Source organism: Escherichia sp. E2562, assembly GCF_005781075.1.
In the GTDB taxonomy this organism is placed as follows: Bacteria; Pseudomonadota; Gammaproteobacteria; order Enterobacterales; family Enterobacteriaceae; genus Escherichia.
The window spans coordinates 1-57,438 of sequence record NZ_VATM01000023.1 but is presented as its reverse complement, the minus strand read 5'-3'; the positions used below and the strand labels follow the sequence as shown (position 1 = coordinate 57,438).

Sequence of the window (57,438 nt, the reverse complement as noted above, 5' to 3'; positions counted from 1 at the left end):
ACCGCGCCGTCTTTACAGACAAATTCCGGTGCACGATAGGTCCGCTTCACCCCGTCCGGTGCGGCAGGCTGGTCCTGCGGAATTTCAAATTTGATTTCCTGCAGACGGAGATAATTCACCCCTTTGTGCAGATAGGCATTTTCGACAAGACAGGCATGGATGTAATAAGTCTTTCCGGCCTCGAAATTAGATTCGGTAAAATACAGGGCGATATCGGGTGCGCCACCACTGGCTTTAAGCGGGATCTGCGTTTTTCCCAGTAACGTCAGTGGCGTGTAGTGGTTCTTTTTCTGTATCTCTTTTCCGGCAAACAGATACACCGCGCCGCCGAGCAGGTCGTGCTCCTTCACCGCCTCCCAGTTAGAAAGCAGCGGAAATGTCGCCAGGCCATAGCTGTCATCACCGGGGCGCGCCTGAGGGTTCTGCCCTTCTGCCACGCTGACAGCTGGCGCCGTCGCAGCCTCCCAGGCACTGTTGATAAAAAAGTTCGCGGTGTTGACCATCGTCCCGACGCCATAAATCCCGGCGCTGAACGCGGTAAGCAGCGTGCGGTTTTCCCGGGGCTGCACGTTAATGACAGCGCTCCCCAGGTCGTCCAGCATGACGTAAAAATAATCCCCACTGGTTCTGTCTGCCGCACAGGGGACAATTTCACTGAACGAGGCGTCGCTGATGATGGCATCTTCAGTAATGCGGGTCACGAGGGGATAAAAACAGGCCTGGGTGTTTCTGAGTCCCGGCACGGTCAGTCGCCAGGTCATGGTGGGACGAGAAGATAATGGTCGCGTGCTGTCATTGCTGTAATCAATTAACACCGGTGTATCGGCAGCAAAAGTGACGTCAACATCAATATCGGCATCCCAGGCTACATTCCAGGTCACGGTTTCAGAGGCAAGCGGAATGCCGCTATTGTCCAGGCAGCAGGAAACCGTCCACGACAATTGGTCACCTTTCTTCAGGCTGTCATTCACAGTCAGTAAGCAGCCGCCATATAAGGTATTGCCGTCCTGCCACCAGGAGATATCAGGAGGATAAAAATTCCCCCGGTTTAATTTAAATGGACATTCGGTTCCGGAAAAACTTTCACCGGTTTTCAGTTGATACTGGAAAGTGGCATAAACCGTCTGCCCGGGAAAGATATTACTGTTATTTTGCGGGCTGATTATAATTTCGGATTTGGGTTGAGAATTAGCCTCCCGACAACGTAACGGTGCAGATAAAAAACCAGATGTATTAGCTCCATAAGCCAAGACAGCTCGATTATTAATTTCACTCTCAGTAAATGGCATTTTAGCTCGATTATTTTCATCTACCGAAACCCCGACCAGATCTTTTGCCTCATGTATGTAAATAGCATCTTCACGAAACCCAAAATACACTTTTTTACTTAACTGTGGGTATTCAAGATCATAAACTGATGGATAGTAAATTACTGTATCAGTGATATCTCTATAGTTACCTGTGGAATTAGTTACCACTGGATAATCATACAGCGGTGAAAGATTTAGTGGTTCGAAAGTGTCATCAATATTCATTACGGCTCGAATATCAACATCATCAACAATAAAAACCAATTCAACGACTGCATAAGTATATGGTCCAACTGTATTTCGTTTAGTTTGGCTGTTCCCTTTTTTTATCAGACAAGGGAGCAAGCCAGCGAGATACTCACCATTGCTGTCAATGTTTACATTAGTCCAGACACTAACCTCAGGATTACTTTGCTTCAAATCTCCAGAGTAGTTTATTACTGGTTCAAAACCGTTATAATCAGAGACTGTATGAAATGTAATAGCATCTACACATAGCTTTATTTGTTTTCCAGAAACAGGATTACCATATTTATCAGTTACCTTCAAAAGATAATAAATATGATATTTTTCGATATCCCCAAGATACCCAAGGTCAGCACTGTCGAAGTATAAGCCTCCTCTATAAACACCTTTACGCATGCTTAATGTGACTGTTAACCCATCATGCGTGGTTTTTTTTTCATATACTGTTGAAGTCATATCAAAACCTTGATCCTTTGCTCTCTGATTAGATTCAACAAGATTAATAAAAATCAAAATAAATAAAAAACCATAAAACAGTTATAATAAACAGTAATAAGTATTACAGGCTATCGTTTAAATTAATCATTAAAATATAATTGAAAACACCCACATATAAACTGGTTAGAAATGGTGCTTTAAAGGGGAATAATTTTAATTGGAATAATGGCAGTAAAATAATATAAAACATAGTATCAGCCGTGCATATGCATAATGCTATGGATTTAATCCTGAAGAGAGTGTTGATATAAAAAAACTAAATTCTAATAATAATATATATCCACATATGCTTTAGCCGAAATATCTCTGGGGTTTCCGCTGTTATCTCTGATTTTCCATAACGTGGTATAGTTTTTTGTATTCGTCGTCTGACCATTTTTAAACTGCATAACATCATTCATAGTAAAACCGGTTTGCGGATCATCGCCGGGATCGGCAACACTGCCAGGATAAGGAACATATTCACCCAGTAACGAACAATCAGTAGAACAATTAAATTTACTAAATCGCACAGAATAGCCCAGTTCAGTATCCATCGAAGGGGTTGCCCCAGAACAATTAACCCCAACATCAATGCTCATCTGTTTTGACTCACTATTCGGTTTTATAATCCCCATATCTATAGTGTTTTGAGGAGTAATAAGATAACAGTAAACAGAACCAGTATCTTGTGGTACGGTCTTATTATTGATTGCGACATAACCATCCAATTCCCATGCGTCTGGCTGGCCCTGATAATCACTAAATAACCCGGCAACGTATAATCCAGGCTTCACTATTTGGTTGGAATTATTAAAAAATATCTGACATAAAATTTGTCCTGCTCCTGCATTAAACAAATATCCCAAAGGGTAATAAGAGCTCATATCTGTTCCTGTAGGGGACAACACTTTTCCCAATGGTGAAGGAGGCGTGTTCAGAAGTCCGTTACAGCTCACGGAAATATCGACAGTAATGGAACTCCCAATGGACAGTGCAAATTTTCGATTATTTTGTGTTTGGTAACTACAGCGAACACCAAGCGCAACAGGAAAAACAGCACCTTGTGTATGACTTATGCCAGTAATTTCGCATTGCGCCTGGCTGCCATCAGAGACAGATGTTGCTAAGAATGATGCTGCGTGGGAACAAGAACAGACCATAAGGAACAGCAGGAACATAAATCTGAACATAAGTTTATCTCGAGGAAAGGGGGTGTTGATGACAAGTCAGGGTTAATTCATCTAAATAACGGTCGGAATCGTGCGGTAGTTTGAAAGATGTACTGCACTGTTTATTTATTTCACTACCCCATATAACGTGTAAGTATCCTTCATCAGTTAATCCGGATAAGTAAACTTCACCATTTTCACCAACAATTCCCGCATTCCCTTTATTATGATCCGTCGCTAGACTTACTATCGCACCAAAAGGGACAACACCTCGCTGATAATGCAACGTTATAATGGCCTGCCTTCCGGTGCGTACGGGATATTCTGCAACAACAACAGCACCTTTTGTCGGCACAACGCGTCTTCCGGTTTCCGTTAACATAACGTGGCTATCCAGACCATCAGGATCGAGATTAATAGCGTTATAGCGATAATTAGTGAGTGATGGAACCACGGCATAACCTCGCCAATCAGTATTTTCGTGAGTATTAACGATATGAACCCCGGAAGCGCCGGGGGCGCGGATCAGAGCAATACTATCCCCTAAAACAGGTGCCAGCGTCACTCCCCAAGGATGGATGACAACGCCGCCAGTAGCACTGGCGCTCGCCGTCTTCTGATGATGACTCCAGTCATAGGCAAATTGCGCATTACCCGTACTTCCGTCATACCCCATGTTTAACATTGTCATCGCATCCTGGCCTTGTGACGATGACTGTCCAAACTCATAATTCCAGTTGTCATTTAACATTCCGGAAAGGCTGGCCATTTGACTAAAATCCCCCCGAGGGTCGCGAATTGCCTGATAACTGAGATCACCATAACGGGAATTTGAATTGGATGAGAAGGTATCCAGCGGTACTGAAAGGTTAAAAGAAACCTCACAATTCTTTTTCTGCCCTGGCATGGTGAGCTGATTTTTATTAACGGAGATGTTTAACGACAGAGAAACCGAACTAACAGACAATCCATATCCAAAACTAAAACGGTTATCAGTTTCACTTGAATTCCAGTAATCCTCATGAATTGCGCTAAGATTCAAATTTCCCCAATGACTAAAATTTTGTCGCAAAATGATTTGTTGTAAATTCCGGCGACGCCTTCTGTTTCTGTATAATGCACCTAATACCTGACTCCCCATTAAAGAAGTTATAACAGGTAAAGTCTGACTATCCATGAAGGACATATAACCACGCGACGCATAACGAAAATCGTAGATATCAATAGTTGTACCCGTAGTAAGAAGATTTTTTGAGTACTTAAGTCGCCATGCATTACCCGATACCGTAGAACTATGAGGTTGGCTTGCATGAGACCAGGTATTATCAATCGATACAGCGCCCAATTCTCCCAGTGAAACGCCAGCACCTGCCGTCATGGCTACATAATTTCGAGAAAGCAAAAAGCCACCATAGCCAGTAGTGTTTGCAGGTAAACCATAAATAAGAGTTCCCTGTTCGAATGCTGGTTTAACATCCTTATGATAAGAGTTAAATATAGCTTTCCCCATCTCAAACTCATATTCAGCATGGCCATTTCGCTGCATGACGGGGAGTCCGGTATAGGGTTGAACCCACTGCTGGGTATTACCATTTGCTTCCCGGACAATTACCGTCAACTCACCGCTATTCATTGTCTGTGGGATATCTGTTAGCCGGAAATCTCCAGCAGCAACGGATGTCTGATAGATGAGATTATGATTCTGATAAATACTAACCTGCGCACGCGAGCTGGCAATACCAGAAATAACAGGAGCAAAACCACGTTGATTGTCAGGTTTCATGTCATCACTGGATCTCAACTTAAGACCTGTAAAATTAATACTGTCCAGTATGTCATTTTGTGTCCAGGTTTCTCCCAGAGTAAGTTCACTCTTTAATTGTTTTAGATCTCTCGCAATATATCGGTTAGAGAATGTCGGTGAATTTGCCTGTTGCGACCATGTAATGGAACTGCGTAACCGCCATGGTCCCCAATTTGCACCACCTTGTGATGAAAGAAAAAAAGAACGCATTCTTGCATGTCTGTTGGAGAAATCAGCATCACTTTGCATACCACTGAACATATAGTTAAACATCAGAGCGGGTATGCCGTCATCCCATTTGTCAACTGCAGGAAGCTGAGAGGATTCAGATGATTTCATTACTATTTGAGGAATCTCAACATTAAGTTTTAGTTTCTGCTGTTCAAAACGAAGCGTTGCGCCAGGAATAACACGTGACAAATCATCAATGTATTCACCGTTTTTTAAAGCTGCAAGTGCGTCATTACTATTAGTATTAACGCCCCAACGACTAAGTTGTTCGCGGTTTAACTGCGCAGTCAGTTTTTCTCCGTGGGGAGATACCTTAAACTTAACCATTTCTGAAGATATCCATACAGTATTAACAATAACATCAACCAGATATGTTCCTTCAGCAAGTGATGATTCCTTTTCAAACTGACTAAGGTCTATTTTTTCTATGCTGCCCTGCTGGTCTGTCACCAGTAGATCAGGATCGAAATAATCTTCAGCATGACACGATTTCTGGGAAAAAAATGGCCCAACAATCATTAATATTAATGATAATCTGAGAAGGTTTGTTTCGACTCTGGATAAGAGCAGATCAATAAGTTTCTTATGATTCATGATTAGATGAAGAATAATGTGATATCTAATGCAGCGTGAAATTGACCATTTCCGGAATCACCATCAGGCGGAACACAAATGCCTGTGAATAGTTTTGCCTTGCTATCATTCAATGAGTGGAGTTCACCTGAAGGAGCTGGCGTTACTGGCCAGGGAAGTAAATTTGCAGTAAGATTATTATAATTAATCACATTACCCTGGTTACAATGTGCAATGTTGGGTGCCGTAAATTGATCGGTAAAATTAAAAACAGCGGATAACTTAACATTTTTCGAATCTGCTGCACGGAAAGTGCGATCAGTATCTGCCACCTGCCCGCTAAAACCAACCATCACATTCTTTCCCGCATCAATGAGGCCTGTGCAGTTATTCAGAGTTAGTTCGAGAATATCAAGCGGATAGACATTATTTGGACCTACAGCAGCCAGTACCGATTTATTTATCGTCGTTTCAACCTCTGTTTTATCCAGAGAGATATCGCATGTTGTGGCTTCAACAACTGCATGAAAGTTTAAATATGCATATTCCTCTAAAGGAGCAGATGTCGGAGTTGGCATCGTAATTGCCTGCGTAACAACAGGGGCAAAAAAAATCAGAATGCTACAAAAAATATAGGGGAATTTTCTTATCAAAACATTCATATCACAACTCGCTAAAAATCCATTTGATATAAATCAGATGGCACACCAGAGTCATCCCGAAAACGCCATGAAACCTGATGCACGCCAGGTGAGCAATGTTGAACAGAAGTATTTATTTCCAATTTACCATAAGGTGGTACGGGTCTAATAAGTAGAGACTTTTTTATCTTATACTTATCAATAAATAGCTGCGTCACTTCCCTGTAATAACCCGAGCGATTTAAAATATTTAATTCACCATTATTGCAAGAAAAATAAATATCTTTTTCCTTAATTGAATCAAACATCGGGCGCCAGTAGACCCTGATGTTATAAGCAGTGACTAAGCGTAACTTAACCGAATTATACATTTTAATTTCAGATGGTATTAGTCTTAGCGTCAAATAGTATAAACTTTCTCTGCTTGATGGTAAGAGAATCGCGCGTGACGGCACTGCAAGTAAAGACACTAAGGTATCATCACCGGCACGTAGTTCGTGGACAGGAGGAGAAACTATAAAGGGTGAGACTTGATTATCATTAGCTGCCATACCCGTTTTAGGATCGTAACTTTGAATTACTGCCTGTAATAAATAATGCTCGGCTGTATGGTTAACCACCCTGAGCACGATTTTATTTAAATGTGAAGAGAAGACCAGTTTAGTTTTATTAATGAAAATACCCTGTGTAGTCTCATCGCACAACCCTTTGTTTGTTATTACTATTATAAGAAACACAACTATCTTGCGCAGAAAGGGCATAGATATCCTTTGTTATAATAAATTGTACGTCATCATTCTGGTTTCACCGCCCTGACCATTGATGAGGGTCCATTTAATTTCATCCCCTGACGATGTTATTACCTTATCAAGTGTAATTTTACTAAAAGGGGTTATTGTTCTCTGTTTACCATCTAATGCTATTTCTGTTCCATTGACAAAAACTCTGCTAAGCGTCATAAAATACGGACTGGTATTGCTGATCGTCAACGCATGTTCTTTTTTCGTAAATGATAATAATGAAACAGACTTCTCCCACGATACATTAAGGTCAGCGGGACGTGAAAGAAGTTTAATAATTAAACTCAGTGATACCGATAGCTGCTGTTTGACTTTGTTCAGTTCAAAAAATTTTTTATCAATTGCAGGTATGCTCTTGAAAACAATGTATTGTAATGTTTCTTGATTATGTTGCCATACCGGTTGCCGACGAATTATCTGTACTGTTTGCGACTGACCTGATGGCAATTTGAAAATCGGTGGCAAAATGTAAAAATTTTCCGAGGGTGTTAGTTTCTCTGTACTGCCGAGAGAATGAACAATTCCGCTCTGCACAAGCCAGGTATATTTACTGGTATTGCTAATCACTATCTCTGTGCTGTGCAATGTAGAGCTCATAATGACCCTGGTATGATCAATACTTAACCCATCAGCATGACTTTTTACAGGTAAACATAAGATAATGAACAAAAAGTACAGGGTGCGCATATTAATGAACTTTTCCCTGATGCATTTCTGCCATACCAAGATCGTTGAGAGTGACCCATGACACCTGTCGGTTGTTCCCAATTTTTGTGGACGTTAGGTCTATAGACTCAAAGGGAGAGATCATCCCCATATTTTTCAGAGTAATAGTAGCTATACTATTATGACCAAAAAAGAGGTCATGAAGCGAAATGTAATACGGACTATTATTCATAATTTTGACGCCCGTAGCAGTACGATTAAATACAATTTCTTTGGCTGCTTCATCAGCCCCCTCTTCCGTCAATCCAACTGGACGGTAAAACATTTTTATTTGTGAGGATAAAGAAAATATAATTCCAGCCTGAGTTTCAGGTAGTATCACATCTTGTAATGGTTCTGATGTGATAATACCACGAGAGATAAAATAAAAAACTGACTCTCTATCACGGGGAAGTTTGTCAACATTTTCCAACGCAATCATTTTGACTATTGATTCATTTCTTGGCGAAACTTTTTCAATTCCAGGAAGTACTTTAAAGTACTGACTATCCGGTTTACCGGCACTAACTCTGGTAATATAACTTTGCATCAACCAGGTATTGTCAGTATTATTTCTCAAACTTACCGAAACTGATGTCTTTCCTGCTGGATAAATTATCCTTAACGCATTAATTCCAATCCCATCTGCCCATGCAGATGGCAATAAAAAAAGAAACAACAAACTCAGTGAAAATTTAATCAACATAACCCTTTTACCGTATGCTTATTGGTAAATCATCATAAAATCCACAGGCACTTTAATATGCTGAGCAGACGCAGTATTCGCATTTATCGCCTGTAATGATGCGGTCAACGTTGTTTGTTTTCCATCAATTGAACTTATCACATCGCCTTTAGACACGTTGGCCAACTGAATATAATCATTGTTTTTAATTTCTGTCATAGTGGATGTATTGGCCGCAAAATCATACACACGACCTTTGAGAACCACGCCAACATCGTTTATCCCGGTATTACTCCATAATGTTGGCTCACCAGGAATACCCATTCCTGGACTAAATAATACTTCAGCATAAACCCCTCCATCACCCGGAACAGTTCCTTGTGAACTACCGGACTCGGTACAATTAGAGGCCCTTAAGTCAAAAGATTTTGTTCCCACATCTGTTTTTGACTTTGCAAAATCATTTTTTGAGAACGTACCTAATACTATGCTTTCATTTGATACACTAATATCGCATGTTGTTTCCGAAATTTCTGCATAGACATCAATATGAGCTGGTTTGCCAATTGCTATAGCGTTATTCCATACTCCCATTGTAACTATAGCCGTCAGAATACTTAGCGAATACCAATATTTCACAATAATTACCTTACTCATTATTTACAACAATAGCTAAATTCCCTTGTCATTCCTGAATCCAGTTACAAAACTAAAACTCACTTTCAGGAAAATATATCGCTAACAATCAAAAAATCTCGTAATTGAGTATATACAGCTCTGTAAATCAGAAATAGTATCAGAAACAAGATAAAAAAAGAAAAAAAGAAGATATATTTCAAAACAATAATTACGCCTTTTAGCTAAATTCCTGGATTAAAATTGTTCACTAAAAAAAATAAAACACTATACCTGTACTCATTGAAGCTATTTGATTTTATCCTTTCTGAGGATCATGCTACGCAACATGAAGTTGTCATCATCCATCAACAATAAGTCGGGCCAGGAACACCGGTACATCAGGAGGTGTGGTAAATGAGCTGGCGATGGTATTGACGACTTCTGAACGATGAAGCTCCATTATGATTGCCAGAGCTCAGCGCCAGCATAAACCACCGTAGATTGGTCACCTTATCCACGAGTTGATGAATAAAGGCTGTAAACGGTAGTTCTGCGGTAGACTGGTTATGGTCGTGGACGAAATCTGAAGCATCGATAACAGCTAATCATTTGTTGGTATGCACCCATCTATGTGTTTCATATCCCTCACTTAATCAATGAGATAAAAAAGATCAGCCTGATATTGTCAATATCAGGCTCATGTATCATCACTGTACAGTCTTCATATGAATCCGATACGGTAAATATGAAAATTAATGAATGGGCATACTTGCAACAACCTGCATTTCGTCAGTGTACAAGAATTCAGGGATTCGATGTCGCCCCCCCCCTTCCTGATATAGCGACGCTGATGGCATCCCGAATTATTACTTATTTTAAGATAGTGAATAAATCACCTTAGGTTCTTTGTGTATAGTTCATTTCGTTAAGTAATTTTATCTTGCTTATTAAACTTTTGATTTACATAAGTGCCTGCCAAAATTCACATAAGAAATCACCAGGGACATAAAAAACAATTATGACAGTATCAGAATTCTGTTATCAGGTGGTTATTAATCATTATGTTTTAACCAGTTTCACGTATTGATAATAGATTAATGTTTATATGGTAATACATATTTGGCAAGGAGATATAATATGAACCCTGAATTGAATTTTGATGATGAAACCGGTGTGCTTATGTTTGGAAAAAAATCGACCAGATTAAGCCCAAAAGAAGCGGCGTTGTTTTCGTTGCTGCTGCATAAGCAGCAGTCAGATAGTATTCTACCACGAAATGAGCTTGCTCAATCTGTTTGGGGAGAACGATGGGAGGTGATCAGTAATAATAATATTCAGCAGCTTATTCTTCAGCTTCGTAGAAAAATTGATGCTGTCGGTGGACCAGTGATAATTGAAAACATTTACAAACGAGGTTATAAAATGACCATTCATGCACAAGGAGCTGGAAATACGATAAGACGTAATTTAATCACTCGATTTGTTTCACTAATATTAAATTTTATTTGAGTTCACGCTACACACACTATACCTATAATTATTTATGTAGCCTAATAGTTTAATTCCTTATTAGTGACATTAGAATAATTAAATTTCAATATTATGCAATGCTTTAGCTATTGTTCCTCTGTGCATCCAGATGGCAGGGGAATATTTTTTATTAACACTGCAATATAGCAACCACAGTATCATTTCTGACAAAACGCTTACAGGTCATATAATTAACATACAAATCATTTATTAACTAATTTGACAAAACTATAATTGAAGAAACAAGCTACCATTGGCATAAACGTTCTTCTTCATTTTTATTTATAAATCACTGAAATGTTATTTTTTAACTAATAATCAAGAATAATTGTAGTTACTCTCTATATTCCACAATCTTTTGATTATCGGCGTTATTGTTTTTTTAAATTTTTACTCAGCTAATTTGTCAACAGGAAATGTAGCACTATTGAGCCTTTCATTTGCTTTAATAACCAGGTTGTATCACAACCTTACCTTTGAATATTAACAAGTTCAGGTCAATGACGAGGCTCACCTTGCATGATTCCTCAGCTCCCCTCGTTATCTTTGGCTACGTCCAGAGTTACATGGTAAATTTTAAACATGTTCCTTTATATGGTTTGGTACCCGATCATAATGTGCACTTTCAATAAGTTATAACCAAAACCACATTCTTCAGTAACTTGTTATTCTTAATTGATACAATCAAATGACAGGTGATGCCAGATTTCATAATTATCATCAAGATTTTATTTTTTTTCGTGTGAAAATGAATGTATCTGATAGATCAATAACCCTGGATTTTATTGTTTTTAATGGAGAATTATATGATAACAAAGATGACAACCAGGTTACTTTTTGCCGGCACACTAATTCTTCCCGCTTTTGCTTTTTCTTCAGTTCTTACGGCACAGCAAAAAAATTATCTTGAAGAAATTATGGCGGCACAAATCAGTAATGAACAAGATAGAACAGCGATCAAAAATGAGTGGACCGAAGCACATCAGGTAGCAGAATTCCTGTGCCTCCCCGTTGCAATGACTGTTATACAAAAACATGAATCTCTCGTCGAGAAAGTCACACTCAGTGACGGGGAACAAAATAGTTTAATATTACATACTCCTATCAGACTAACTGGCAATGGCCAATACCTTATTTACGGGTCGAAATGGATCCCATTTTATTTCCGCTGTGATCTATCTTCTATCACTGGCAAAGTGACCCGCTTTGTAATTGATCATCATACTCCATATCCTCATAGAAATGCCGTTTTACAATAGCCCCCCCCGCCAACTTCACATTTATCATAGATAAATCATTCCTGTTACCAGGCAGGAATGAGTATTATTCCTGCTCACTCTCTGATGATATATACCTTTTTTTGTTACAGTAACTTCAGGTTACCCGCCCCCACGATTTCCGCCGTATATGCCACTGTTGTTCCTCTTATTTTTCTATGTCCATTTCATACTCAGCCATAACTGAGTTTACGATCTGAACTATCGTAGCCTAGTTTTCGTCATCATTTCGCAGCCAGGATGATAAACAGCAGTCTTATGCCAGTTAGCATCTAAGCGCCAGAGGATTATGACACGTTTAACCACCTTCAATGATCACAGACATAAGTAATCAACTGTATTGAATATCTGATACAAATCTTCTATTTTTATATTATTTTTATTACACTGGTCAATAATAAGTATTTCGCTTCGACAATACTGTTCAGTTAGACAAACGTAGTGTGTGTGATATAAGAAGTAGATACTCAAGCAGAACATAAGGAACATGATATGAAAAAAATACACGTCCTACTACTAGTCTCATTCATATTATCAGGATGCACAACAGAATGGCAACGCACTCGCTCTGATGCCCAGGATCTTTCAACTGCACAATATGAATGCGGAACATTGGCTGAAGAGAAATATCCCGTTAAGAATAGAGTAGCGGAAAGAACAGTTTATGAAGCACACGTCGAAAAATGTCGCAACAACAGGCACTGCAAAAAAAAGTATGATAGCTCACCAACCTTACGAAGTTATGTGATTGATGTCAATGAACATACTCGTTATGAGTGGATAGAACTTTGTATGCAACAAAGGGGATGGATATCCAAAGTTAAAGTGCTTATGTAAGGTAAGTGATAAGAATAATTATCAGGCAATGGCCCTATATACACAATTTTTAATCCTGTTAATAATGATTCTTGTGTGAGGTAATTCCTGCTACAACCGTCCTACTCATTGTTCGATTTTCCCACCATGTATCATGGTGGGTATTTTTTATCTCAAAAGAAAATATCATCTAAATATGATTACGCTCGATTATCTTTATCGTTAGAATTTTAGTCAGTGCGCATTTTGTATTCTTCAATATATCCCTGTTCATTACCGATACATTATTGTATTGCTATATAATTCCCCCCTACTGACATCATACATCGACAGCTGCCACAAAAACTACGGGCATACGCTTCACTATATTTGTCACAGCGCCGCTATATGCCCGTACTAAAACAGTAATATGTTACTGTAAGCCGGATTCTGTTTTCTGTCAGAAAGTCTCGCTTAATTGAGCCACAGCACCATATGTCCGATCAGTGCCCACCAGGCCTGCCAGATCCAGATGTACCATATTAAAAGGTGAAATGCCGATACCGGCAGTAAAGGCGCTACCCTCTGAAGAAGCGATGTTCTGACGATAGCCCGCACGTAGTTGCACCCAATTCCAGGCGTTAACTTCAGCCCCCATAGCCGCAAACTGGCGCTTTGTATCATGGGTAAAACCACTGGCCGGCGTCAGATCTACATCCAATGCAGTCGTCACGATTCCGTTATGCCATGAGCCCCCGGCAGTTACCTGTGGGCGAATCCTGAAGGTTTCTTTCAGCCCGTTAACTTCTTTCGTATCAATACTACGGGGAACAATATTTTGCCCAGCCAGACCCAGCATCCAGTGTTCATTCAGCTCAGTAGCAAAACCAATGTCGGCATTAATACCGGGAGTATTATTACGGTATTCATGGCTACGGAAATCGTGGCTGTCGTAATTCTGTACCGTGGTATTGTAATTAAACAGATCCACACGCTGATATTTCGGAGTTACGCCAAGAGAATACCTGAGCCCGTTCGTCTCAAACGTCCTAGCAATAGCAATCCCGACATCACTCACTGCCGCCGCACGACCATAGGCCCGCGATGTCAACGTATCAGTATCGCTCGCTGTTGGAATAATTTTGCCCTTAGTCACATCATCCAGATATTGCAGATCGTGGTCGCTGACCTTTCCTTCCACCGTTGCCGTCCCCCATGACTTCAGTATCAGGGCAAAAGGTAATTGACTGTTCGGAACTGTCGCGACCATGCCTACACTCGCCAGCACATTCACCTGTGTATTTTTAAATTTCTCCAGTTGATGTTGCAGATCGGTCGCGGCCCCCAAAGGCGCGACTGCACCAGATAGAGCTGCATCATAGCGATCCCAGGCATCTTTCACGGCATCCACATCGCTCTGCAAATGGTCGGGATCCGATACCTGTACTCCGACTGACGGCAGAATCATGCTGAAATCATCGGAAGCGGTGGCACTCGTCATCAGTGCCGGATTAGCGAGTGCTGCCGCACAATAATGAGACGATGCAACTCCCGTCCCTCCCATAGCATCATTACTGGCTTCCATATAGGTCGTAGACGACTGAGCATTACCAGACAGAGCAGTAAAAAAAGCACAGGTCAGCAGAGAATACTGACTTAGCGTAAATTTCATTTTTATTTTCCTGGCCAAAAGAATGAATTGTTTTTAATAAAAATCCCACCGAAGCTATATACAGGCATCGCCCCCAAAAAATAGTGCGTAGTTATCACGAAGGGAGATTCTGATATTTAATCGATGCCGAAACAGATTGTTTCCTATAACTCAAGACACCTAACCAATCGGTAAGTTCACGGATATTAATCGCAGTAACTAATAATCTTTTTTTAATACTCTGAGGCTGGTTCAGCACTACCATGTCCAGCATAAGACAATGCTTACTTATTGATTTTAATGAATATAACTTACATAAACGACAATGTGTATTTAATTTACGACTTACAAGCACGCCATTCCTGTGTTACGCAGGACTCTCATATTTTCCGTATTTTGCACATTATTTTATTTATGTTTATTTAAATTCATTCAGTTATGATTTTTTATCAAACATCATATTTTAGCCTTATGTAAAATAAAATCACCACCACCGTACAATTCATTAACAAATAAACCATTGATGATATACAAAAATAGTCACACCAAACAGTAAATTACTTTAAGAAAACACAATTCGTATTTCACGTTCTAATCCATCACTGAATAGGAAAGCAGATTCATTGTAACAGCTCCTGCTTTATGACTTCCCATCAGAATTTCATCACGACACCATCAGGATATTCCAGTCTCCCGTTGCAATGATAGACGAACAAAATCCGATCTTTTCTACCCGTTCAAAAGCCGGTCCAGAGTTAACAGTTTTTCACATCGTGCCAACTCCCGGGTTCAAAGAGATCTTAAAGAAATCATCGGATGAATTTACAGCATCGGAATTTCTACATATTAACGAGAGGTCTACATTATGTATCGACATCATCGTTCTTTATTGTTTTTACTGATGTTAGGTTACCATGCCTCAACACTGGCATCGCCGGTACACCACATCAGACACACTCCTGTCGTCAATCATCATCGCAAAACAAAAACATCCCACTCGACAAGACAGCATAAATTGTCGCCCAATACAGTCTTCATTAATACGCTGATGGCACAACTGGGTAAGCCATATCGCTGGGGAGGCGCTTCCCCTGAAACCGGATTTGATTGCAGTGGTCTTATCTGGTACGCGTGGCGTAAGAATTTTCACATTACCCTTCCCAGGACCGCCGCCGGCATGTATTCCATGCCACAGGCACACCATGTTCCTTATATGCTTCTACAACCTGGTGACATGGTATTTTTCTCAATACATGGGGAACGTGTCGATCATGTCGGTGTTTATGTGGGAAATGGACATTTCATAGAAGCGCCACATACAGGGCAAAATGTCAAAATTGTCAGCCTGGAAAAAGATTTTTACCGCCGTCATTATCTGGGAGCAAGACGTCTGATGATTTCCTGAGGCGTTCCGATTCCGTATGCTGACCACACAAAAGCAGGGAGGACTTCAGTACATCCTTATACTGGACGGACTGGAGTTCTCCCTCCAATGGATATGTGCTTAGAAAGCGTCATATATATCCATCATTCTCTCTGGAGAGAGACCGCCCGGAAACGGGGAACACTTATGCGATCATCGAGAAGAACAATTCACCAGACATATCAAATTATTTCTATATCGCACACCACTTTATACCTATCAAATTAATTAACCAAATGATTTAAAACGATATTTATAGACTTCACCATAAGGATATAATAATTATTATTCCTATGGTAATAAATTATACAGTACATAAGATTGAATGAACGATAAGATAACCATAAACAGGTTAGTATATAAGCCATAAATAACATCGGATTTCATTTAATTTTATTAATATCCATAGTGTTCCATTCTACAGGAATAAAAATATTAATTTTACCAGCAATGAGGGGTTGTTTATGAATGCAATTACCGGTGTTTTAGTGGATGGATATATTTTTGATATTAAAAATTATATGATTGATGATTATCATTTTCCTAACACTCTGTTCCCTGGTGCTACCTTTAAGATGGTCATTGATGATGACCCGGCCAACAATACTAACGTAGCCTGGAAGTGTATTCCTGATAAAATACTGACTGTTAGTCAGGATGGCACAGTGACCTTTCCGAACGTGGATGAAAGTTGTTGTAGTAAATCGTTTTATATTTTTGCTTAGTGAATTTTTGTCAGGATATACCTTTACTGTAAAACGTTATTTTAAATATAGCACTAAAATTTATCACACAAAAGAAGGGGCTTTAACATGGATTGCAAGTGTAAAGGGACAACTTCCAGCACGGCGCGATATTAATGATTCCGATTTGAACAATTATGAACAATATAACAGGCGCGAGGTTAATACCGGCCTTTATCAGGAATGGGGCACATTGGCTAATGTTGGATGGAAATTAGAACCACAGTTAGATGGTTACTGTCGCATTTATACGGCTGAAAACGATGAATTTTATTGTGCAGAGAATAATAGACTAGATCAGCTCACTGATTCTGGGTATATCGTTCAGGCAGTAGCATTCTATGGCGAGCCTATAGCCAAGTAGTGAGAAAGGTTAAATTCCTTTGCTCACTGTCATTTTCATTATTGTAAAGTAAACAACCACTAAAATTATCAAAATACACGCAGTAAAAAAGGATCTTATAAAGATCCTTTCTTGCGCTATCCATACAGTCCTTATCCTTACCAAACCTGTCTGCAACACCAGACCGTACGAATGAGGACGTTTGAGGTACAATCTTACTGCATTTCGCTCGTTTTTATGCTCCAGGAAATCTGAAGCGTTTAACGTTCATAGCAGGAATCGATTACCTGTCTGTTGTAAATCCTGACCAGGCACTTTCACCAGTTACAGTTCTTAAATTGCAACCATGTGCAGATTATCGCTTCTCGCGTGATGCACATTTTTCTGGAACAACAGTGACGCTCTCACTTTTTAGCTCGACAATTTTTTGTTTTACGGGAGCCTGAGTTAATACTTCAGCTTTACCTGTAAAAACACCACCTTTCTTAATAGATAAAGAAATATAAACCAATGTTCCATCCAGACGGCCATTTTCATAAATATCAACAGAATCAGACTGACAATGCCCTTTTATATTACCATCCACAATTAACTCCCGGCTGGTAATATTTCCTTCCACGACACCATTGCGCATTATTTTCACCAACCCATCCTTAGCAATTACGTTCCCATTCACACAACCATAGATGTATATTTGTTTATTAGAATTTATATTGCCATCAAAGACGACATCACTGGCAATAACCGTGCTATCTGTCCCTGTCTCATTAGCTGAATTTCTGTTTTCCATTTTTTTTACAGTACTACCGACGTCTACAACACTTTCCGGTGTTGAAAGTATTTCTAATTTATCTTTTGCTGCCTTAGATTTGTTAAACATCATGAGTATCCTTTTCTGTAAAAAATGCGTTGAGAAAGAAAAAATTATGAGAAAAAACAATATCACTGCGATAAAAAACTTTCCTGAATACCAGAAAAATAATGCCAGACTCCAGGAAATGATTCCCGCATTCAGAAACATGTTGTTCGCTGTATAATTATGAGAAATAGAGTTCATCGGTGAAATCATCTGTAAACGATATCTTCGGGAAGATGCTTATCCCAAATGATGTTAAGGCAAGGTAACTTCCCCATAAATACAGTCGCCATTACTGTGATTGTGTACGCTACCTCATCCCACAATAACTGTGATGTATTGCTTCTCATCTCAACATATTTACTTTGATTTACAATAATCATGGACCGGGACATAACATACCTTCTTCAGTGGTTATACGACTGCAATGAGGATCGCTGCCGCAATGTACATTGACTCACTGTACAAATCGGCCCAGGGGGAAAATTCTAAAGGGTTGAGGTCATGCGCTAAACGGTAGGTAACCAGAAAGTGTCGTTGGCCATCTGAACAGAGATAATATGCTCTCCACAGAACATGACAGCCGATGGCGTAAAAAGTATCGCAACAATAACAACCATGAAGGGTGTAATGATGGGACTATAGCCTGATGGCGGCTCACGAAAGAACAGGGGTAGTTAGTTGCCAGCTGCCCACCATGGGTATAAACGCGGTGGTCCTGGATACACGCTATCTTGAATCACCTTAACTGGTTGAGAGATGGCCAGTTTTAGTTAATCAATACAAATCCACGTTAAGCGTTATGTGTTGATATCGATGCGAAGGTATTGAGAAAGTAGTGAGCCGTACAGGGTTAGCCTACCGGACATCATGAAACCGGCGCGAATGCCTTCGCCCCTGTACACCCATCATATGCGAAAGTGACCATGCTTAGGGCATAAAAAAACCGCTAATGCGGTATATGGCACGATGATTGTCGGGAGGCTAATCCCGGCCGCAGATTTACTACAGCACTGGAATATTCTACCAATGGCACATTTATGTCAATTCGGGTAATTACCGGGGAGTTATTCAAATGGTTAATGAGTCAACGCTAAGTCAGGCATTGCCCATGAGCCCCTGATCAGCAAGTCATCCATAACATCAGGAATAGAGAAAGATATGAGCCAGACATTAGCTGCTCGGGTTCTTATAAATAATCAGTAACAGCCAAATCAACCTGAGCTAATAGACCTTATAAGTTCAGAAGCACTATTCTTATAATTAGTTACTAACTCAATGATCTGTTTAACTTCAAAATAAAGAGAAGGATCAACTACAGGAATAACATCATTACTCTTACATATAAATTTAGTTTTCTCACTACCTGAATAACAACGTTCAGCCTCAGCAAGAATAGATATTACTGAACCGCATTCAATATTGTATTCTATTAAATTTCCATTTAATGAGATAGCAGGGATCCTGAATTTTGATTTGATTTTATCATTACCATCTATTATCAAACCTTTTGATTCAAGATATTTTTCCATTACTGTAACATAATCAGTACCCAATGCTTCCAACCCTGCAACTATCGCAAAGATGTTCTGTATATTATTCTGTATAATCAATGTGTTATCTAATAATTTTTTCGCATATTCTATATATTGCAAGGATGATTTTTGCCACTTTTGATACTCTTCGTTTCTGTTTTCATTTTCCTTTTTTACAACATCTATATATTGATAAATTTCCCTAAAATCCCCCTCTCCCCCATTCAGTTCGAAAATACCAGAAATGCCTCGCGTTATATCGTGCAGTAATATTTTAATTGCTTCATTGAGCTTATCATTTGCTTTCTGGTAACGTTTTGAACGTATTAAAGCTTGTTGGCGAGTTTTCTCTAATTTTTCTGCGATTCGAGCATTAACAACAAAATCACCTTCAATTGTGGATTCAGGGAAGGCCGGATAATGATATTTTTTGATAAGTGACAGAGCGTAAGGTTCTTTGCTTACATCTACCACCTGAACAGGAAATTGAACCAGTATTGGCAGGTCATCGCAATAATGTGATGACGTCTCACTACGAAAAGCTAATGTCCCGTTAATCCCTAATTTTTTTACACAATGGTCATCAACGCTACACATAGTAAAGTATGCGTCTACTAACTGAAACCTCTTCAACAACCGCTGTCGGCAATCAGAATTTTTTGCTATATCCAGCAATCGGCATAATAGCCGGTAGTTGCCGTAACCAGACTTATCATTTGTAGATACCAATAAACTCAAACTGAGACAGGCCTGTGAGACCAGGTGACGCAATGCTTCAACATAGTTTTGTTGAGCAAGTTCTTTTTCTGCGCTTTCAGATAGTTTTGCTATTTGCGAAGATACCATTAATAAACCAGCAATTACCTTCGCTTCTTTTTTCTGCGCCTTGCCAAAATCAGGGCTAATTGTACGCATGATAATATTGAGACAGTTATGAATTGCATAATCAGCAATAGCATCAGCCCTGCTAAAATCGACGTTTACCCCTGCAACATCCAGCTGATATTTTGTCGAATACGTTTCAATTCCATCCAATGCAGCGGTTTCTAAATGACTCATCGCACATACAGTAGAGCATACCTGGACATATTTTTCTGACATATGCGATTTTCTCCCTTCAAAAGGATCGGCACACTAAGCTGATATGTCTTAACACGACTTAACAAGCACAGAACACATCATCAGTTGCGATCCCGACGCTTAATCCTTACGGTTCTTTTATTCAGATTTTCCAACGTTAACGTTAATAAAATAAAAACTGGGTCAAACAGCCATCATGGCAATACTGTCGCAAGGTGAACAGTTCAGTATTTATCTAAACGTTTTTTGCCTACATACCTGAAAAGTACATGAAGGATTATTGGTACATAGTAGCCATTACATTCCGAAATAAAGCTCTTTTCTATCAGGTTGTTGCCTTACTGTAATCTGCCATTTAGTCATGCTGACTTATACAAAGCGATTTCATGTTCTACTGAACCGCCTTTTTCATTCATGATGATTAAAATCTTTCGCCAACCTTCAGTGTAAGCAATCCATTGATTTACTGAATTTTTTCAAAAAATTTCAGGTTGAAATCGTCAACATTAGCATTCGTGTACTTAAGGTTCCTCTGTCAGTCATTAACCATACGTTGGTCCACACCTTTAACAGATACGTTTTATAACAACGTTTCATCATTTAACAATGTTAAGTGAGATTTTTATTGATAAAGCGACCAGGTAGCTATTTGCAGGCAGTAAGAAAAGCGCATCAACAGACTTTATAGCCCAAAAATTTGAGGTCAGAACTCAATCCGTAATTTCCACTTTCAGTTCCGGCGCCAATGAGTCGAGAGTCACAATAGGTATAATGTGTTAACAATCACTGAATGATATTTCAGCCCTCTTCACCCTGGTGATTTCGCCATAGAGAAAACACAAATAAAGCTTTGATTTATAGCGTTTTTTACTACCGATTTCAGGGTGAAATCGACACACGGTTACTCAGTGCAAACTATTATTTCATACATAACTTTATAATTTTTTTTACCAATGAGAAATATGGCAGAAATGGATACTACGTCCACATATCAGCCATATTAAATGGAGTACCTTTCCACATATGACATAAAAAAAGGACTAAGCATCTCGATCAAAGAAAAGCTATCTTCATACAGCGGGCTAAGAACGTAAGGAATGAATTAATAATGACAAGAAGAAAACAATTAAATAGCCTGCTAAAAATCGGGCGACATCATGGGGGAAGCTTTTCAACTTACAGACTGATATGAATCAAAAAAGAATAACACACATATGAATAACAGAATTAAAGGGTAATTAGCCAGAAAAGACGGTTCAAGTTTTGATGTCATTTCTATAAAAGACCAATTCAAATTAATACTATAGATAGTAATCTTATACTCTGGCTGACCAGGATAATGAAGGATTGTCCTTATGATAAACTATAGACAGAACATACTTATTAAGGATAAATAAGCTACAGTGAGTAATAAGCATCTTTAATATGCATGAGCATAAGTATGATCATCACCAGGCTCTAACCTAGAATGCCAGGATATAGTTATCGTTTTGAATTATTTATTGTTTATTCATATATTGATTTTAAATTGCACAAACATTCGTACGCTCAAAAGAGCAAGAAGCCAGAGCTATCAAAGCAATCTGAACCAGATCATGATGCATAAGCTATAGAGAGAACAGATGTTGTAAGAGATATCTTCAGATTAGCTCTGTTATTTTGAAATAACATATAGATATAAAAATACATATGATAAATGATACAGATATAACAGGCACTTTCGTTAATCAGACAACATTATATCCTCATCGCTCAAACCAATATAACAGTGTGTCATAAGCACTTTATCAGCTTTCTTACACTCTTACATGATAACCACGTCCCGAACTTTGGCCTCTGAGCTTTCCTGTCTTTATCTTTTCTTTAGCTGATGTTTCTCAGCATATCAGTACGTTAGTTTCATTTAAATAAACTATAGGCAGCAATATAAACTATAGAGAGTAACATATGCTATAGGTAGTAACATAAACTATAGAGAGGGAGTAGTGTCGATTTTTAAGATTAATATAAGCTATAGCGAGTATAAGCACTAAGGCAAAAAACAAGTAACTATCTGATTTATATTGCATTAATAGCATTTGTGTTTACTTTTTAATCTGCTTATTACTTATTATATTTAAATCAGTAATCCTTAACTTGATGCAAACACCATTGAGCAGAGCAAAGGTCGTCAAAATCCTATGTAAAACCAGGCTTAAAAGAAATCAATAGTGATGCAGAACAGCACCACTATTGATGTAAGAATGAGAGGGGATGTATAAAACACATTAATTTTCAGCTAGTTATATAAAAAACTGAAGATATCAGCGTTGCAAAATCGAAAGACACTATCCGATTAAACATAAACTATAGTGAGTATTCAGTCCATTCTACTGACTACAGCTTATGTTTTACGAAGGTTCAAAAGAGCTTCCAAATCTTTGAGATCAATCCCCAGCTTTTCTAGTAACTTAACTTTTTCAATCAGAGAAGGATCAACCGAGTCATTTGTATGCTCAGGTTGTTCATAGGCTTCACTATCAGAGCGGGGAGCTTTTAACTTAGGCCTGCGATAATGCACGTTAAAATACACACTCCGTCCACGTTGCAGCTCCGTGTAATCCAGATATCCGATCTCTTTCAGCTGCTCCATTGCCCTGCGAACCGTCTGATTTTGCGAAAAAACAGGCGATTTCAGGTTTAGCCTGGCGCGCAAACGCGCTATTGAGATAGGTGCAGGATTTTTGGGCAAGCTTTCGATATAGGTGTACAGAGCCTGCGCGGACTCACGCCGCTTAAGCGCGTTTATCGCTTTTAACTGCAACAGAACTTTTCGGTCAAACTGATAAAGCTCAAATAATCGGGGGTCAGCCTGGAGTATGACGATATCTTTAGCTGTGTCGTAGTACGCGGATTGAACCAAATGCGTCGTATATTCTTTAGTCTGGCTGGTAAACGAAATGACTGTCCCGGCAATCCGTTTTAAGGAAGGGCTGATACGTTCACGAAGCTTTTTAGACGATCGGCTTGACGGGATCCCGCAAAGCTTTACAAATTCAACAAACGAAAGCTGAACCTTATCACCTATAACTTTATGTTTTGCAAAAGAATGTATGATTCCCACCCAGGTTTTGAAATCATTGTCCATATCCAGTCGCGGGCCAATGATTTCCACTTTGTCAAAACCCTCAGCCTTAGCAAGTGAGAGTCTGGTCAACTCTTCAGTGGCATCTGTCGTTGAGAGTGTATTTTTTTTACTGTTTTTAAGCGATTTGAGGGTAGGCACAAATACCCCCAGGCGCATTAGCGCAACAGGCTGTACAGTGTTATTAGCGTTCGGAGTAAGAGATACAACTTCTCCTGTTCGCTTATCTACTTCATCAAAAAAATCTTTAATATCAATATCTTTTTCCAAAATCAGCTCCAAGTTTGGGCACCCAGTCCATATAACCGAGCTAATAGCACAAGAAAACAGCTGTTGATATGCTGTGCGTAACCTGTGTATACACCTGTATGAATCTATAAGGGCATCCGTATGTCATTATAAAATAAAGAAAAAATACATTATCGCTATCGTTTAATTTTATAGAGAGTGCTCACTATAGCTTATACAGACTGCAAACTACAGCCTGGGTTTATCTCGCTACAGCATATATGAATGCAGGCTATAGTTTATAATTTACAAACTATAGCTTATCAAGATCGCCCGGAAGTCAATGTTGACGCAGGCTACAGCGATCTGGGATCTATTTAGGATCTTAAAAGGATCTACTTAGGATCAACTACTGTGATCTAAACGAATAAAGTAATTATGAGTAATGAGCAGAAAAGTTCATCGCCAGAACCCGGGAATGACAAGAGACATCAGCTGATTATCTGAAGGTAAAGTGTGCCAGGCAATCATCATCAACCTGAGGCCACATACGATTACTACCGGTACGCATCATCTCGTACGACGGGAAGACGTCCTGTAATACCCTGTAAATAGCGCTGTAGAGATGTGAGAGGCCTCAAAACGTCACAGTACACTGATGTGGTAGCCAATACGGTTCAACTGACTATCAGGCGCTGCTGGAGCAGCATAATCTGTACAGACGAATGAGCACTGTGTGAAGAAAAGTCACAATTGGAAGGTATTAAACAACAAATAAACATCATAAAAAATAACTCAATAGCATTGAACGAATAACAACAACAAAAATTGAGATCATATATTTATAAAAATAAAAACAGAGCTTATTACATTAAGCACATAGTTAGTCATTAATAAATTATCAGAAAAATATAAAAGTAGTTATGAACTATAAATCATATTTCCATCATGACTATATAACTAGTCCTATTTACAATCAATAGGGTTAATCACCTAAAATTTATAAGGTGATCCAGGGATTTGCCGGAAAAGGAAGAAGACAATGAAGAAAATTAGTGTGGTGGTAGCTGATAAATATCCACTGATGTTAAAGGGAATAGTAACATTCTTATCAAAGTATCCATCTATTTATGAAGTATCATCTACCTTCACTGATGCTCTGAGTGCAGCTGAGTATTGTTCACAATATCAGCCAGATGTATTGATTCTTGGTGAGTTCTCTGACGGTCTGGGGGGCATTGAACTTATACGCTGGATACACTCTATGAGAATAAAATCAAAATTAATATCATATATGGAAAAAAAACCATATATAGATGCAAACAAATTCATTGATGCCGGTGCTATGGGGGTTGTCTGGAAGACCAGTCCTCCTGAAAATTTAAACCACGCGATTGAAAATATTTATAATAATACTCATTATTTCGATGATGGTTTGCTTCAGACATCGCCCGTCACAAGAAAACCCGTCCCTTGTAATTTTCTGACTATGCGTGAAAGACAAATTCTGCAACTTATTGCAGATGGGCAAACAAATAAACATATCGCAAAAATTTTGGACGTCAGTAATAAAACTGTTGAAACACACCGCTTAAATCTGATGAAAAAAATGGATGTTCATAGTGGAATTGAACTTCTAAAAGTAGGTCTGAGAATGGGTGTATGTACCATATAGTGTATAAGGGAAAGGTATAGCGCCTGGTAGTTAGTATAAATTTCGCTCGTTTCGGGTGTTTTTAGCTCTATAGGAGTAAGAGCCTGTCCAGGAAAGCGTTGTCAGAATACTGTCACTGTAGTGGTCATATGATTGTGACCACTATTCTACGGCAAGAGCAATAACCGCACTCTGATTCTTCACATGTCAGCCCGCCGTTGGAAAAAGAGAGAGCCGACACAATAGTCGTCGCCCACTACATAACCTCTGTTTTACTGCCAGACCTTGTCTTTAGTCGCTTAACCATTTACGGGACCCCATTTTGTTTCCAGACGTCTGAAGAGCTCTTCATGGCGCTTTTCGTCCTGCTATTCCCTGCTGACTGGTGATGCAGCCCCTGACGTTTTCGTCTGAGATACTCCAGCCAACGTTTATCACTTCACTGTCTTTCCTGTCTGAATAACCTGATATCAACGAAAATCGGCAATGCATACAAAAATGGGTATTTGTCTGATAACTCAACTGAAAGGTGGATGACAGCTTTTAAGAATGAAATCTCTCTAAGCCAGTTGAATTTACTGTAAAGTATCATTTGTTAGTACAAGATACTTAATTACAACTTAAATATCATTAGGAATGTTTTTATAGTACACACGTAACATCTTGTTTATATTAGAATAATATTTTATCATGAAATGATTCCTAAGGTATTTTGATAGCGAGATCATTTGTTTAAAATCTAACTCATGAAATAACTCAACGGCATTTTGCTTTTCTGGAAATAACCCATAGTTATCACCATTCATAAGAGTTATGACCTTTTATGTAAAATTGAAATCATCCTCACAGTGCTGTGATGCCATCTCGACCTATCATAAGAGTGGCATGTCTGCGTATATACTATGATTTTTTTCTTTTAAAATAATATGTTAGATGATTTTTTGCACTTAATAGCAGAAAACCATAGGTTTCCCAACACCAGGATATTATTTTGAAGCAGTCATCTTTAAATATTTATCAGTAAGCCAACCTGATGTGTTCAGTAGAATCAGGCGATAATATAATGTTTTATTTTGTGTCTAAATATTAATAGCTGGGCTCAATAAGAGTCTGTCTGGAGAAATAACATAATGAATGCGATTGAACTTTCTGAACAATCACAAGCAATCCATGATTTGAATCTGACTTACCTTTTATTGGCACAACGATTAATTTTGGAGGATAAAATATCTGCCGGCTTCAGACTGGGACTAAATGAAGCGACAATGGAATCTCTGGTGGGATTATCTCTTCCTCAGTTGATTAAATTATCGTCTACCGGACAATTAATTTGTCGTTTACGTATAGACAGTGAAATGATACTTAATTGTTTAACCAGAGATTCAAGGATTGATGCTCTGCAACGTATTCACACTGGAATTATTCTTTCCACAGAATTACTGGATTCATTGTCCGAACAGAAAAACATTGCCATCTGAGGGTACGATTATGAGTGATAAAAGCATTATTAATGAAGTTAAGGATGCTCAAATTGCAATGGAACTGATTAATCTTGGCGCAAGAATGCAGGTTCTTGAAAGTGAAACGAATCTGAGTCGTCGGTGGTTATTAAGACTTTATAAAGAAATTAAAGGGTGTTCGCCTGCAAAAGGTATGCTGCCATTTTCTGCTGACTGGTATATGTCATGGGAACAGAACATTCATTCTTCGATTTTCTATAACATCTATCGCTTTTTGCAAAAGAAAAACTTTGGCCGTCCAGTCGAAGTCATGCTTAAAGCTTACCGACTGTATCTGGACCAGATTCAGAAGGAATCCGGTGAGAAGTCTATCCTGAGCTTAACCAGAGCCTGGACGCTGTTACGCTTCATTGACTGCGGAATGGTAGAATTGACGCGTTGTTGCGGTTGCGGTGGCAGTTTTGTCACAACACCAGGATACAGTTTGCACACCTTTACCTGTAGCCTGTGTTTTCCACCTTCTCGCGCAAGCAAAAAAATGAAAGAACAATCAATTGAACATGTAAGCCATGAGATTTAATGAAAACTAATACGCATATCTTCCTGCCATCTGTGGATTTCAAATGCACAGAATGGCAGGGATGGGGGCGATTATAAAGACGTGGAGTGACAGAGGTTTTCTGGCTGCTATCTTCACCAGACTCATACAGAAATCCGGTAACTATTTCCAACGTGATGATGAGAATGATCGCCGTCTTCTCCATAAAGTGATGGCATATTTCCAGTCTGAACTATTAATTTTCGCAGAGTGGTTACTCTTTCCATATGGATTTCGAGTAATTGATTACTCCTTTGATTCAAATCACTTGCACGACGTAGCACCAAAGTAATCCCTTCCCAACGAGTGGCAAGTCTGGCATTATTTTTATAAGGAATATAAAGCTGTGCATTTTTTTCTGCATGCTTACGTTCTTCATCATAAAAATTAATTGCAGCCAACAAACGACTTTTATTATCAGAGATAACCTGAAGCGAGACTGGATTTATTCTCGCGCGGCTGAGCTGGGAGACTTCTTCCAGCAAGGTACCTTCCAGTTCATCAAGAAGTGTTTGCAATTTAATAAGATTTTTTTCTAACTGATCTTTCACTTTGTTACTCCTGGTTTATGAAAATCGAATAATCTCATCAACCAACCGGGCGGCGATATGATCACTGTCCAGGGTTAATTCACCGGCGGCTATTTGCGCAGAGATTTTGGCGAGGCGGGCGTGGTCTACATCGTTGGAATCATCTGAGGTAAATCTGTCAGACAGATGACTTAATTCAACATGCACACTGGCATCTTGATCGTCGGATCGCAGTGATCCACCCTGCGGTTGAGGCTGACGTGAATCCGTTGATTGTCGGATGTCAGCTCCCTGTACAGGAGAGGTCTGGCAAATACGCTCGATACTCATAGTTATCCTGATTCGAAATAATAATGAATGGGTACTATGTATATCGGCGTACAGGGAAATAACTGAAGTCAGTCGTTCTGGCTGATAAATGCCTTACCGTTACCTACGGCTGTCGCCAGCAGGGTTTGCCCGGAGTGCATTTGTACGCGAAATGACTCTCTGAGGGTTGCATTGTCTAATGCTTTTCCGGTGGTATGAATCTCATAATCATCGCCTTTGGTCATCACATCAACTTTTTCACCTGTGTGGATCACCCATTGCTGGCGTAGTTCGCTGAAAGTCAGAGGATGATTTGGTTGTATCCATCGGGTTGGCGTTGCACCAATAATCTTCTGTGGGTCGAGGATGAGATCGGCTGGAAGATGGTCAATATTCCCTCGTTGTGACTGGATATCATTCTGACTTACCGTTTGCCCAGGTGTAAGTTCATGTGCTGCCAGCCAGTATGTCGCCGTGGCACTTACAGAAACCTGGATGAATTTCTGATGTGTTCCGCAAGAGGCAATAATGCTGTGATTGCCGCTTAGTTTTTTTGTATGGCCAGGTAAACGTAATGCCGGGTTTCCACAAAGTGTTGCCAGTTGAGTGGTAGGGGTCAGGATCGTAACCTGTAATTGTGGCATTCCCTGACTATAAGGGGCCAGCAGCAATGCGATACGCGACGACAGCGACTGACCGGTTGACTGTGAGGCATGAGCCAGGATTGTCAGATTAAGATAAACGATCAGGAAAAGTAATAAAACGAGGGGTAAACGTTTAAATAACATTTGTTATCGACCTTTCGTCAGAAAAGCTTTCGACTTAAGACATGCACAATAATATATCCTGAGAAGCAATTTTTTTACTCGCTAATGTGATGCCGTAAAAGCGTTTGTTTGCAGGATAGACATTTCAAAATATATCAAAGTGTTTTTTGTATGCCATTTTGGGGAACAATCTGGTTAATTGACGTCATTGCTGTCGCATATTTGCGTTATGGTTTTTTCGACCTCTCACCATAAAATGCACCGCAATATTGTTAATAAACAAGAAAGGTTTTATCTCATGCTGGATAAACTCGACAGTGAATTCCGGTTTCAGCAGCATGCGTTGAGTCTGCTGACGCAACGCCAGGGCATCCTTGCTTCTAATATCGCGAATGCTGATACACCAGGATATCTCGCACGGGATATCGATTTTTCGCAACAGTTAAAGGAAGCCGTTAACCGCAGTCAGGCGACTGACAATAATATGAGTCTGACGGTCACCTCTGAAAGACATATTGCTGACAGTACGCATTTAATGACTGATCCACGACCTCTTTATCGTATACCCGATCAACCCAGCGCTGATGGTAATACCGTAGATATGGATCGCGAGCGTGTTAATTTTGCAGATAACTCAGTGAAATATCAGTCCAGTTTAACGTTTCTGACATCACAGATTAAAAACATGATGACGGTTGTTAGTCAGGGATAAATAAAATTATGTCACTTCTAAGTATTTTTGATATTTCCGGTTCAGCGATGGCCGCCCAGTCTCAGCGTCTGAACGTCAGCGCCAGTAATATGGCTAATGCCGACAGTATCGCCGGGCCGGACGGTAAACCATATAAAGCCAAACAGGTCATTTTTAGCGTTGATCATGCTGCGGATCAGGAGATCGGCGGAGTGAAAGTCAGTGATGTGGTGGAAAGCGATGCGCCGGATCGTCTGGTCTATGACCCTGACAACCCTCAGTCAGATAACAAAGGCTATCTCCATATGCCGAATGTCGATGTGGTGGGCGAAATGGTTAATACCATCTCAGCTTCCCGCAGTTATCAGGCCAATGTCGACGTAATGAATACCGCGAAAACCATGATGCTCAAAACACTGACTTTGGGTCAGTAAGGAAATAGTAATGTCGGTTTTACCCGTCATGACACAACGCAGTTCTGCCGCAGTTAATAAAGCCAGTCAAGCAGCAACCAGTAATAGCGCGGCCTCCGCCACCAATGGCAGCAGCGCCGAAGATATTATGAATAACTTTATGCAGTTGCTGGTTGCGCAAATGCAGAATCAGGACCCCACCAATCCGATGGATAACAACCAGCTTACGACTCAGCTGGCGCAGTTTAATACGGCGGCGGGTGTGCAGCAGTTGAACGGCACAGTGAATAGCGTCGGGATGCTGGTCACCAGTATGCAGCAGATGAATGCTGCCGAATGGGTAGGGCGCCAGGTATTGGTAGAAGGTGATACCACTGTTTCTACCGCACAGGGTGGCAATAATCAGTTTGCGCTCTCTGTCAATCAGGATGCGAGCGACGTCACTGTCACGCTGACTGATGATGCAGGAAATGCTTACACCGGAAAATTGAAAGATGTTAAAGCCGGCGTGCATGAATATACCCTGGACGATCTCAGTGATTTCGAGCCTTCCGATCCACGCACAGTAAGCGATACGAATTTTACCGTTTCGTATTCCGCTACCAACCCGGACGGCAGCACTCCTGACATCGTGTCGCTGAAAAAATCAAAAGTAGACAGTGTTTCTTTCACCCAGACAGGGGCTGTTCTGCAGTTAGGTAATGATGAGACGGCCACGCTGGCCAATGTCTATCTCATTGAATAATCAATTTCATTATGTTGTTTTTCGGGAAATAAAATGAGTTTTTCACAAGGTCTTAGCGGGTTAAACGCCGCATCACAGGCGCTGGACGTCGTCGGCAACAATATTGCCAACTCGCAAACTGTCGGGTTTAAGTCCGGCTCTATTTCATTTGCCGACGTGTTTGCAGGTTCGCAAATCGGTATGGGCGTTCAGGTCGCTGGCGTTGATCAGAATTTCAGCGATGGTGTTCTTGGCGCTGGCGCCAGCCCGCTGGATATGGGTATTCAGGGCAATGGCTTCTTCCGTATGGAAACCGAAGCGGGGAAAATATTCTATAGCCGTAACGGTCAGTTTAAGACCGATGCCAATGGCTATATCGTGAACAGTCAGGGGATGCGCCTGAGCGGTTATATGGCCATTGGTACACCGCCAACTGTCCAGGCTGGTTCACCGGTCGGGCCTTTGCAGATCCCAACGGGCGCGATGCCGGCAAAAGCCTCTAATGCAGGTAGCCTGAGCGGTAACCTGGATTCCGGAAATACAAAAATTGATACAGTAACGCATCCGTTTAAAACGACTGATGGCGATTCCTATAACTATTCTACCCAAGTGAATGCGTATGACAGCCAGGGTAATGAGCATGCCATTAATGTTTATTTTGTCAAAACGGCAGATAACACATGGTCCGTCTACTCTAATGACTCTACCGCTCCGGGCGCTACACCGCAAAAACTTGACATAACATTTGATTCCAGCGGAAAGCTCGTTACGACCCCCGCAAATCTGAAAGTCGATGGCGCTTCGTACAACGGTGCCGCAGCACTTAACTTCGATCTCGATTTATCCAAACTGTCGCAGCAGGCTTCCGATAACTCGATGGATAGCCCGGAAACTACGGGTTATGCGCCGGGTACGATGACGGGTTATGTCGTTGGCGATAACGGCCAGATTGTTGCTTCTTACAGCAACGGGCAGCAGCAGTTACTGGGCCAGGTTGTTCTGGCTAACTTCAATAACCCAGGCGGGCTGCAGCCAGCAGGGAACAACTGTTGGTCTGCGAGCCCGGAATCCGGCCAGCCGGTCGTTGGGATTTCTGATACCGGGAACCTCGGTACGCTGCGCGGTAACGCACTGGAAGCCTCAAACGTGGATCTGAGTAAAGAGATGGTCAACATGATCGTCTACCAACGCAACTATCAGTCCAACTCTCAGACCATCAAAACACAGTCTGAAGTCCTGCAAACGCTGGTTAACCTGGGTTAATAGCAAAACATGGATCACGCGATATATACCGCTATGGGGGCCGCAACGGCGGCCCTCGATCGCCAGGCCGTGGTGTCTGATAACCTGGCTAATGCCTCGACGCCGGGGTTTCGCGCACAGATTGCCGCTTATCGTGCCGTTCCGGTAGACGGCCCGTCAATGGCGACCCGCACGCTGGTGACCGAATCGACTCCTGGTAGTGACTACTCCTCGGGAACAGTCGAAAAAACCGACCGCACGCTGGATGTCGCGCTGCCAAAAGAAGGGTGGCTGGCAGTACAACTGCCGGATGGTACCGAAGGTTACACCAAAAACGGCAATATCCAGATGACGGCGGACGGGCAACTGCAAGTCCGTGGTCTGCCACTGATAGGCGATGGTGGTCCGCTGACCGTACCTACTCAGGCAAAGTTAACTATCGCGCCAGACGGCACCATTTCTGCGTTGGGTGCCGGTGAAGAACCGTCAGCCGTAGCGCAAACCGGGCGCATCAAGATTGTCAATGCGCTACCAGGCGAACTACAGCACGGCGATGACGGTGTATTCCATACCCGTGATGCCAGTTCGCTGGCGGCGGATACGAGTCTGCAGCTTATGCCGGGGATGCTGGAAGGCAGCAATGTCAGCCCCGTCAATTCAATGGTGAACATGATCACCACCGCGCGCAGCTTTGAAATGAATATGAAGGTCATCACAACCGTTGATGACAATGAACGTAACGCTAATCAGTTATTGAGCGCCAGCTAATCACTGGTAAGGAGTAATAACGCATGATCCGTTCCCTGTGGATTGCAAAAACGGGCCTGGAAGCACAACAGACCAATATGGATGTTATATCCAACAACCTGGCTAACGTAAGTACCAATGGTTTTAAACGTCAGCGAGCTGTATTTGAAGATCTGTTGTACCAGACGCTACGCCAGCCGGGCGCTCAGTCATCTGAACAAACCACTATTCCTTCCGGTTTACAGTTAGGAACAGGGGTAAGACCGGTGGCCACTGAGCGAATTCATAGCCAGGGCAGCCTGGCCCAGACCAACAACTCGAAAGATGTGGCTATTGAAGGGGATGGATTCCTGCAAGTTATGATGCCGGATGGCACCACAGCGTATACCCGTGATGGTTCGTTCCAGCTTGATCAGAACGGTCAACTGGTGACTTCCAGCGGTTATCCGGTTCAGCCGGCGATAAACGTACCGCAGGATGCAAAATCTATCACCATCGGCAACGACGGTATTGTCAGCGTCACCATTGCCGGGCAGGCGCAGCCACAACAGGTTGGGCAGCTTACCCTGAGTACTTTTATCAATGATACCGGTCTGGAAAGCATTGGTGAAAACCTGTACCGGGAGACGCAATCTTCCGGTGCACCGAATGAAACAACACCTGGTCAGAATGGCGCAGGTACGCTGCGACAGGGCTACGTGGAAACGTCGAACGTCAACGTGGCCGAGGAACTGGTCAACATGATTCAGACTCAGCGTGCCTATGAGATTAACAGCAAAGCTGTCTCTACTTCGGACCAGATGCTGCAGCGTTTAACGCAGCTTTGATTTGTGCCTTTGAGCCGCAGGTGGTTTCGCGGCTTTTTTTTATTATGTGATCGTTATGACCTATCCGATAGATTCTGGCCGCTTACTGCGGCGTCTGTTAACGCATGTTGCCCTGGTCGCGCTTCTTTCAGGATGCGCGTATATCCCTCATAAACCGTTGGTCGAAGGTGCAACATCTGTGACGCCGCAGATCCCGTATCAGCCTGCTAATAATGGCGCGATTTTTCAGCCTGGCGGCACGATGAACTATGGCTTTCAGCCGATGTTTGAAGATCGTCGCCCAAGAAATGTGGGTGATACATTGACCATCGTGTTGCAGGAAAATGTCAGCGCCAGCAAAAGTTCGTCTGCCAATGCTTCTCATGGCGGTTCGACAGGGCTTTCATTCAAGACAATCCCGCACTTTATCGAAGGATTGTTTGGTGGCGATCGGGCTAATACGGAGATCAGCGGTAAAAATGAATTCTCGGGTAAAGGCGGTGCGGCTGCTCGAAATACTTTCAGCGGTACGCTCACCGTCACGGTCAGCGATGTCCTCGCTAACGGCAACCTGCGCGTGGTCGGGGAAAAGCAAATAGCGATAAACCAGGGGACTGAGTTTATCCGTTTCACCGGTGTGGTTAACCCACGGACAATCAGTGGTAGCAATACAGTGGTTTCCACGCAGGTTGCCGATGCGCGTATCGAATATGTTGGTAACGGTTATATCAACGAAGCCGAACAAATGGGCTGGTTACAGCGTCTGTTCCTGAATCTTTCTCCGTTCTAAAGGTGTCGGTGATGAATCGTTATTTTTGGCATAAATTTACCCGTCTGACCGGCCTGTTATTGTTAATTATGCTCTCCCTGTCGGTCAGGGCAGAGCGTATCCGCGATTTGGCTTCGTTGTCAGGTGTGCGTGGTAACTCTCTGATGGGGTACGGTCTGGTCGTTGGTCTGGATGGTACAGGCGACCAGACCATGCAAACACCGTTTACGACGCAGACGCTAAACAACATGCTTTCGCAGCTGGGGATCACCGTCCCGCCTGGGTCGAGTATGCAGTTGAAAAACGTTGCTGCAGTAATGGTAACGGCAGAACTGCCGCCTTTTGCCCGTGCGGGTGAAAAATTCGATGTGGTCGTCTCGTCTATGGGTAACGCCAAAAGTTTGCGTGGCGGCACATTGCTGATGACGCCGCTGAAAGGCGCGGATAATCAGATCTATGCGCTGGCGCAGGGCAATTTGCTGGTTTCCGGCGCCGGAGCTCAGAGCCGCGGAAGCAGCGTACAGGTGAATCAGCTCAACGGCGCACGTATTACCGACGGCGCAACCGTTGAACGTGAAGTACCGATGGATTACGCCAACCAGCGCCCGTTAAAACTGTTGCTTAACGCGAGTGATTTCTCTGTTGCCCAGAAGATTAGCGACACCATTAATCGCCGTTTCTATTCCGCAGCTGTGGCTGAAGATGCGCGGACAGTAAAACTGTATGCGCCAAATGGCGAGGCTGCCAGAGTCCGTTTTCTGGCTGCGGTGATGGATTTGTCACTGAATGTTGGTTCCGGAGATGCTCGCGTCATTATTAACTCGCGTACCGGGTCGGTGGTCATAAACCGCCATGTCACGCTTGATACCTGTGCTGTTGCCCAGGGAGATCTGAGCGTGGATATCGCCCATTCCAGTCAGGTGAGTCAACCGGACACGCCATTGGCTGGCGGACAGACGGTAGTTGTGCCGCAAACTCAAGTCTCTGTTCGTGAGCAGGGCGGTTCTTTGCAACGCGTCAGCACCAGTGCCGATTTAAGCCATGTAGTACGGGCGCTGAACAGTCTCGGTGCGACGCCGAATGATTTGATGGCGATCCTGCAAGCGATGAATGACGCCGGTTGCCTGCACGCACGCCTGGAGATCAATTAATGAACAGCCTGTCAATGATATCTAATGGTGCCGCATTTGATGAACATAGCCTTGACGGGCTTAAGCGGGACGTAAAAAGTAATTCGGCAAACGGTCTGAGAGCCGCGGCACAACAACTCGAAGGGTTGTTTGTACAGATGATGCTGAAGAGTATGCGCGATGCCTCGTTGGGAAGCGGGGCGATGGATTCACAACAGTCCTCGATGTTTACTTCGATGTTCGATCAGCAAATTTCGCAGAACATCGCGCAAACGGGGAAACTTGGCTTTGCGGATCAGATGGTCGCCCAGATGGGCGGTGGTGTTCATCCGCATACCGCCACTTCTCAGCCGTATGTCCCGTCCACGTCGCATTTTAATGCGGCGCTGCCTCATTTACCGGCGCATTCTTTCTCGCTATCGCAATTAGTGCCTCGTTCTGTTCGGGAGCTACCCGAAACGGCACTACGGGAAGGGGGCGGTTTTATTTCACGCCTGCTGCAACCTGCTCTGGCCGTTGCCCGCAAAAGTGGGATCCCGCATCAGCTTATTATTGCGCAGGCCGCGCTTGAATCAGGCTGGGGAAATCGTGAAATCCCAACACAAAGCGGCAAACCCAGCCATAACCTGTTTGGCATAAAAGCCGCATCTGACTGGCACGGTGAAACGACGGAAATAACCACCACCGAATATAAACATGGGGTGGCGAATAAGACCAAAGCGCGATTTAAGGTTTATCCGTCTTATACAGCGGCGCTGGAGGATTACGCGTCATTACTGGTTAATAACCCGCGTTACCGACATGTCTGCAATGCCGTAAAACCAGAGGCGGCGGCAAAAGCGCTTCAGTCAGCCGGTTATGCTACCGATCCTGCATACGCACATAAATTAATTAACATTATTCAACAAGTTAAAGGTCGGGCTGAGCATGCTGTGAATGCCTATAACACGGACCTTTCATCAATATTTTAAATACAGTCTTTAGGGAATTTCACTCAGGCCGATTTATTAGTAAAGCAGCGTTTTTATAACCTAAAGATTTCAATCAGCGTCGACATGGCGGGTACTTTATGAATTTATTATATCTGGCTCAGAATGGATTAAGCGCGGCGCAGTGTGCCCTTAACGTCGTCGGAAACAACCTGACGAATGCCGTAACGGCAGGGTATAGCCGTCAAAACATTATGCTTGGAGAAGCGGGCGGCCAGTCTACTAATTATGGTTTTTTTGGTTATGGTGTCGCCGTGGATGACGTTCAGCGCATGTATGACGGATTCCTGAATAATCAGGTACGTGGTGCAACAACAGAATTTACCACCATGCAGGGCCGTTACCAGCAGGTCAGCCAGATTGATGACATGTTAGGGGATGATACCAATAACATCTCCACGACGCTTGGCAATATGTTTACGGCAATGGAAGCGGTCAGTGATAACCCGCTCGATCCTGCTGCGCGTCAGGGTGTATTGTCGCAATTTGAAGCGCTGGCGAATCAGTATCGTTCTAACAGCAAGACTCTGAATGGCCTTGATAAAAATACCAACACGCAAATCAGTCAAAGCGTTGAAGATATCAACTCCTGTACCACTCAGTTAGCAAATCTGAATGCGGAGATCGACAAGATTCATGGCCAGACGGGCGGAATGCCTTCCGATTTACTCGATAAACGCGATCAACTGTTAAATAAACTGAGTACGCAGATCGGCATTAATGTCACGGAAAATAAAGACACGGGCAGTGTGAATGTCTCAATGCAAAACGGCATGTCACTGGTCAATGGCAGTAAGTCTTACAATTTAAAAGCGACTCCGTCAGATAAAAATCCGTCTCAGATGCAGGTTGCTTACATCGATGCCACCGGTAATCCCCAGTTGCTGGATGAAAATGCCACGACAGGTAATCTCGGCGGTTTGTTTAAATTCCGTAATACCGATCTGGTCGATGCCCGTAATCAGCTTAATCAGTTAGCGCTGAAAATGGCGTCGAGATTTAATGAGGTCAATAAAGGTGGCTATGATCATAACGGTAATCACGGTGGCGATATTTTCAGTCTCGATGCTCCGCAGGCAACAGGCTATAACTCTAATAGCGGCAGTGCTTCCCTGGGAGTGACCATAGATAACGCCTCAGCGGTTAATGCCGAAGATTATACTATCACCTGGAATGGCACATCTAATGCCTGGGAAGTGAAAAACAGCGAGGGTAAAGCCGTTACGCCAACCGTTAATCCTGGTGGTTCACTCTCATTTGACGGCATCACCGTGACACCGACAGGTACACCCAATGATGGTGACAGCTTTACGCTGAATCCTGCTTCCGGCGCGGCAGATAGCATTAAAGTGGCGATTACCGATGGTGATGGAATTGCTGCCTCCGACTCGCAAGATGTGACAGACCAAAGCAACAACAAAAATATTGCGATACTGCTCGGTCTTAAGGATGAAAAGATTGTCGGAGATATGACCCTGACCGGTGCTTATGCCAACCTGGTAAGTTCTGTGGGATCGACGGTCAGCACCCTTCAGGCAGAACAGGATACCGCCGGAAAAGCCTGCGACCAGTGGGCAATGCAACAGCAGGCGGTTTCAGGGGTAGATATGAATGAGGAATACGTCAACTTACAGATGTTTTCTCAATATTATCAGGCCAATGCCGAAGTGCTTAAAACAGCTAACAGTCTTTTTGACACACTGTTAAGCCTTAAATAATACGTCACTGACATATTCTATTTTGAGATAATCGCTATGCGCCTTAGCACCAGTTTTATGTATCAGCGTCAGTTAGACAGTATGTCTAAAGCCATGACCAATTATAACGATCTCTCCGTGCGCCTTTCTGCCGGTCAGACTCTGTTGAAACCGTCTGACGATCCAGGTCAGGCATCACAGGCGGTGATGTATCAAAATGCGCTTTCACGTCTGGGCGAGTTTGATACTGCAAGAAAATATGCTCAGGATGCCCTCGGGCAGGAAGATAACACGCTGACGTCTATATCCGGCTTACTGACCGAAGACCTTGCTGGCAAAATTGTTCAGGCGGGATCTGAAACGTACAGCAAAGCGGACCGCGAAGCGCTGGCGACAGAATTATCCGGGATCCGCAGCCGTTTGCTCGACCTGGCGAACAGCAAAAACAGCGATGGACAGTACATTTTTGCGGGCTATAAAACAGGTGCTGCACCGTTTCAGGCCGATGGCACCTACGTTGGCGGTACGACGCCAATGACACAGAATGTGTCAGACAGTACGGAAATGCAGACCGGTACGACAGGTGATGCGCTTTTCCCGACTGATGCGGTAACGGGCGATAATATCCTGCAATCCTTACAGAAGACCATTGACGCGTTAAATAATCTGCCGGAAAACCCGAACGACGCTGAACGTAAAACGTTTGAAGAAACCATTGGGCAAACCAATACTGATGTACATAAAGCCATTGATAACCTGGGAAAAATCCAGGCGCGTGTAGGCTCAAGTCTGCAACAGCTGGAAACGCTGGGAAGCAGTGCTGATACTCAGGCGATTACCGTACAGAGTCGACTGCAGGAATCAACCGGTTCTGACTGGGACACCATGATCAGCGTATTATCTGAATCGAAAATGTCTGAATTTGCTTTAAATTCATCCATGAGCGTTTTTCAGGCAATGCAGCAGCTTTCTATATTCAAAACGCTTGGGTAAATATTGAACCCTGACCTGATTCAGGGAAGGGGAAATATATCTATTATTAGGGTAATCACTTACCAGTAGGGTATTTTTTACTTTGGTTAAGAAATCATGTTAAAACACTTTAATATTTCGACCTGGATGAATATCCTGCTGGGTATGTTCATCTTATTTCTCGTGTTGGTATCCGGTTTGAGTTATGTGAACTCAAATAACGCATCAAGGAATTTTGACAGAGCCATCTTATCTCTGGATAAGAATGAATCTCTGATGATGGCGGCTATCTATACGCTTGACAGTTTCAGCGGAATTAATTCGCTGATGATGCACAATATTACCAAACAAGAAATTACTCAGGATGAAATAGATACTTATCGTGATGTGTTAAATAAATCACGTAAGCTAATCAGCCAGTTTATGGATAAGCCGTTCACCACCCAGGAAGAACATAACCGGGCGCTGGTTGTCAAAAAAAGCTTTGAGGATGCTCTGGACAGAGAAACCAATAAAATGGGATTCATCACGCATCCGGAAGATTATCCAGGCAATATCGTTGCTGACGATATGGACGTGCAACATGCATTACGCACTAGTATTGACGCTTATCTGGACGAAGCCGCTCGTGTTACCAACAAATTTAATGTCGAGTCAGACATAGAAACGCAAAGAATAACCACCATCTCGGTGATTACGCTATTGCTGGGCTTTGTAATATTTTTAGTTTCGCGGATCTGGTTGAAACGCAATCTTTTTCAACGACTTGAGATGGCAAAAGAGGCGTTCAGGGCAATAGCCAGCGGCGACCTGAGCCATCAGACAAAAATTGGTAATCTGAATGAAATCGGCTTAATGCTGGCTGAAGTTGAAAAAATGCGTTTGTCGCTGACGGAAACGGTTAATGGCATCCGTGGCGGCGTGAAGCAGATTTACCATAATGTTCATGAAATTGCTAGTAGCAACAATGACTTGTCATCACGCACGGAAGAACAGGCTTCTGCACTGCAGCAAACTGCTGCCAGTATGGAAGAGCTAAAAATCACCGTTCGTCAGAACGCCGATAACGCCCACAGCGCCAGACAACTTGCAGAAAGCGCCAGCATTAGCGCACGCAACGGCGGTGATGTGATGAGTAATCTTGACGGAATTATGCGTGAAATATCAGACAGTTCCCGCCAGATTGCAGATATCAACGGCGTTATCGACAGCATTGCTAATCAGACCAATATTCTGGCGTTGAACGCGGCAGTAGAAGCGGCGCGTGCAGGTGAACAGGGGCGCGGGTTTGCCGTTGTTGCCGGTGAAGTTCGCAACCTGGCTAAACGTAGCGCAGATGCAGCAAAAGAGATTCGTTTGCTGATTAATACTTGTGTCGCCAACATGAATACCGGTTCTCAGGAGATGGTTGTCGCCGGGGAATCGATGAAGGAGATCGTCAAATCTGTCATTCAGGTTACTGATATCATGGCAGAAATTACCTCAGCTTCTGATGAGCAAAGTATCGGCATAAGCCAGATTGCGCAGGCAATCAATGAAATGGATCTGGTTACGCAACAAAATGCTGCGATGGTAGAGCAGGCCGCTAAAACCACCAGTGATGTCGAAACGAATGCCGGGGAATTGGATAATATGGTTTCTTCTTTTGTTGTCGAAGAAGAAAAAGATAAACGTTCCTGGAATGTTAAAAAACAAACCAGAAAACATGTATTACCTGATGTATCGAAAAAAACACCAATTCAGTCAGATGATGAGTGGGAATCATTCTAAATTAAAATAATAGTAAGATACATATCAGGATAATTATTAGGTATATAAAAGATGAATTTACCTTTGATTATTGAAGTCCTGATATGTTTCACTTTAATCGCTTTTATCAGGCTATGTGATTACCCGGGAATGCCGAATAATAAGCCTTCATTGTAATAATACGGAATATGGTAAAGTGAAGGGGTTATATAATCTGGCTGTAACATATAATAAGAGTGATTTATGGGCGCAATTTGGCGGATTGGTCCGCCACGAAGCCCTTAAATTGCAAGCTCGACTCCCTGCCGGGGTTGAACTGGATGACCTGATGCAGGCTGGTGCAATAGCAGTGATGAACGCAGTCGATCAGTTTGATCCCAGTATGGGGGTGAAACTGAAAGTTTTTCTGGCGCAGCGTGTTCGCTGGGCATTCATTGATGAACTGCGTGAAAATGACTGGGCGCCGCGCCGCATAAGGCGAAAATCGCGTGAAGTTAGCGCAGCGATAGCTCGCGTGGAACAGCGAACCGGCAATGCAGCGACAGAACAAGAAGTCGCAGCGGAACTGGAAATGTCGCTGCAGGATTACCAGACTGTTTTACAGGAAACAAACTCAAGCCTGATATGTTCGCTTGATGAGCTGATGGAAGATGGGGTTGAAGGGTTCGAACTTTCTGAATTTCAAACTGATGAGGAAAATCCTTTAAACGATATTCTGCGTAAAGATCTTATGCAGAAAATTAGTGAAGAAATTCAGCAGTTACCCGAGCGAGAGCAGTTTCTATTAAATCTGTATTATCAGCAGGATCTTAATATGAAAGAGATTGGCCTCTTGTTATCTGTGACAGAAACACGCATCAGCCAATTACACAGTCAGACAATCAAAAGATTAAGAGCAAGGCTTGAAATGCATGCAGATATTAATCTGCAATAACTTGATGTCCTGAGGTTGGTCATTCAGTTACAGATATTATTATCTAATATGTGATTGTCGTACCTCCTGTACAGATATGCAACCATGAGCATTCGCCTTCGTGATTTTATTATCACGATAGAGATTTCTCTTTGTCGTTGTTTACGCTGCCGTCGGGATGTTCGGTAGTTTTTCATCGTAGTGAACATCTCTGTCAGCCTTTTTTATACCAGGCATGACCGATGGTAAGGAGCGAACATGCTTGTTTTATTAGGATATTTTGTAGTTTTTGTGACTGTGTTTGGTGGTTATGTCCTCGCCGGAGGATATCTGATGTCATTATATCAGCCAACCGAATTTTTGATTATCGCTGGCGCAGGTCTGGGTGCATTTATCGTTGGTAATAATGGCAAGGCTATTCGTTCAACTATAAAAACATTTCCTGTCTTATTCCGGGCTAAGGCACTTTACTCAAAAGAAATGTACATGGATTTACTGGCCATGATGTTTTTACTGCTAAGTAAAGGACGTCAAAAAGGGCTAATGTCACTGGAAAATGATATTGAAGATCCTGAAAGCAGTGATATTTTTTCTTCTTATCCCCGCTTATTGAAAGATAAAAGCGTGATGAATTTTATGGTTGATTACCTGCGACTGATGATCAGTGGCAGTATGAACGCCTTTGAAATGGAATCTTTAATGGATGAGGAAATTGAAACCTGCGAAATGGAATATGAAACAACGGTTCACAGTTTGCAGACTGCAGGTGATGCTTTACCGGCATTCGGTATTGTGGCGGCCGTTATGGGGGTCGTAAACGCCCTTAGCGCAGTAGATAAACCCGCCGCTGAACTTGGTGCTTTGATAGCCCATGCGATGGTGGGAACCTTTTTAGGGATCCTACTGGCCTATGGTTTGGTGCTTCCGCTGGCGTCTCTGTTACGGCAGAAAAGTGCCGAGCAAATAAAAATGCTTCAGTGTATTAAAACTACGTTGCTGTCATGTATTCATGGTTCTGCGCCGCAAATTGCGGTTGAGTTCGGTCGAAAAACCCTCTTTACCAGCGAACGTCCGGGCTTTGCCGAGCTTGAGGAACATGTTCGCCAGGCGAAATATTCGGCCAATAATTCTTCCACAGGTGAGGCCCCATGAAGAACAACGGGACCGGCAACATTGTTGTTGTAAGACGCTCAGGTAATAAAAAAGAAGGTTTACATGGTGGTTCGTGGAAAATTGCTTATGCCGATTTTATGACTGCCATGATGTCCTTTTTTTTGGTTATGTGGCTGGTTTCTTCCTCCACGCCAGAGCAGCGTCATCAGCTTGCAGAGTATTTCAAAATCCCCATCGGCGTACCTATGGCCGAACATGGCGACAAAGATACTCAGAGCCAAAGTATTATTCCCGGCGGTGGCGAGGATGTTGTTCATCAGAATGGGGAAGTTCAGAAAACTGTTTTGCAAAAGCAGGAAGATCATTTCTATTCGGGAAATAAAACGCTGAAGCATGCAGAGTCAAAGCTGCACGACATCATGAAGACGGATGCCCGTCTGAACAAATTCCGTTCAAATTTACGTTTATCGTTGACCCCGAATGGACTGTTGATACAGATAACGGACAGCCAGGAACGCCCGATGTTTAAAGTTGGTAGCTGGACACCGGAAACCTATATGGTCGGAATTCTGGAGGCATTAGTGCCTGTTTTGAACCAATTACCGAATCACATAATGGTAACCGGACATACTGATTCGTTGCCTTATGCCGGCGGCGACGCAGGCTATAGCAACTGGGAACTTTCCGTTGATCGTGCTAACGCGGCGAGAAGAATACTTATTAATCATGGTCTGGAAGTTGGCAAATTCTTACAGGTTATCGGTGATGCTGACAGTATGAATCAGACCGGTACAGCGAAAGACGATCCCGTCAACCGTCGTATCAGTATCCTCGTGCTGAGTGAAGAGAAAGAACAAGAAATTATGAACGAGGATAAGTTGCTTAACAGTGATGTGACAGAACAAAAACTCTCTGCGCCATCCAGCACACTTGGCACCGCTAACCCGCCGTTACACCCCGCGTCCGAAATTCCTGTTCAGGAGAAGACGAAATAAGATGGATATCAGCGATTTTTATCAGACTTTCTTTGATGAAGCCGATGAGCTATTGGCAGATATGGAAGGGCATTTGCTTGAGCTTAATCCGCGAACGCCTGATAAGGAAAGCCTGAACGCTATCTTCCGAGCCGCTCATTCGATTAAAGGCGGCGCGGGGACATTTGGTTTTACCATATTGCAGGAAACAACGCATATTCTGGAAAATATTCTGGATGATGCCCGCAGCGGAAAACTCCAGCTCAATGAAGGCATCATTAATCTTTTTTTAGAAAGTAAGGATATTATGCAGGATCAACTTGATGCATATAAATCTTCCCGCTCGCCGGATGAGGACAGCTACCGGTATATTTGCGAGGCACTGAGACAGATGGCCCTGGAATCCAGGGAGGGCACTGTTAATAACAACACTCAGTCCGAGCCGATAAAAGAAAGTAAAAAAGATACAGGAACGGGAGAAGATATTTTAAAGATTACCCTCAGGGATCTGGGAGAAAAGGATTTCGAACCTCTTGTTGAGGAACTTAAAAATCTTGGCGAGTTGCAGGATCTTAAAATTGAGAAAAGCAGCCTGCAGGCTCGTATGTTTACCACTACCGCTGCGGATGATATTCTGGCGGTATTATGTTTTATTCTGGAACCAGAACAAATCACAATTGATGTTTGTGATGACGATTTTGTAGAAAATACCTGTCCGGATACAGGCGGTGTTGCGGGAGAAACAAACGATAGTGGATTTTCTGCAACAGCCAGTTCCCCGACTGGCGCTGCGCCAGCAAGAAAACTGCGTGGTGCCAGCGAATCCCGTAAACAAGGTACTGAATCCGGTAGTATTCGTGTCGCCGTAGAAAAAGTAGATCAGATAATTAACCAGGTCGGTGAACTTATTATCACCCAGACCATGCTTACACAGTTATCTGCGGGGCTGGATCCTGCTCAGTACGATTCGCTGATTAACAGTATTGCGCAACTCGAACGTAATGCACGGGATTTGCAGGCATCGGTGATGTCGATCCGTATGATGCCGATGGAATATGTCTTCAGCCGTTTTCCGCGTTTAGTTCATGATCTTGCTAATAAATTAAATAAACAGGTAGAACTGACGCTGTGGGGCGGTTCTGCTGAACTGGATAAAAGTTTAATCGAACGCATTATCGACCCTCTTACACATCTGGTACGTAATAGTCTGGATCACGGTATTGAGCCGATTGATGTCAGGCTCGCTAATGGTAAACCTGCTACCGGTAGCCTGACGCTATCGGCAGAGCACCACGGCGGTAATATTGTTATCGAAGTCGTGGATGATGGCGCCGGCCTCAACAGAGAAAAAATCCTTAATCGCGCTCATGCGCAGGGCGTCGCTATTAGTGATAACCCCAGCGATGAAGAAGTCTGGATGCTCATTTTTGCAGCGGGTTTCTCCACCGCAGAGAAAGTTACCGATGTCTCCGGTCGTGGTGTTGGTATGGATGTCGTGAAACGAAACATTCAGGATATGGGCGGCCATGTGACAATCCATTCAGAGCAGGGGCGTGGAACCACTATCCGGATAATATTACCTCTGACGCTGGCAATTCTGGACGGTATGTCTGTACGCGTTGGGTCAGAAATTTATGTTCTTCCGCTTGGCGCAGTGATGGAATCGCTGATGTTACTGGAAATGCCGTTAAACAGAATGTCCGGCGGTGAGCTGGTATTGAAAGTCAGAGAGGAATATCTGGCCCTCATAGAGCTGAATAATCTTTTCGGTATCCAGAGTGATTTACAGAGTGTAAATGAAGGTATTGCGGTCGTCGTGCAAAGTGCTGGCGTTCGTTATGCGCTACTGGTTGATCAACTGATTGGTCAGCATCAGGTTGTCGTCAAAAATCTCGAACAAAACTATCGTAAGGTGCCGGGAATTGCTGCTGCCACTATTCTGGGGGACGGCAGCGTAGCTATGATCCTGGATGTTGCTGCGCTTTATTCCAGAACAGCAATGACGCCTGCAATAGTGGATTCCGGCAAGGTTCTCAATTAAGGAATACATTATGAAACTCACAGATAACGATAAGCAGTCGGCAAAAGAAAATGTCGGTAATGAATATTTAATTTTTACTCTTGGACAAGAAGAGTATGGGATCGAGATATTAAAGGTTCAGGAAATTCGCGGCTATGAACGTGTTACACGCATTGCGAATACCCCTGATTTTATTGCCGGTGTGACAAACCTTCGCGGCGTTATTGTACCTGTAGTTGACTTTCGCGTTAAATTTCATCTCGACACTGTCGCATTTGATGAAAACACAGTCGTTATCGTGTTAAGTTTTTCTAATAAAATAGTTGGGATAGTGGTCGATGGTGTCTCTGATGTGCTCTCCTTGTCACCCGAACAAATTCGCCCGGCACCTGATTTTAGTGGCGCAAAATTAGCTACGGATTACTTGCTTGGCTTAGGTACGCTTGATTCCAGAATGCTTATTCTCGTAGATATTGAAAAATTGCTTAACAGTGAAGAAATGCAATTGGTTGAGCGTACAGCAGAAATATCAGTTGACTAAAATGTTGCTTTAGTAATTTTCATGCTTACAGGTCAGGTGAATAATGATTTTTTCATCAAAAATCAGCGAGAAGCTCAGGTTCTTACCTGACTCATTATCTCTAAAAACAACTTTTATTATTGCCGTTTCTTTTGTTGTTTTGCTCTTCACTATGTCAAATATTATAACATTATATCATTTTATTGAGATTAAGAATAACGTTTTCAGGCTAACGACAGGTTTAGATCAGATCAATAAATTGTCAAAGACACGGCAAGCGCTTGAACTTGTCTTTGAAGAATGGGATTACCGTGACAATAGTAAATCCATGCATAACATGGAATCTGCTAAAAATTATTTCCATGAGTATCTGAATGTAATTTCTGATGATGCTAAAGTTGGTTCGAAATCCACTCAGGCAGTCAGTAATGCTTTTGCAAATGTTGAAAAGGCGTTTAGTTCGGGTCGACTGAGTGAAGTGCAAAAAGAGGTCGATAATTTTGTTATTCAGGAAAATGCTCTGGATGATTATGTCTATAAATATGATGAGCCTGAAGCTAAGGATATTATTAACTGTCTGTTAACTGACTCTTATTATGTTAGTATATTCTCTTTCGGTTTTTGGATAATATTATCGGTTGTTGGCTGGCTATGGTTAAAAAATAAAGTATTCTCACGATTTGAATACATTAAAGAATGCTTTTCTTTAATTTCTAATGGCGAACTTAACCATACCTTAGACATCGGTCAGAAAAACGAAATTGGCGAAGTTATTGAGCAACTGGATACTATGCGGCTCAATTTAAGCGAAATCCTTACAACGTTTAAAAGTTCAATTGAATTAATCAGTGACAGTACTGATGAAATGGCGCATGGCAACAGCGACCTGTCAACTCGTACAGAGGAGCAGGCGGGGGCATTACAGCTTACGGCTGCCAATATGGAAGAGATTAGTACGACAGTCGCGCATAATGCTGACAACGCAAAAAAAGCGAATGAATTTGCCAGCGCGGCAAATACGACGGCACAGGAAGGGCTGACGGCGGCGCAGGCGGTTACGGAAACCATCCGTACTATTGAGCAAAGTGTTAAAAAGATATCGGAAATTAACAAAGTTGTGGATGACATCGCTCGCCAGACATATATCCTGGCGCTTAATGCTGCTGTTGAAGCGGCAAGAGCCGGAGATCATGGACGTGGATTTGCTGTCGTTGCCAGTGAAGTACGGCATCTGGCTCAAAACAGCGCCAGTGCGGCAAAAGAAATCAATGAATTGATAACCACAGCCGTTGAACATGTTAATACAGGCAATGCGCTGGCTTCCAATGCGGGTAAGACGATTAATGAAATGGTAGATGCCATTTATGATGTCAACAGCATTATGAATGATATCTCACAGGCGTCTGAAGAGCAGAGCAAGGGAATTCAGCAGGTTGCGTATGCACTGACTGAAATGGATAGCGTGACGCAGCGTAATAGCATATTGGTCGGCGAATCGGAAACCATCGCACTGAGTCTGCATGATCAGGTCAGACAATTACAGGAAATGATCGCCTTCTTTAAATTACCGATTAATGATCTTTGATTATCCCCGATGCACATCAGATATAGCACCCTACCAGGGTGTTATATCTGCCATCGTTGTCGATAACTACGATTACTATTCCTGTTTTTCTCGTTACTACTCCTGGTTTGGACTGGTTAATTTTTAGTAGTAGGCTTAATCTATTTATATAGGATTAATATAAATGCCTTTATATTAGCCAGGGTAAACACCTGAGTTAATCTCATTAAATATCTTAAGTTGGTTTATTTTTGCTACAGATTTAACTTATTTTATGGTTAATAATATGGAAACAGATGCAACAATTGAAGAGGGTGTTAATATCTGCATATAACAAGCCGTTTTTTGGAGCTAATTTTATGCAGCAACCTGTCGTTCGAGTGGGCGAATGGTTAGTCAGTCCCGATGTTAATCAAATCAGCTGCAACGGGCGGCGGACAACACTCGAACCGCGATTAATCGATCTTCTGGTTTTTCTTGCTCATCACCCCGGAGAGGTGCTTACGCGCGATGAGTTGATTGACCATGTGTGGAAGCGTAATATCGTTACCAGCCACGTTGTAACACAATCTATTTCTGAATTACGCAAGTCATTAAAAAATGGCGATGATGATGAAAATAATGAATATATCGTTACTATCCCCAAGCGTGGATATAAACTCACCGCGCCGGTAATATGGTGTGCTGAAGAAATGGAATTGACGCCTGAACAATCCGATATTATGTCTGATACTCCGCCACCGACCAATGCCCCCACCATTACCGCACCTCAATTAACGGATAATCAGCCGCGTAAATATCATCATTTCCGTGTTGTTATCGTTTGGGCTATATTTTTACTAGCCGTGCTCAGTTGTGTATTTATGGTTGCAAAAACAGCAATTAAATCTAATTTAACGACGACCAATACTCAGCTTCTGCTGAATCCACTTGATATTGATATACACCTCGTTAATGGAAATGCATGTAATAACTGGAATTTACAGCTTTTTTATGCCGTTGGCTTAGGAAGCCTGGTGACATCCACGCTTAACACATTTTCTAATTATATGGTGCATGACAAAATAAACTACAGTGGCCATGTTTCGGGAAATTCAGGGAAAACGTTAACGCTGGAGTTTCTCAATCAACGTCACTATCGCGCACAGCAATGTTTTATGTCTGTCCGCCTGGTCGATCATGCGAACGGCGAGGTTATGCTGGATAAACGTTACTTCATTACGGGGTCTAATGAGGTTGCGATCCAGAATGATTTACTGAGCAATTTATCATCGGCGCTCTCGCTATCCTGGTCAGACAAAATGACGGAAATGATGAACCATTATCAACCCATTAAAAGTCAGTCTCTGGCACATTTTTTTGAAGCACATCAGTTGTTAATGCAGGGGGATGCTGCATCGCTAAACAAAGCCAGTGAAATCCTCGAAGACGTGGCGAAACAGTCCCCGGAATTTACCTATGTTAATGCTGAAAAAGCATTGATCGATATTTTTCGCCATACGCAGCAGTTGCTTGATGACAAACAGCTTAAAACGTTATATGCCTCGATGGAGAAAATTCGTAACAGCCCAGGGATCAAGGATTCAGCGATTTACTATCAGATTAAAACTGTCGATTTGTTAGATCGTGGCAACGTGGAGGAGGCGTATCAGGCAATTAATCTTGGTATCCGAAATGAGCTCTCCTGGCTAAACTATATCCTGCTGGGAAAAGTCTACGAAATGAAAGGCGAAAACCGTCTTGCTGCTGATGCCTATATTACCGCATTTAATTTGCGTCCTGGTGAAAACACGCTGTACTGGATTAAAAACGGAATATTCCAGACATCACTAAACCGCATCGTACCCTACCTTGAAAATTATTCTTCAGCAGAATAAATGAAGCCTTATCATATTTTTTCTTAAATAATATGATAAGGCGTTTTTTTCATGTCATCAGTCACCGTATTTATATTTTACGTAATCCATCATAAGTCAGATGAACTACGGTTTTATTCTTAAGAAAGTTACTTTAATTTGTTGATATTCAACAAGATTTATCTTTTCATGATAACCGTAGATAATCCAGATAACCTTTATGGTTCTCTAAAAAACATCATTTATATATCGTTTATTGTTTATTCATTTTATCTTTAGGACTTCATTCTCCTGAATTAGTACTCTTTTCTGTAGTCGGCCAGTCTGCAGCGTTGTTTACATGTTGACTAGTGCCTTGAATATTAAATCCAGGAGATTGAAAATATGAGTTCTGCCAAACAGATCGGGCTATTTGCCTGTACTGGCGTGGTAGCCGGTAATATGATGGGCAGCGGGATTGCATTATTACCCGCGAATCTTGCCAGCATTGGTGGTATTGCAATCTGGGGATGGATTATCTCTATTATTGGCGCGATGTCGCTGGCCTATGTTTATGCCCGCCTGGCGACCAAAAACCCGCAACAAGGTGGTCCAATTGCTTATGCGGGGGAAATATCTCCGGCATTCGGTTTCCAGACCGGTGTTCTTTATTACCATGCGAACTGGATCGGTAACCTTGCTATTGGTATTACCGCAGTCTCTTATCTTTCTACTTTCTTCCCTGTATTAAATAGCCCAATTCCAGCCGGCATTGCCTGTATTGCTATCGTCTGGATCTTTACGTTCGTCAACATGCTTGGCGGTACCTGGGTGAGTCGTTTGACGACGATTGGCCTGATACTGGTACTGATTCCTGTCGCGCTGACTGCTGTTATTGGCTGGCACTGGTTTGATCTGGCGACTTACCAGGCGAACTGGAACACCTCCGGTACGACTGACAGCCGCGCTGTGATTAACAGTATTCTGCTCTGCCTGTGGGCTTTCGTTGGCGTTGAATCTGCTGCGGTGAGCAGCGGCATGGTGAAGAATCCAAAACGCACCGTTCCGCTGGCAACCATGCTTGGCACGGCAATGGCCGGTATTGTTTATATTGCCGCAACCCAGGTGCTTTCCGGGATGTTCCCTGCCGACCGTATGGCTGCTTCTGGTGCTCCGTTCGCCGTTAGCGCCGCGACGATGTTTGGCGGCTGGGCCGCACCGGTGGTTTCTGCTTTTACCGCTTTCGCCTGTCTGACTTCCCTCGGTTCCTGGATGATGCTGGTTGGCCAGGCGGGTGTCCGTGCGGCAAACGACGGCAACTTCCCGAAAGTTTATGGTGATGTTGACAGTAATAACATCCCTAAAAAAGGCCTGCTGCTTGCAGCGGTGAAAATGACAGCCCTGATGGTGTTGATCACGGTGATGAACTCTACCGGTGGTAAAGCTTCTGACCTGTTTGGTGTGCTAACCGGGATCGCCGTGCTGTTAACCATGCTTCCTTACTTCTACTCCTGTGTTGATCTGATTCGTTTCGAAGGCGTCAACCTGCGTAACAGCGCCAGCCTGGTTTGTTCAGTGCTGGGTTGTGTCTTCTGCTTCATCGCTCTGTCAGGCGCCACGTCCTTCGAGCTGACCGGGACATTTATCGTCAGCCTGATAATCCTGATGTTTTACGGTCGTAAATTGCACCAGCGCGAACATGCTGCTGACGACGTTAGCAGCGTAGACACCCACTAATTCCCTTCGTTTCTCTGCGTTCCTCTCGTTCTCCCACAACGAGACGGGAGGAGCCAGCTCTATCAGGAGATATAAATATGAACGTTATCGCGATAATGAATCAGATGGGTGTTTACTTTAAAGAAGAGCCTATCCGTGAATTGCATTGCGCCCTTGAAAAACGGGGCTTCCACGTTGTCTATCCAAACGACCGCGAAGATCTGCTGAAGCTGATTGAAAATAATGCTCAACTTTGCGGCGTGATCTTCGACTGGGATAAGTACAATCTTGCTCTGTGCGAAGAAATCAGCGCCATGAATGAGTACATGCCACTGTATGCGTTTGCAAATACTCACTCTACCCTGGATGTCAGCCTTAACGAGCTGCGTATGCAGGTGCGTTTCTTCGAATACGCGCTGGGCGCGGCAGAAGATATCGCCTTAAAAATCAAGCAAAATACTGACGAATATATCGATACCATTCTGCCGCCACTGACCAAAGCCCTGTTCAAATATGTTCGTGAAGGTAAGTACACATTCTGTACCCCTGGTCATATGAGCGGTACGGCATTCCTGAAAAGCCCTGTCGGTAGCATTTTCTATGACTTCTTTGGTGCAAACACCATGAAATCAGACATCTCCATCTCGGTATCTGAGCTGGGATCTCTGCTGGATCACTCTGGTCCGCACAAAGAAGCGGAAGAGTATATTGCTCGCGTGTTCAACGCTGAACGCAGCTATATGGTCACCAACGGTACGTCAACCGCTAACAAAATCGTCGGTATGTATTCCGCTCCGGCGGGCAGCACTGTGCTGATTGACCGTAACTGCCACAAATCGCTGACCCATCTGATGATGATGAGCGATATTACGCCGATCTACTTCCGCCCGACCCGTAATGCTTACGGTATTTTAGGCGGTATTCCGCAGAGCGAATTTCAGCATGAAACCATCGCCAAACGCGTGCAAGAAACTCCGAATGCCACCTGGCCTGTACATGCTGTTATTACCAACTCGACTTATGACGGCCTGCTGTACAACACCGACTACATCAAGAAAACGCTGGACGTAAAATCCATCCACTTTGATTCCGCCTGGGTGCCTTACACCAATTTCTCGCCAATTTACAAAGGTAAATGCGGGATGAGCGGTGGTCGTGTTGAAGGTAAAGTGATTTACGAAACTCAGTCTACGCATAAATTGCTCGCAGCGTTTTCTCAGGCATCCATGATCCATGTGAAAGGGGATGTCAACGAAGAGACGTTCAGCGAAGCCTATATGATGCACACCACGACTTCACCGCACTACGGTATTGTCGCATCGACTGAAACGGCTGCGGCAATGATGAAAGGTAATGCCGGTAAGCGTCTGATTGATGGCTCTATTAATCGTGCAATCAGGTTCCGTAAAGAGATTAAACGCTTAAAAGGTGAATCAGAAGGTTGGTTCTTTGATGTCTGGCAGCCAGAGCAGATTGACCAGGTTGAATGCTGGCCGCTCAATTCTGACAACGGCTGGCATGGTTTCCAGAACATTGACAACGAGCATATGTATCTGGACCCGATCAAAGTCACTCTGCTGACGCCGGGTATGACGAAAGACGGCACGATGGACGATTTCGGTATTCCAGCGAGCATTGTGGCGAAATACCTTGATGAGCATGGCATTATCGTTGAGAAAACCGGTCCTTATAACCTGCTCTTCCTCTTCAGCATTGGTATCGATAAAACCAAAGCTCTGAGCCTGTTGCGTGGTCTGACCGAGTTCAAACGCGCCTTTGATTTAAACCTGCGTGTGAAAAACATGCTGCCGTCACTGTATCAGGAAGATCCTGAATTCTATGAAGACATGCGTATTCAGGAACTGGCACAGAATATTCATAAACTGATTTCTCACCATAATTTGCCGGATCTGATGTATCGCGCGTTCGAAGTTCTGCCTGAAATGGTGGTAACGCCGTATCGTGCATTCCAGAAAGAACTGCATAGCGAAGTGGAAGAAGTTTATCTGGATGACATGGTCGGTCGCGTGAACGCCAATATGATCCTGCCGTATCCTCCGGGTGTACCGCTGGTGATGCCTGGCGAAATGATCACCGCTGAAAGCCGTCCGGTACTGGAGTTCCTGCAGATGCTGTGTGAAATTGGCGCGCATTATCCGGGCTTTGAAACCGATATTCATGGTGCGTATCGCCAGGCCGATGGCCGTTATACCGTGAAAGTACTTAAGTAATTAAAGTAGTAAATTGATATAACAGTTTATTTCCTTCTGTCTTATATCGATCTATTGGAAGGGGCCGGTGAATACATGCTGTCGTTCACCGGCTTTATTTTTTTCCGCTGCTCATTCCTCTTTAGCAATATTCTCAACATCTCCTGGCCGTTAAACTAAGGCCAAATCCTGATGGTTTTCTCTTACGCTGAGTGTCAGTATGTGATAGTGCGCATACTACAAAAAAGTTAATTTCGAGAAGAAAATTAAACATAATTAAGAAATAAGATAAAAACTTTCTTTTCACCCAGAAAAGTATTGTAGATAAATGTTGCTCTGTAAAATATATACCTGCTATTAACCAGCACAGAAAAAGGAGAAGCAAGATGGAAGGATATGAGATTATGTTCAGTAACCGAAAAATTAAGTTTAGTCATCAGGTATCGATCAGTTTGTTACTCGGCGTTATCGGTTTTTTTGTTGTCATCGCAGGAATAGTTCTGTTGTGGCACAATTATAATTCATAGGTAATGCCTGAGTATTTCGTTTCACCATCAGGTATTTGACTGCTGATATAGCTGATGTGAAGGGTAATTCATTTTCCTGCACGTCAGCTCGTTGAATTATCTGATGTTAACGGGATATTTTTTGTTGAAATTGTCAGCAATATCAGGTTATTACATGAAGTAAGCGCTTACATTTACATAAATCTGTAGGCCGGATAAGGCGTTTACGCCGCATCCGGCAAGAAACTACGTCGGGCTAAATAGCCATTACCGCGCACATTCATGATGTCCGCGCGAAAACACCTACTCAAGATGTCTGGCGAGTACGTCATTAATTGACTGCTCCAACTCGTCCATAACTTCTTTTGTCAGACGATTAAATTCAAAAGAGATTGTTCGGCCATTAACGCGTTTACGCGCGTATCGGTCTTTGTCATCAAAAGCCCACAGCGAAACGACCTTCGCTTTCTCTTTTTTAGGCAGCGAGATCAGCAAAGACGATTTTTTCTGAATAAGCTTCAGCAGCTTATTTTTAATCTCATCTTCCGCAAGGCCACCTTCGCTCAGAATAAGATCAATATCTTCTGAAATTTGTTCGATCAGCGTGCTCAGTTCGACATTTTTCTCGGCGAGACTTTCGTCTACCGCAGCCAGTAATTTGTAATCGGAAAAATGAAGCTCCGACTGCACTGGGAACAGTGAAACCAGCTCCTGCGGAACGGAGGCCGCCTGCATGGCGCGGGAGACTTTGGCCGGTGACAGTTTTTCCTGTGCGGCTATCTGTTTCTGATTCAGCCCTGATGCCTTAAGCGCCATCAGGCGTAACCCAACTTCACGCAGGTTATGTTCTTTCGCCGTCTGAATATCTGCCGCCAGTTTACGAGCCTCATCGGCAGACACCGTTGAAGTGGTGACCAGTACTTTCAGCGGGGTATGGCACAAAATTGCCGCCGCGCGTCTGCGGGAACCATCAATAATTTCCACACCATCTTCCCGCTCAATACCGATGCAAGGGAAAAACTGTTGCAGGCGGAGCGTGCGGGTAATGTCTTTCAGGGACTCGCTGGTCAGCGAGGTCTGATCGCGACCGTTTATCTCCTGAATGACATAGGTTCCTTTTTCGACCTCATTGGCCGGGATTGTGCGCAACGAAAAAGTAACATGACGCCCAGTGGAGAGAGTAAAGATTTGCTCCTGAGACGGTCCGCCATCATCCTCGTGCAGCGCAGGGGTTTTGAAGGTACGGCCTATGGTGACTCTCTTGGCGCTCATCATACAACTCCGTTGGTTCTGATAAATTCAATGCGGTCGAATACTGCCCGGGCGAAATCTTCAGCGGCGTGGCGGGCATTTTTCAACGCTTCGCTGCTGCCGATATAGGTGGCTGGGTTTGCCGAGACAACGGTGTCGAAGGACTCGCCGCAACGCTCAAAGCCATCCAGTCGCGGTAACGCGACATCGAGCATATCGCCGCCAAAAATCTCTTTTGCCAGGCTATGGCAAAGCTTATGGTCGGATTTATTTGACAGTTTTGACATGAAGCCGATATTGCCCCGTAGATTACACTTCATGCCGGATTCATTAATAATTTCAACCAGTTCAGGGAGTCTGGTTAAATATTTCAGCGTCGAGTGGAAATCGACCTGTGCAGGCGGAACCGGCGTTAACAGCAGATCGGCTGAGGCGATGGCATTTTTGAGAAACGCGTCAAGGTGTGGGCCGCTGTCGATAAAGATGAAATCGTAATCCTTGCGCAGTTTATCAATCACATTCTCTTTCAGCACAGCGTGAACATTTTGCCCCGGCAGGTGTTCGGCGCATAACTCATCCCAGCGTGAGGCGATAAACGCATCTTCAATTGAGGCTGGCAGTACATCTACGCCCGGCACAATGGAAGGCACGATAAATTCTGAGAGTAACTCCTCGCGCGACACATTTTGCAGCATGGCCTGTGCGGAGGTGGCTTCCACCATGCCAATGGCCCGGGTGTGGTTGAGGAACATGGTTGCCGAAGACTGCGGATCGAGATCAACCACCAGGATGCGTAAGTCTTCATAAAGCAGGTGAGGGTGGGTGCGTAGCGCATGGGCCAGAGAAACGGTAGAGACCGTTTTAGACACGCCACCTTTCAGGTTGCCGATGAAAACGGCGAATGCCGATGGATAGCGGTCGCGATATTTAGGAACGCCACGGTGATGGTAAATGTCGATAATGTTCTGAATCGACATGGCGTACTTGGTGGAGCTACCAGCGGGGCGCTTATCAAACACATAGCCGCTTTCTTCCATCTCGTTGACGGCGTAGTCCACGCTGGCGCGCGTGAGACGGGGCAGCCGGGCAAGCGCCGCCTTGGCATAGACCTGATAAAACTTGTTTTCCTGCAACTCTTCTTTCTGTGACTGAATTTGTTCGGTAAGAGAAAACAGCATTTTCTCTGAACGTTGCGCAACTTTTAACAGATGGACAGGCGTATCCATGATTTTCTGCCTTTATGCTGAAATGATGAATTTCGTCAAGAATGCTACATACAAGTGGCAAAGTAAACATTTCAGATGCAATAAGGTAAAAATAGCGGGTAGCGGCTCACTTATCTGTTGAGTTGTGAGCATCTTTGGGCGTTATTCGCCAGATCGGAGTGGGGCAGAAGGCCGGGTTATGTCGTGCTGATGACGTACATAAAGCGCCTGTCTGGATAATATCGTTGTTGTATTGCGTTCAACTTGATGGAACTCTGATAGCACTATTTTCAGTCAATACGCGTCAGGGCTATAGTCCAAAAACATCGGTAATATCAGGGTATTTTTGATAAAAAAAGCCTACGCAATAGATGTTGCTCAGGCTATTGGTGGTTGTTCAGATCCCACTACCGACAGAGGGGGCTGGATCTGCTACGTATGAAAGTGGAAGACGGTGATGTTATCCTGGTGAAGAAGCTAAAACGTCTTGGTCGTGGTGATCTCCTCCCTGAAAACA

47 protein-coding genes are annotated in these 57,438 nt (G+C 43.0%); 30 read left to right on the top strand and 17 right to left on the bottom strand.

Going from position 1 to position 57,438, the window contains the following annotated elements:
• From FEK43_RS21435 to FEK43_RS21400, 8 genes are all read right to left on the bottom strand, one after another.
• A partial coding sequence (locus tag FEK43_RS21435) for a hypothetical protein (RefSeq protein WP_138158702.1) occupies window positions 1–2,012 on the bottom strand: 2,012 nt, incomplete at its 3' end.
• Window positions 2,013–2,317: 305 nt separating this feature from the next.
• A complete protein-coding gene (locus FEK43_RS21430) occupies window positions 2,318–2,920 on the bottom strand; it encodes a hypothetical protein (protein WP_130209583.1) in 603 nt (200 codons plus the stop codon).
• 310 nt (window positions 2,921–3,230) lie between these two features.
• The gene (locus FEK43_RS21425) at window positions 3,231–5,834 is read right to left on the bottom strand and encodes a fimbria/pilus outer membrane usher protein (RefSeq protein ID WP_130209581.1); all 2,604 of its coding nucleotides are present in this window, start codon (window positions 5,832–5,834) and stop codon (window positions 3,231–3,233) included.
• A 2-nt stretch (window positions 5,835–5,836) separates the two neighbouring features.
• Window positions 5,837–6,391, bottom strand: a complete 555-nt coding sequence (locus FEK43_RS21420; protein ID WP_130209579.1) for a hypothetical protein — start codon at window positions 6,389–6,391, stop codon at window positions 5,837–5,839.
• A 95-nt stretch (window positions 6,392–6,486) separates the two neighbouring features.
• Window positions 6,487–7,215 carry a fimbria/pilus periplasmic chaperone gene (locus FEK43_RS21415; protein ID WP_130236387.1) on the bottom strand — a complete coding sequence of 243 codons (729 nt, stop codon included), beginning with the start codon at window positions 7,213–7,215 and terminating at the stop codon, window positions 6,487–6,489.
• A 12-nt stretch (window positions 7,216–7,227) separates the two neighbouring features.
• Complete coding sequence (locus FEK43_RS21410; protein WP_130209575.1) at window positions 7,228–7,941, bottom strand: molecular chaperone; 714 nt, start codon at window positions 7,939–7,941, stop codon at window positions 7,228–7,230.
• A 1-nt stretch (window position 7,942) separates the two neighbouring features.
• Complete coding sequence (locus FEK43_RS21405) at window positions 7,943–8,665, bottom strand: molecular chaperone (RefSeq protein ID WP_130236386.1); 723 nt, start codon at window positions 8,663–8,665, stop codon at window positions 7,943–7,945.
• Between the two features lie 18 nt (window positions 8,666–8,683).
• Window positions 8,684–9,301: a fimbrial protein gene (locus FEK43_RS21400; RefSeq protein WP_130209571.1), complete on the bottom strand. Its 618-nt coding sequence runs from the start codon at window positions 9,299–9,301 to the stop codon at window positions 8,684–8,686.
• Window positions 9,302–10,399: 1,098 nt separating this feature from the next.
• Between FEK43_RS21400 and FEK43_RS21395 the strand changes: the two genes are divergently transcribed.
• The 3 genes from FEK43_RS21395 (at window position 10,400) to FEK43_RS21385 (ending at window position 12,906) form a co-directional block, all read left to right on the top strand.
• Window positions 10,400–10,771, top strand: a complete 372-nt coding sequence (locus FEK43_RS21395; RefSeq protein ID WP_130209569.1) for a winged helix-turn-helix domain-containing protein — start codon at window positions 10,400–10,402, stop codon at window positions 10,769–10,771.
• A gap of 827 nt (window positions 10,772–11,598) precedes the next feature.
• Window positions 11,599–12,051: a hypothetical protein gene (locus FEK43_RS21390; RefSeq protein ID WP_130236385.1), complete on the top strand. Its 453-nt coding sequence runs from the start codon at window positions 11,599–11,601 to the stop codon at window positions 12,049–12,051.
• A gap of 510 nt (window positions 12,052–12,561) precedes the next feature.
• The gene (locus FEK43_RS21385) at window positions 12,562–12,906 is read left to right on the top strand and encodes a hypothetical protein (protein ID WP_130209565.1); all 345 of its coding nucleotides are present in this window, start codon (window positions 12,562–12,564) and stop codon (window positions 12,904–12,906) included.
• Between the two features lie 418 nt (window positions 12,907–13,324).
• On the opposite strand, the gene FEK43_RS21380 is transcribed toward FEK43_RS21385, so the two are convergent.
• On the bottom strand, window positions 13,325–14,536 hold the full coding sequence (locus tag FEK43_RS21380) for a conjugal transfer protein TraF (protein WP_167850505.1): 1,212 nt from the start codon (window positions 14,534–14,536) through the stop codon (window positions 13,325–13,327).
• Between the two features lie 844 nt (window positions 14,537–15,380).
• Between FEK43_RS21380 and FEK43_RS21375 the strand changes: the two genes are divergently transcribed.
• From FEK43_RS21375 to FEK43_RS21370, 3 genes are all read left to right on the top strand, one after another.
• Entirely contained in the window at window positions 15,381–15,920 is a 540-nt protein-coding gene (locus FEK43_RS21375; RefSeq protein ID WP_130209563.1) for a C40 family peptidase, read from the top strand.
• Between the two features lie 482 nt (window positions 15,921–16,402).
• Window positions 16,403–16,663 carry an Ig-like domain-containing protein gene (locus FEK43_RS23220; RefSeq protein WP_240730454.1) on the top strand — a complete coding sequence of 87 codons (261 nt, stop codon included), beginning with the start codon at window positions 16,403–16,405 and terminating at the stop codon, window positions 16,661–16,663.
• Window positions 16,623–17,045 (top strand): hypothetical protein, encoded by a 423-nt coding sequence (locus FEK43_RS21370; RefSeq protein ID WP_240779359.1) that lies wholly within the window; start codon window positions 16,623–16,625, stop codon window positions 17,043–17,045. The genes FEK43_RS23220 and FEK43_RS21370 overlap by 41 nt, the downstream gene beginning before the upstream one ends.
• Before the next feature lie 334 nt (window positions 17,046–17,379).
• Here FEK43_RS21370 and FEK43_RS21365 read toward each other — a convergent pair whose 3' ends face one another.
• The 3 genes from FEK43_RS21365 to FEK43_RS21355 all read right to left on the bottom strand — a co-directional run bounded on the left by FEK43_RS21365 (window position 17,380) and on the right by FEK43_RS21355 (window position 23,871).
• Window positions 17,380–17,907 carry a polymer-forming cytoskeletal protein gene (locus FEK43_RS21365; protein WP_165382768.1) on the bottom strand — a complete coding sequence of 176 codons (528 nt, stop codon included), beginning with the start codon at window positions 17,905–17,907 and terminating at the stop codon, window positions 17,380–17,382.
• Between the two features lie 1,187 nt (window positions 17,908–19,094).
• Window positions 19,095–20,516, bottom strand: a complete 1,422-nt coding sequence (locus FEK43_RS21360) for a hypothetical protein (protein ID WP_130236384.1) — start codon at window positions 20,514–20,516, stop codon at window positions 19,095–19,097.
• Between the two features lie 2,362 nt (window positions 20,517–22,878).
• Window positions 22,879–23,871 carry a RepB family plasmid replication initiator protein gene (locus FEK43_RS21355; RefSeq protein ID WP_130236391.1) on the bottom strand — a complete coding sequence of 331 codons (993 nt, stop codon included), beginning with the start codon at window positions 23,869–23,871 and terminating at the stop codon, window positions 22,879–22,881.
• Between the two features lie 1,018 nt (window positions 23,872–24,889).
• On the opposite strand from FEK43_RS21355, the gene FEK43_RS21350 reads away from it, so the two are divergent.
• From FEK43_RS21350 to flhC, 3 genes are all read left to right on the top strand, one after another.
• Window positions 24,890–25,522, top strand: coding sequence for a response regulator transcription factor (locus FEK43_RS21350; protein WP_130209557.1), 633 nt, complete (start codon window positions 24,890–24,892; stop codon window positions 25,520–25,522).
• A gap of 1,109 nt (window positions 25,523–26,631) precedes the next feature.
• Window positions 26,632–26,979 (top strand): flagellar transcriptional regulator FlhD, encoded by a 348-nt coding sequence (gene flhD / locus FEK43_RS21345; protein WP_130209555.1) that lies wholly within the window; start codon window positions 26,632–26,634, stop codon window positions 26,977–26,979.
• Between the two features lie 10 nt (window positions 26,980–26,989).
• Entirely contained in the window at window positions 26,990–27,541 is a 552-nt protein-coding gene (gene flhC / locus FEK43_RS21340; protein WP_130209553.1) for a flagellar transcriptional regulator FlhC, read from the top strand.
• Between the two features lie 122 nt (window positions 27,542–27,663).
• Here the strand turns inward: flhC and flgN are convergent, their stop codons facing one another.
• The 3 genes from flgN to flgA form a co-directional block, all read right to left on the bottom strand.
• Window positions 27,664–28,110 carry a flagellar export chaperone FlgN gene (flgN, locus tag FEK43_RS21335; RefSeq protein WP_130236383.1) on the bottom strand — a complete coding sequence of 149 codons (447 nt, stop codon included), beginning with the start codon at window positions 28,108–28,110 and terminating at the stop codon, window positions 27,664–27,666.
• 15 nt (window positions 28,111–28,125) lie between these two features.
• Window positions 28,126–28,419: a flagellar biosynthesis anti-sigma factor FlgM gene (flgM, locus tag FEK43_RS21330; RefSeq protein ID WP_130209549.1), complete on the bottom strand. Its 294-nt coding sequence runs from the start codon at window positions 28,417–28,419 to the stop codon at window positions 28,126–28,128.
• 68 nt (window positions 28,420–28,487) lie between these two features.
• Window positions 28,488–29,186 (bottom strand): flagellar basal body P-ring formation chaperone FlgA, encoded by a 699-nt coding sequence (flgA, locus tag FEK43_RS21325; RefSeq protein ID WP_130209547.1) that lies wholly within the window; start codon window positions 29,184–29,186, stop codon window positions 28,488–28,490.
• A 277-nt stretch (window positions 29,187–29,463) separates the two neighbouring features.
• On the opposite strand from flgA, the gene flgB reads away from it, so the two are divergent.
• The 21 genes from flgB to cadA all read left to right on the top strand — a co-directional run bounded on the left by flgB (window position 29,464) and on the right by cadA (window position 53,980).
• The gene (flgB, locus tag FEK43_RS21320) at window positions 29,464–29,877 is read left to right on the top strand and encodes a flagellar basal body rod protein FlgB (RefSeq protein ID WP_130209651.1); all 414 of its coding nucleotides are present in this window, start codon (window positions 29,464–29,466) and stop codon (window positions 29,875–29,877) included.
• Window positions 29,878–29,885: 8 nt separating this feature from the next.
• Entirely contained in the window at window positions 29,886–30,290 is a 405-nt protein-coding gene (gene flgC, locus FEK43_RS21315) for a flagellar basal body rod protein FlgC (protein ID WP_130209545.1), read from the top strand.
• 10 nt (window positions 30,291–30,300) lie between these two features.
• The gene (locus FEK43_RS21310; protein WP_130209543.1) at window positions 30,301–31,014 is read left to right on the top strand and encodes a flagellar hook capping FlgD N-terminal domain-containing protein; all 714 of its coding nucleotides are present in this window, start codon (window positions 30,301–30,303) and stop codon (window positions 31,012–31,014) included.
• Window positions 31,015–31,047: 33 nt separating this feature from the next.
• Window positions 31,048–32,256 carry a flagellar hook protein FlgE gene (gene flgE, locus FEK43_RS21305; RefSeq protein WP_130209541.1) on the top strand — a complete coding sequence of 403 codons (1,209 nt, stop codon included), beginning with the start codon at window positions 31,048–31,050 and terminating at the stop codon, window positions 32,254–32,256.
• 9 nt (window positions 32,257–32,265) lie between these two features.
• On the top strand, window positions 32,266–33,003 hold the full coding sequence (locus FEK43_RS21300; RefSeq protein WP_130236382.1) for a flagellar basal body rod protein FlgF: 738 nt from the start codon (window positions 32,266–32,268) through the stop codon (window positions 33,001–33,003).
• A gap of 23 nt (window positions 33,004–33,026) precedes the next feature.
• Window positions 33,027–33,809 (top strand): flagellar basal-body rod protein FlgG, encoded by a 783-nt coding sequence (gene flgG, locus FEK43_RS21295; RefSeq protein WP_130209537.1) that lies wholly within the window; start codon window positions 33,027–33,029, stop codon window positions 33,807–33,809.
• Window positions 33,810–33,864: 55 nt separating this feature from the next.
• Complete coding sequence (locus FEK43_RS21290) at window positions 33,865–34,578, top strand: flagellar basal body L-ring protein FlgH (RefSeq protein WP_130209535.1); 714 nt, start codon at window positions 33,865–33,867, stop codon at window positions 34,576–34,578.
• Between the two features lie 68 nt (window positions 34,579–34,646).
• The gene (locus FEK43_RS21285) at window positions 34,647–35,708 is read left to right on the top strand and encodes a flagellar basal body P-ring protein FlgI (protein ID WP_276319617.1); all 1,062 of its coding nucleotides are present in this window, start codon (window positions 34,647–34,649) and stop codon (window positions 35,706–35,708) included.
• Window positions 35,708–36,658: a flagellar assembly peptidoglycan hydrolase FlgJ gene (flgJ, locus tag FEK43_RS21280; RefSeq protein ID WP_165382767.1), complete on the top strand. Its 951-nt coding sequence runs from the start codon at window positions 35,708–35,710 to the stop codon at window positions 36,656–36,658. Before FEK43_RS21285 ends, flgJ begins: the two co-directional genes overlap by 1 nt.
• A 98-nt stretch (window positions 36,659–36,756) precedes the next feature.
• Window positions 36,757–38,394, top strand: coding sequence for a flagellar hook-associated protein FlgK (gene flgK / locus FEK43_RS21275; protein WP_130209531.1), 1,638 nt, complete (start codon window positions 36,757–36,759; stop codon window positions 38,392–38,394).
• Between the two features lie 36 nt (window positions 38,395–38,430).
• Complete coding sequence (gene flgL, locus FEK43_RS21270; RefSeq protein WP_130236381.1) at window positions 38,431–39,366, top strand: flagellar hook-associated protein FlgL; 936 nt, start codon at window positions 38,431–38,433, stop codon at window positions 39,364–39,366.
• 96 nt (window positions 39,367–39,462) lie between these two features.
• Window positions 39,463–41,115, top strand: a complete 1,653-nt coding sequence (locus tag FEK43_RS21265) for a methyl-accepting chemotaxis protein (RefSeq protein ID WP_130209527.1) — start codon at window positions 39,463–39,465, stop codon at window positions 41,113–41,115.
• Between the two features lie 175 nt (window positions 41,116–41,290).
• Window positions 41,291–42,028 (top strand): RNA polymerase sigma factor FliA, encoded by a 738-nt coding sequence (locus FEK43_RS21260; RefSeq protein WP_130209525.1) that lies wholly within the window; start codon window positions 41,291–41,293, stop codon window positions 42,026–42,028.
• A gap of 237 nt (window positions 42,029–42,265) precedes the next feature.
• Window positions 42,266–43,159 (top strand): flagellar motor stator protein MotA, encoded by an 894-nt coding sequence (gene motA, locus FEK43_RS21255; RefSeq protein ID WP_130209523.1) that lies wholly within the window; start codon window positions 42,266–42,268, stop codon window positions 43,157–43,159.
• Complete coding sequence (gene motB / locus FEK43_RS21250) at window positions 43,156–44,115, top strand: flagellar motor protein MotB (RefSeq protein ID WP_130236380.1); 960 nt, start codon at window positions 43,156–43,158, stop codon at window positions 44,113–44,115. The genes motA and motB overlap by 4 nt, the downstream gene beginning before the upstream one ends.
• A 1-nt stretch (window position 44,116) precedes the next feature.
• The gene (gene cheA, locus FEK43_RS21245) at window positions 44,117–46,135 is read left to right on the top strand and encodes a chemotaxis protein CheA (RefSeq protein WP_130209519.1); all 2,019 of its coding nucleotides are present in this window, start codon (window positions 44,117–44,119) and stop codon (window positions 46,133–46,135) included.
• Between the two features lie 10 nt (window positions 46,136–46,145).
• The gene (locus tag FEK43_RS21240; RefSeq protein ID WP_130209517.1) at window positions 46,146–46,655 is read left to right on the top strand and encodes a chemotaxis protein CheW; all 510 of its coding nucleotides are present in this window, start codon (window positions 46,146–46,148) and stop codon (window positions 46,653–46,655) included.
• Between the two features lie 43 nt (window positions 46,656–46,698).
• Complete coding sequence (locus FEK43_RS21235; RefSeq protein WP_130236379.1) at window positions 46,699–48,219, top strand: methyl-accepting chemotaxis protein; 1,521 nt, start codon at window positions 46,699–46,701, stop codon at window positions 48,217–48,219.
• 338 nt (window positions 48,220–48,557) lie between these two features.
• Window positions 48,558–50,075: a lysine decarboxylation/transport transcriptional activator CadC gene (gene cadC / locus FEK43_RS21230; protein ID WP_130236390.1), complete on the top strand. Its 1,518-nt coding sequence runs from the start codon at window positions 48,558–48,560 to the stop codon at window positions 50,073–50,075.
• Window positions 50,076–50,438: 363 nt separating this feature from the next.
• Window positions 50,439–51,770 (top strand): cadaverine/lysine antiporter, encoded by a 1,332-nt coding sequence (cadB, locus tag FEK43_RS21225; RefSeq protein ID WP_130236378.1) that lies wholly within the window; start codon window positions 50,439–50,441, stop codon window positions 51,768–51,770.
• A gap of 77 nt (window positions 51,771–51,847) precedes the next feature.
• On the top strand, window positions 51,848–53,980 hold the full coding sequence (gene cadA, locus FEK43_RS21220) for a lysine decarboxylase CadA (RefSeq protein ID WP_130209511.1): 2,133 nt from the start codon (window positions 51,848–51,850) through the stop codon (window positions 53,978–53,980).
• Window positions 53,981–54,768: 788 nt separating this feature from the next.
• Here cadA and FEK43_RS21215 read toward each other — a convergent pair.
• Together FEK43_RS21215 and FEK43_RS21210 are read right to left on the bottom strand one after the other, a co-directional pair.
• A complete protein-coding gene (locus FEK43_RS21215) occupies window positions 54,769–55,740 on the bottom strand; it encodes a ParB family protein (protein ID WP_240725565.1) in 972 nt (323 codons plus the stop codon).
• Window positions 55,737–56,942: an AAA family ATPase gene (locus FEK43_RS21210; protein WP_130236377.1), complete on the bottom strand. Its 1,206-nt coding sequence runs from the start codon at window positions 56,940–56,942 to the stop codon at window positions 55,737–55,739. The genes FEK43_RS21215 and FEK43_RS21210 overlap by 4 nt, the downstream gene beginning before the upstream one ends.
• Window positions 56,943–57,438: the final 496 nt, after the last annotated feature.

Bases quoted from the DNA above. Each gene is read 5' to 3' on its own strand.
- FEK43_RS21400 (WP_130209571.1), bottom strand. From the start codon at position 9,301: ATGAGTAAGGTAATTATTGTGAAATATTGGTATTCGCTAAGTATTCTG.
- flgK (WP_130209531.1), top strand. From the start codon at position 36,757: ATGAATTTATTATATCTGGCTCAGAATGGATTAAGCGCGGCGCAGTGT.
- flgJ (WP_165382767.1), top strand. From the start codon at position 35,708: ATGAACAGCCTGTCAATGATATCTAATGGTGCCGCATTTGATGAACAT.
- FEK43_RS21235 (WP_130236379.1), top strand. From the start codon at position 46,699: ATGATTTTTTCATCAAAAATCAGCGAGAAGCTCAGGTTCTTACCTGAC.
- flhD (WP_130209555.1), top strand. From the start codon at position 26,632: ATGAATGCGATTGAACTTTCTGAACAATCACAAGCAATCCATGATTTG.
- FEK43_RS21290 (WP_130209535.1), top strand. From the start codon at position 33,865: ATGACCTATCCGATAGATTCTGGCCGCTTACTGCGGCGTCTGTTAACG.
- FEK43_RS21285 (WP_276319617.1), top strand. From the start codon at position 34,647: ATGCTCTCCCTGTCGGTCAGGGCAGAGCGTATCCGCGATTTGGCTTCG.
- FEK43_RS23220 (WP_240730454.1), top strand. From the start codon at position 16,403: ATGAATGCAATTACCGGTGTTTTAGTGGATGGATATATTTTTGATATT.
- cadB (WP_130236378.1), top strand. From the start codon at position 50,439: ATGAGTTCTGCCAAACAGATCGGGCTATTTGCCTGTACTGGCGTGGTA.
- flgB (WP_130209651.1), top strand. From the start codon at position 29,464: ATGCTGGATAAACTCGACAGTGAATTCCGGTTTCAGCAGCATGCGTTG.
- cadA (WP_130209511.1), top strand. From the start codon at position 51,848: ATGAACGTTATCGCGATAATGAATCAGATGGGTGTTTACTTTAAAGAA.
- FEK43_RS21425 (WP_130209581.1), bottom strand. From the start codon at position 5,834: ATGAATCATAAGAAACTTATTGATCTGCTCTTATCCAGAGTCGAAACA.
- flgE (WP_130209541.1), top strand. From the start codon at position 31,048: ATGAGTTTTTCACAAGGTCTTAGCGGGTTAAACGCCGCATCACAGGCG.
- FEK43_RS21215 (WP_240725565.1), bottom strand. From the start codon at position 55,740: ATGATGAGCGCCAAGAGAGTCACCATAGGCCGTACCTTCAAAACCCCT.
- FEK43_RS21415 (WP_130236387.1), bottom strand. From the start codon at position 7,215: ATGCCCTTTCTGCGCAAGATAGTTGTGTTTCTTATAATAGTAATAACA.
- FEK43_RS21420 (WP_130209579.1), bottom strand. From the start codon at position 6,391: ATGCCAACTCCGACATCTGCTCCTTTAGAGGAATATGCATATTTAAAC.
- FEK43_RS21370 (WP_240779359.1), top strand. From the start codon at position 16,623: ATGAAAGTTGTTGTAGTAAATCGTTTTATATTTTTGCTTAGTGAATTT.
- FEK43_RS21265 (WP_130209527.1), top strand. From the start codon at position 39,463: ATGTTAAAACACTTTAATATTTCGACCTGGATGAATATCCTGCTGGGT.
- FEK43_RS21300 (WP_130236382.1), top strand. From the start codon at position 32,266: ATGGATCACGCGATATATACCGCTATGGGGGCCGCAACGGCGGCCCTC.
- flgC (WP_130209545.1), top strand. From the start codon at position 29,886: ATGTCACTTCTAAGTATTTTTGATATTTCCGGTTCAGCGATGGCCGCC.
- FEK43_RS21385 (WP_130209565.1), top strand. From the start codon at position 12,562: ATGAAAAAAATACACGTCCTACTACTAGTCTCATTCATATTATCAGGA.
- FEK43_RS21430 (WP_130209583.1), bottom strand. From the start codon at position 2,920: ATGAGCTCTTATTACCCTTTGGGATATTTGTTTAATGCAGGAGCAGGA.
- FEK43_RS21350 (WP_130209557.1), top strand. From the start codon at position 24,890: ATGAAGAAAATTAGTGTGGTGGTAGCTGATAAATATCCACTGATGTTA.
- flgL (WP_130236381.1), top strand. From the start codon at position 38,431: ATGCGCCTTAGCACCAGTTTTATGTATCAGCGTCAGTTAGACAGTATG.
- cadC (WP_130236390.1), top strand. From the start codon at position 48,558: ATGCAGCAACCTGTCGTTCGAGTGGGCGAATGGTTAGTCAGTCCCGAT.
- flgG (WP_130209537.1), top strand. From the start codon at position 33,027: ATGATCCGTTCCCTGTGGATTGCAAAAACGGGCCTGGAAGCACAACAG.
- FEK43_RS21310 (WP_130209543.1), top strand. From the start codon at position 30,301: ATGTCGGTTTTACCCGTCATGACACAACGCAGTTCTGCCGCAGTTAAT.
- FEK43_RS21390 (WP_130236385.1), top strand. From the start codon at position 11,599: ATGATAACAAAGATGACAACCAGGTTACTTTTTGCCGGCACACTAATT.
- FEK43_RS21210 (WP_130236377.1), bottom strand. From the start codon at position 56,942: ATGGATACGCCTGTCCATCTGTTAAAAGTTGCGCAACGTTCAGAGAAA.
- FEK43_RS21240 (WP_130209517.1), top strand. From the start codon at position 46,146: ATGAAACTCACAGATAACGATAAGCAGTCGGCAAAAGAAAATGTCGGT.
- FEK43_RS21375 (WP_130209563.1), top strand. From the start codon at position 15,381: ATGTATCGACATCATCGTTCTTTATTGTTTTTACTGATGTTAGGTTAC.
- flgA (WP_130209547.1), bottom strand. From the start codon at position 29,186: ATGTTATTTAAACGTTTACCCCTCGTTTTATTACTTTTCCTGATCGTT.
- flgM (WP_130209549.1), bottom strand. From the start codon at position 28,419: ATGAGTATCGAGCGTATTTGCCAGACCTCTCCTGTACAGGGAGCTGAC.
- motB (WP_130236380.1), top strand. From the start codon at position 43,156: ATGAAGAACAACGGGACCGGCAACATTGTTGTTGTAAGACGCTCAGGT.
- FEK43_RS21405 (WP_130236386.1), bottom strand. From the start codon at position 8,665: ATGTTGATTAAATTTTCACTGAGTTTGTTGTTTCTTTTTTTATTGCCA.
- cheA (WP_130209519.1), top strand. From the start codon at position 44,117: ATGGATATCAGCGATTTTTATCAGACTTTCTTTGATGAAGCCGATGAG.
- FEK43_RS21410 (WP_130209575.1), bottom strand. From the start codon at position 7,941: ATGCGCACCCTGTACTTTTTGTTCATTATCTTATGTTTACCTGTAAAA.
- FEK43_RS21365 (WP_165382768.1), bottom strand. From the start codon at position 17,907: ATGATGTTTAACAAATCTAAGGCAGCAAAAGATAAATTAGAAATACTT.
- flhC (WP_130209553.1), top strand. From the start codon at position 26,990: ATGAGTGATAAAAGCATTATTAATGAAGTTAAGGATGCTCAAATTGCA.
- motA (WP_130209523.1), top strand. From the start codon at position 42,266: ATGCTTGTTTTATTAGGATATTTTGTAGTTTTTGTGACTGTGTTTGGT.
- FEK43_RS21380 (WP_167850505.1), bottom strand. From the start codon at position 14,536: ATGAAATTTACGCTAAGTCAGTATTCTCTGCTGACCTGTGCTTTTTTT.
- FEK43_RS21360 (WP_130236384.1), bottom strand. From the start codon at position 20,516: ATGTCAGAAAAATATGTCCAGGTATGCTCTACTGTATGTGCGATGAGT.
- FEK43_RS21395 (WP_130209569.1), top strand. From the start codon at position 10,400: ATGAACCCTGAATTGAATTTTGATGATGAAACCGGTGTGCTTATGTTT.